This window comes from Labrys okinawensis (assembly GCF_047345005.1).
Lineage (GTDB): Bacteria > Pseudomonadota > Alphaproteobacteria > Rhizobiales > Labraceae > Labrys > Labrys okinawensis.
Genome location: NZ_CP178864.1, coordinates 1,406,112 through 1,461,846 on the forward strand (window position 1 = coordinate 1,406,112; position 55,735 = coordinate 1,461,846).

53 protein-coding genes and 1 riboswitch (2 of these 54 only partly in view) are annotated in these 55,735 nt (G+C 64.7%); of the genes, 38 read left to right on the top strand and 15 right to left on the bottom strand.

Annotated features, from left to right (window positions below):
- From ACMDCR_RS06745 to ACMDCR_RS06775, 7 genes are all read left to right on the top strand, one after another.
- On the top strand, positions 1 to 777 hold the 3' portion of the coding sequence (locus tag ACMDCR_RS06745) for an ABC transporter substrate-binding protein (protein WP_413991784.1). It extends 492 nt beyond the left edge of the window; 777 of the gene's 1,269 nt are visible here — the last part of the coding sequence; the start codon falls outside the window, past its left edge; it ends in the stop codon at positions 775 to 777.
- Between the two features lie 117 nt (positions 778 to 894).
- Positions 895 to 1,803, top strand: coding sequence for a carbohydrate ABC transporter permease (locus tag ACMDCR_RS06750; RefSeq protein ID WP_413991785.1), 909 nt, complete (start codon positions 895 to 897; stop codon positions 1,801 to 1,803).
- Positions 1,803 to 2,693: a carbohydrate ABC transporter permease gene (locus ACMDCR_RS06755; RefSeq protein WP_413991786.1), complete on the top strand. Its 891-nt coding sequence runs from the start codon at positions 1,803 to 1,805 to the stop codon at positions 2,691 to 2,693. Before ACMDCR_RS06750 ends, ACMDCR_RS06755 begins: the two co-directional genes overlap by 1 nt.
- A gap of 20 nt (positions 2,694 to 2,713) precedes the next feature.
- Complete coding sequence (locus ACMDCR_RS06760) at positions 2,714 to 3,832, top strand: ABC transporter ATP-binding protein (protein WP_413991787.1); 1,119 nt, start codon at positions 2,714 to 2,716, stop codon at positions 3,830 to 3,832.
- 59 nt (positions 3,833 to 3,891) lie between these two features.
- Positions 3,892 to 4,650, top strand: a complete 759-nt coding sequence (locus ACMDCR_RS06765; protein WP_413991788.1) for a sugar phosphate isomerase/epimerase family protein — start codon at positions 3,892 to 3,894, stop codon at positions 4,648 to 4,650.
- A gap of 148 nt (positions 4,651 to 4,798) precedes the next feature.
- Entirely contained in the window at positions 4,799 to 5,932 is a 1,134-nt protein-coding gene (locus ACMDCR_RS06770) for a Gfo/Idh/MocA family protein (protein ID WP_413991789.1), read from the top strand.
- 111 nt (positions 5,933 to 6,043) lie between these two features.
- On the top strand, positions 6,044 to 7,261 hold the full coding sequence (locus ACMDCR_RS06775) for a hypothetical protein (protein WP_413991790.1): 1,218 nt from the start codon (positions 6,044 to 6,046) through the stop codon (positions 7,259 to 7,261).
- 76 nt (positions 7,262 to 7,337) lie between these two features.
- Here ACMDCR_RS06775 and ACMDCR_RS06780 read toward each other — a convergent pair whose 3' ends face one another.
- Positions 7,338 to 7,793, bottom strand: coding sequence for an FxsA family protein (locus ACMDCR_RS06780; protein ID WP_413991791.1), 456 nt, complete (start codon positions 7,791 to 7,793; stop codon positions 7,338 to 7,340).
- Between the two features lie 196 nt (positions 7,794 to 7,989).
- On the opposite strand from ACMDCR_RS06780, the gene ACMDCR_RS06785 reads away from it, so the two are divergent.
- From ACMDCR_RS06785 to ACMDCR_RS06835, 11 genes are all read left to right on the top strand, one after another.
- Positions 7,990 to 8,688, top strand: coding sequence for a Tim44/TimA family putative adaptor protein (locus ACMDCR_RS06785; RefSeq protein ID WP_413991792.1), 699 nt, complete (start codon positions 7,990 to 7,992; stop codon positions 8,686 to 8,688).
- A gap of 41 nt (positions 8,689 to 8,729) precedes the next feature.
- Complete coding sequence (locus ACMDCR_RS06790; protein WP_413991793.1) at positions 8,730 to 9,974, top strand: murein transglycosylase A; 1,245 nt, start codon at positions 8,730 to 8,732, stop codon at positions 9,972 to 9,974.
- The gene (locus ACMDCR_RS06795) at positions 9,971 to 10,558 is read left to right on the top strand and encodes a Smr/MutS family protein (protein ID WP_413991794.1); all 588 of its coding nucleotides are present in this window, start codon (positions 9,971 to 9,973) and stop codon (positions 10,556 to 10,558) included. Before ACMDCR_RS06790 ends, ACMDCR_RS06795 begins: the two co-directional genes overlap by 4 nt.
- On the top strand, positions 10,555 to 10,917 hold the full coding sequence (locus ACMDCR_RS06800) for a helix-turn-helix domain-containing protein (protein WP_413991795.1): 363 nt from the start codon (positions 10,555 to 10,557) through the stop codon (positions 10,915 to 10,917). Before ACMDCR_RS06795 ends, ACMDCR_RS06800 begins: the two co-directional genes overlap by 4 nt.
- A gap of 93 nt (positions 10,918 to 11,010) precedes the next feature.
- Complete coding sequence (locus ACMDCR_RS06805) at positions 11,011 to 11,289, top strand: type II toxin-antitoxin system Phd/YefM family antitoxin (RefSeq protein ID WP_413991796.1); 279 nt, start codon at positions 11,011 to 11,013, stop codon at positions 11,287 to 11,289.
- Positions 11,289 to 11,627: a type II toxin-antitoxin system RelE/ParE family toxin gene (locus ACMDCR_RS06810; protein ID WP_413991797.1), complete on the top strand. Its 339-nt coding sequence runs from the start codon at positions 11,289 to 11,291 to the stop codon at positions 11,625 to 11,627. Before ACMDCR_RS06805 ends, ACMDCR_RS06810 begins: the two co-directional genes overlap by 1 nt.
- A 166-nt stretch (positions 11,628 to 11,793) precedes the next feature.
- Positions 11,794 to 14,424 (top strand): phosphatidylglycerol lysyltransferase domain-containing protein, encoded by a 2,631-nt coding sequence (locus ACMDCR_RS06815; RefSeq protein ID WP_413991798.1) that lies wholly within the window; start codon positions 11,794 to 11,796, stop codon positions 14,422 to 14,424.
- Between the two features lie 259 nt (positions 14,425 to 14,683).
- A complete protein-coding gene (locus ACMDCR_RS06820) occupies positions 14,684 to 16,096 on the top strand; it encodes a 6-hydroxynicotinate reductase (protein WP_413993553.1) in 1,413 nt (470 codons plus the stop codon).
- 186 nt (positions 16,097 to 16,282) lie between these two features.
- Positions 16,283 to 17,149 carry a UPF0280 family protein gene (locus tag ACMDCR_RS06825; protein ID WP_413991799.1) on the top strand — a complete coding sequence of 289 codons (867 nt, stop codon included), beginning with the start codon at positions 16,283 to 16,285 and terminating at the stop codon, positions 17,147 to 17,149.
- A gap of 1 nt (position 17,150) precedes the next feature.
- Positions 17,151 to 17,735, top strand: a complete 585-nt coding sequence (locus ACMDCR_RS06830) for an amino acid synthesis family protein (protein ID WP_413991800.1) — start codon at positions 17,151 to 17,153, stop codon at positions 17,733 to 17,735.
- A gap of 94 nt (positions 17,736 to 17,829) precedes the next feature.
- Positions 17,830 to 18,414 carry an amino acid synthesis family protein gene (locus ACMDCR_RS06835; protein WP_413991801.1) on the top strand — a complete coding sequence of 195 codons (585 nt, stop codon included), beginning with the start codon at positions 17,830 to 17,832 and terminating at the stop codon, positions 18,412 to 18,414.
- Positions 18,415 to 18,487: 73 nt separating this feature from the next.
- Here the strand turns inward: ACMDCR_RS06835 and ACMDCR_RS06840 are convergent, their stop codons facing one another.
- Positions 18,488 to 19,987, bottom strand: coding sequence for an aldehyde dehydrogenase family protein (locus tag ACMDCR_RS06840; RefSeq protein ID WP_413991802.1), 1,500 nt, complete (start codon positions 19,985 to 19,987; stop codon positions 18,488 to 18,490).
- Entirely contained in the window at positions 19,984 to 21,090 is a 1,107-nt protein-coding gene (locus ACMDCR_RS06845) for a mandelate racemase/muconate lactonizing enzyme family protein (protein WP_413991803.1), read from the bottom strand. Before ACMDCR_RS06845 ends, ACMDCR_RS06840 begins: the two co-directional genes overlap by 4 nt.
- 228 nt (positions 21,091 to 21,318) lie before the next feature.
- Between ACMDCR_RS06845 and ACMDCR_RS06850 the strand changes: the two genes are divergently transcribed.
- From ACMDCR_RS06850 to ACMDCR_RS06910, 13 genes are all read left to right on the top strand, one after another.
- Complete coding sequence (locus ACMDCR_RS06850; RefSeq protein ID WP_413991804.1) at positions 21,319 to 22,803, top strand: PLP-dependent aminotransferase family protein; 1,485 nt, start codon at positions 21,319 to 21,321, stop codon at positions 22,801 to 22,803.
- A gap of 205 nt (positions 22,804 to 23,008) precedes the next feature.
- Positions 23,009 to 24,094, top strand: coding sequence for an extracellular solute-binding protein (locus ACMDCR_RS06855; RefSeq protein ID WP_413991805.1), 1,086 nt, complete (start codon positions 23,009 to 23,011; stop codon positions 24,092 to 24,094).
- Positions 24,095 to 24,216: 122 nt separating this feature from the next.
- On the top strand, positions 24,217 to 24,612 hold the full coding sequence (locus tag ACMDCR_RS06860) for a RidA family protein (protein WP_413991806.1): 396 nt from the start codon (positions 24,217 to 24,219) through the stop codon (positions 24,610 to 24,612).
- A gap of 129 nt (positions 24,613 to 24,741) precedes the next feature.
- The gene (locus ACMDCR_RS06865) at positions 24,742 to 25,854 is read left to right on the top strand and encodes an ABC transporter ATP-binding protein (RefSeq protein WP_413991807.1); all 1,113 of its coding nucleotides are present in this window, start codon (positions 24,742 to 24,744) and stop codon (positions 25,852 to 25,854) included.
- Positions 25,855 to 25,863: 9 nt separating this feature from the next.
- Positions 25,864 to 26,730: an ABC transporter permease gene (locus tag ACMDCR_RS06870; RefSeq protein WP_413991808.1), complete on the top strand. Its 867-nt coding sequence runs from the start codon at positions 25,864 to 25,866 to the stop codon at positions 26,728 to 26,730.
- Entirely contained in the window at positions 26,730 to 27,596 is an 867-nt protein-coding gene (locus tag ACMDCR_RS06875; RefSeq protein WP_413991809.1) for an ABC transporter permease, read from the top strand. Before ACMDCR_RS06870 ends, ACMDCR_RS06875 begins: the two co-directional genes overlap by 1 nt.
- Positions 27,597 to 27,609: 13 nt before the next feature.
- The gene (locus ACMDCR_RS06880) at positions 27,610 to 29,250 is read left to right on the top strand and encodes a GMC family oxidoreductase (protein ID WP_413991810.1); all 1,641 of its coding nucleotides are present in this window, start codon (positions 27,610 to 27,612) and stop codon (positions 29,248 to 29,250) included.
- Between the two features lie 97 nt (positions 29,251 to 29,347).
- Positions 29,348 to 31,273: a caspase family protein gene (locus ACMDCR_RS06885; RefSeq protein WP_413991811.1), complete on the top strand. Its 1,926-nt coding sequence runs from the start codon at positions 29,348 to 29,350 to the stop codon at positions 31,271 to 31,273.
- 50 nt (positions 31,274 to 31,323) lie between these two features.
- Positions 31,324 to 31,899, top strand: coding sequence for a GNAT family N-acetyltransferase (locus ACMDCR_RS06890; protein WP_413991812.1), 576 nt, complete (start codon positions 31,324 to 31,326; stop codon positions 31,897 to 31,899).
- A 182-nt stretch (positions 31,900 to 32,081) separates the two neighbouring features.
- Complete coding sequence (locus tag ACMDCR_RS06895; protein ID WP_413991813.1) at positions 32,082 to 32,522, top strand: MerR family transcriptional regulator; 441 nt, start codon at positions 32,082 to 32,084, stop codon at positions 32,520 to 32,522.
- Between the two features lie 29 nt (positions 32,523 to 32,551).
- Positions 32,552 to 34,330 (top strand): acyl-CoA dehydrogenase C-terminal domain-containing protein, encoded by a 1,779-nt coding sequence (locus tag ACMDCR_RS06900; protein ID WP_413991814.1) that lies wholly within the window; start codon positions 32,552 to 32,554, stop codon positions 34,328 to 34,330.
- 120 nt (positions 34,331 to 34,450) lie between these two features.
- Positions 34,451 to 35,659: an acetyl-CoA C-acetyltransferase gene (locus ACMDCR_RS06905; RefSeq protein WP_413991815.1), complete on the top strand. Its 1,209-nt coding sequence runs from the start codon at positions 34,451 to 34,453 to the stop codon at positions 35,657 to 35,659.
- A gap of 91 nt (positions 35,660 to 35,750) precedes the next feature.
- A complete protein-coding gene (locus ACMDCR_RS06910) occupies positions 35,751 to 37,961 on the top strand; it encodes an FAD-dependent oxidoreductase (protein ID WP_413991816.1) in 2,211 nt (736 codons plus the stop codon).
- 89 nt (positions 37,962 to 38,050) lie between these two features.
- On the opposite strand, the gene ACMDCR_RS06915 is transcribed toward ACMDCR_RS06910, so the two are convergent.
- The gene (locus tag ACMDCR_RS06915; protein ID WP_413991817.1) at positions 38,051 to 39,055 is read right to left on the bottom strand and encodes a quinone-dependent dihydroorotate dehydrogenase; all 1,005 of its coding nucleotides are present in this window, start codon (positions 39,053 to 39,055) and stop codon (positions 38,051 to 38,053) included.
- A complete protein-coding gene (locus ACMDCR_RS06920; protein WP_413991818.1) occupies positions 39,052 to 39,396 on the bottom strand; it encodes a DUF952 domain-containing protein in 345 nt (114 codons plus the stop codon). The genes ACMDCR_RS06915 and ACMDCR_RS06920 overlap by 4 nt, the downstream gene beginning before the upstream one ends.
- A gap of 248 nt (positions 39,397 to 39,644) precedes the next feature.
- Between ACMDCR_RS06920 and ACMDCR_RS06925 the strand changes: the two genes are divergently transcribed.
- Positions 39,645 to 41,867 carry a transglycosylase domain-containing protein gene (locus ACMDCR_RS06925; RefSeq protein ID WP_413991819.1) on the top strand — a complete coding sequence of 741 codons (2,223 nt, stop codon included), beginning with the start codon at positions 39,645 to 39,647 and terminating at the stop codon, positions 41,865 to 41,867.
- A gap of 84 nt (positions 41,868 to 41,951) precedes the next feature.
- On the opposite strand, the gene ACMDCR_RS06930 is transcribed toward ACMDCR_RS06925, so the two are convergent.
- The 3 genes from ACMDCR_RS06930 to rsmI form a co-directional block, all read right to left on the bottom strand.
- Positions 41,952 to 43,154: an MFS transporter gene (locus tag ACMDCR_RS06930; RefSeq protein WP_413991820.1), complete on the bottom strand. Its 1,203-nt coding sequence runs from the start codon at positions 43,152 to 43,154 to the stop codon at positions 41,952 to 41,954.
- A gap of 161 nt (positions 43,155 to 43,315) precedes the next feature.
- A complete protein-coding gene (locus ACMDCR_RS06935; RefSeq protein WP_413991821.1) occupies positions 43,316 to 43,687 on the bottom strand; it encodes a YraN family protein in 372 nt (123 codons plus the stop codon).
- Between the two features lie 100 nt (positions 43,688 to 43,787).
- Complete coding sequence (gene rsmI, locus ACMDCR_RS06940; protein ID WP_413991822.1) at positions 43,788 to 44,711, bottom strand: 16S rRNA (cytidine(1402)-2'-O)-methyltransferase; 924 nt, start codon at positions 44,709 to 44,711, stop codon at positions 43,788 to 43,790.
- Positions 44,712 to 44,841: 130 nt separating this feature from the next.
- Here rsmI and pncA point away from each other — a divergent pair, with 130 nt between their 5' ends.
- The 4 genes from pncA (at position 44,842) to ACMDCR_RS06960 (ending at position 48,277) form a co-directional block, all read left to right on the top strand.
- Positions 44,842 to 45,459 carry a bifunctional nicotinamidase/pyrazinamidase gene (pncA, locus tag ACMDCR_RS06945; RefSeq protein ID WP_413991823.1) on the top strand — a complete coding sequence of 206 codons (618 nt, stop codon included), beginning with the start codon at positions 44,842 to 44,844 and terminating at the stop codon, positions 45,457 to 45,459.
- 364 nt (positions 45,460 to 45,823) lie between these two features.
- Positions 45,824 to 46,855 (top strand): histone deacetylase family protein, encoded by a 1,032-nt coding sequence (locus ACMDCR_RS06950; protein WP_413991824.1) that lies wholly within the window; start codon positions 45,824 to 45,826, stop codon positions 46,853 to 46,855.
- Positions 46,855 to 47,733: an N-carbamoylputrescine amidase gene (gene aguB / locus ACMDCR_RS06955; RefSeq protein WP_413991825.1), complete on the top strand. Its 879-nt coding sequence runs from the start codon at positions 46,855 to 46,857 to the stop codon at positions 47,731 to 47,733. The genes ACMDCR_RS06950 and aguB overlap by 1 nt, the downstream gene beginning before the upstream one ends.
- Positions 47,734 to 47,890: 157 nt before the next feature.
- Complete coding sequence (locus ACMDCR_RS06960) at positions 47,891 to 48,277, top strand: DUF2794 domain-containing protein (RefSeq protein ID WP_413991826.1); 387 nt, start codon at positions 47,891 to 47,893, stop codon at positions 48,275 to 48,277.
- Positions 48,278 to 48,349: 72 nt separating this feature from the next.
- On the opposite strand, the gene ACMDCR_RS06965 is transcribed toward ACMDCR_RS06960, so the two are convergent.
- Positions 48,350 to 48,940: an arylesterase gene (locus tag ACMDCR_RS06965; protein ID WP_413991827.1), complete on the bottom strand. Its 591-nt coding sequence runs from the start codon at positions 48,938 to 48,940 to the stop codon at positions 48,350 to 48,352.
- 86 nt (positions 48,941 to 49,026) lie between these two features.
- Between ACMDCR_RS06965 and ACMDCR_RS06970 the strand changes: the two genes are divergently transcribed.
- Complete coding sequence (locus tag ACMDCR_RS06970; protein WP_413991828.1) at positions 49,027 to 49,725, top strand: ABC transporter ATP-binding protein; 699 nt, start codon at positions 49,027 to 49,029, stop codon at positions 49,723 to 49,725.
- Positions 49,726 to 49,733: 8 nt separating this feature from the next.
- Here ACMDCR_RS06970 and ACMDCR_RS06975 read toward each other — a convergent pair whose 3' ends face one another.
- The 6 genes from ACMDCR_RS06975 to ACMDCR_RS07000 form a co-directional block, all read right to left on the bottom strand.
- Positions 49,734 to 50,246 (bottom strand): VOC family protein, encoded by a 513-nt coding sequence (locus ACMDCR_RS06975; protein ID WP_413991829.1) that lies wholly within the window; start codon positions 50,244 to 50,246, stop codon positions 49,734 to 49,736.
- Positions 50,247 to 50,330: 84 nt separating this feature from the next.
- Positions 50,331 to 50,936 (bottom strand): cob(I)yrinic acid a,c-diamide adenosyltransferase, encoded by a 606-nt coding sequence (gene cobO / locus ACMDCR_RS06980; protein WP_413991830.1) that lies wholly within the window; start codon positions 50,934 to 50,936, stop codon positions 50,331 to 50,333.
- Entirely contained in the window at positions 50,933 to 51,439 is a 507-nt protein-coding gene (cobU, locus tag ACMDCR_RS06985; RefSeq protein ID WP_413991831.1) for a bifunctional adenosylcobinamide kinase/adenosylcobinamide-phosphate guanylyltransferase, read from the bottom strand. The genes cobO and cobU overlap by 4 nt, the downstream gene beginning before the upstream one ends.
- Before the next feature lie 207 nt (positions 51,440 to 51,646).
- Complete coding sequence (locus ACMDCR_RS06990; protein ID WP_413991832.1) at positions 51,647 to 53,833, bottom strand: molybdopterin cofactor-binding domain-containing protein; 2,187 nt, start codon at positions 53,831 to 53,833, stop codon at positions 51,647 to 51,649.
- Positions 53,834 to 53,837: 4 nt separating this feature from the next.
- A complete protein-coding gene (locus tag ACMDCR_RS06995) occupies positions 53,838 to 54,293 on the bottom strand; it encodes a (2Fe-2S)-binding protein (RefSeq protein ID WP_413991833.1) in 456 nt (151 codons plus the stop codon).
- A gap of 380 nt (positions 54,294 to 54,673) precedes the next feature.
- Entirely contained in the window at positions 54,674 to 55,051 is a 378-nt protein-coding gene (locus ACMDCR_RS07000) for a hypothetical protein (RefSeq protein ID WP_413991834.1), read from the bottom strand.
- Between the two features lie 95 nt (positions 55,052 to 55,146).
- A riboswitch (cobalamin riboswitch) is annotated at positions 55,147 to 55,340 on the top strand.
- 104 nt (positions 55,341 to 55,444) lie between these two features.
- Here ACMDCR_RS07000 and ACMDCR_RS07005 point away from each other — a divergent pair.
- Positions 55,445 to 55,735: the 5' portion of a DUF1636 family protein gene (locus ACMDCR_RS07005; RefSeq protein ID WP_413991835.1), read on the top strand. 93 nt of this gene lie beyond the right edge of the window; 291 of the gene's 384 nt are visible here — the first part of the coding sequence; its start codon is at positions 55,445 to 55,447; its stop codon lies beyond the right edge, outside the window.

The window sequence follows — 55,735 nt, forward strand, 5'->3', positions numbered from 1 at the left end:
GTGGGCATCGCCGCGCCGCCCAAGGATTGGGACGAGTTCTTTGCGGATATGGACAAGATCAAGGCCGCCGGCCTGATCCCCATCGCCCTGGGCGGCCAGCCCTGGCAGGAACACATCCTCTTCAACGACATCCTGCTTTCCATCAGCAAGGACACCTATCTCAATCTCTATGACAAGCATGATGTGACCGCGACCGCCACGCCGGAATTCAAGAAGGCAGCCGAGATCTTCGGCAAGATGCGCGACTATTTCGATCCGGGTGCACCGGGCCGCAACTGGAATGATGCGACGGCCCTGCTGATCACCGAAAAGGCCGGCGTGCAGTTCATGGGCGACTGGGCCAAGGGCGAATTCAAGGCGGCCAAGAAAGAGGCCGGCAAGGATTTCTACTGCCAGATGGGCCTCAGCGATGGCGAGCTGATGATCGGCGGCGACGTCTTCGTGTTCCCCAAGACCGCCGACGCCGCCCAGCTCAAGGCACAGAATCTGCTTGCGACGACCATGCTGTCGCCGGAAACGCAGGTGCTGTTCAACATCCAGAAAGGCTCGATGCCCGTCCGCACCGACGTCGATGCCAGCAAGTTCGACAGCTGTGCCCAGAAGGGCATGAAGCTTCTGGCCGATCCCTCGCACCAGACCCCGGTGGTCGACCTCCTGCTTACCGCCGACCTCAGTGGTACGCTGGATGACGTCATCACCAACTTCCTCAACAACAAAAGCGCCACGGTGGACGATTTCATCGCCAAGTTCACCGAAGCGATGAAGGCAGCGAACTGATCCTGCCGGGACCTGCAGGTTTCTCAGCGGCATTGAACTTTGCGCGATGCCGCCGAGCCGCAGCCTGCGGTCTCAGCATGCCTCGATCTTGGAAGACTGCGCCCGAGGGAGGTCACCATGACCGCGCCTGCACGATTGCCGTCTCAACCGCGCCCGTTTCGCCTGACCATGGCCACAGTCGCGCTTTTGCCCGCTTGGATCATTGTTGTTGTCGCCTATCTGGGCACCATGGCATGGACGGTGGTGATCTCCTTCACCAGTTCCAAGCTGTTGCCGGTCTATCATTTTGTAGGCTTCGAGCAATATGTGCGGCTGTTCACCTCCGACCGCTGGCAGGTCTCGATCTGGCATCTGGCCGTGTTCGGGGTGTTGTTCATCGTGCTGTGCCTCATCGTCGGTTTTCTGCTCGCTGTGGCGCTGGACCAGAAAATCCGCTTCGAGAATACCTTCCGCACCATCTTTCTTTACCCCTATGCCATGTCCTTTATCGTCACGGGCCTGATCTGGCAGTGGCTGATGAATCCCGAACTCGGCATCCAGAACACCGTGCGAGGGCTTGGCTGGACCAGCTTCACCTTCGATTGGGCGGTGAACAACAATCTGGCGGTGTTCGCCCTGGTTATCGCTGCGGTCTGGCAAGCCTCAGGCCTGGTCATGGCCCTGATGCTGGCCGGCCTTCGCGGGGTCGACACCGAATTGTGGAAGGCGGCGAAGATCGACGGCATCCCTTCCTGGCGGGTCTATGTCTCGATCATCATCCCAATCCTGACGCCGACGATCACCACGGCCACCGTCCTGCTCTCGATTTCGGTGATCAAGGTCTATGACCTTGTCGTCGCGCTCACCAACGGCGGCCCGGGGACATCCTCGGAAATGCCGGCCAAATTCGTGATGGACAATCTCGGCCAGCGCCAGAACATCGGCCTCGCCACTGCAGCCTCCACCGTCATGCTGATAACGGTGATCTGCGTCGTCTCGCCCTGGCTCTATTACACCTATTTCCGCAGGCAGGGAGGACGGATGTGATGAGCGACACCGCCATCCAGCCAAGGGGACGCCGCCCCGCGGGTCTCACCCCCGGTCGTGCCGGCGTCTATGTCTTCCTTGCGATCGCGGCGGCATTCTTCCTTCTGCCAGCCGTCATCATGGTGCTGACCTCGCTCAAGACCATGGAGCAGATCCGGCTGGGGCATATCTTTTCATTGCCCGAGAGCCTGGATTTCACTGCCTGGGGCACCGCATGGTCGAGCGCCTGCACGGGCCTGAACTGCAACGGCATTAGCGTCGGCTTCCTCAATTCGGTGAAGATCCTGGTGCCGAGCACCATCATCTCGATCTCGGTCGGAGCGATCACCGGCTATGCGCTGTCTCTATGGAATGTGCGCTGGGCCAATGTCCTGTTCGGCATACTGCTGATCGGCGCGTTCATCCCCTATCAGGTTTTCATCTACCCACTGGTACGGTTCTCGTCGATGGCGGGTATCTTCCAGACCCTGCCTTGCATCATCACCATCCATACCATCTTCGGTCTGCCGTTGATGACGCTGATCTTCCGCAATTATTACGCCAGCCTGCCGATCGAACTCTTCAAGGCCGCGCGCGTGGACGGCGGCGGCTTCTGGCAGATCTTCTTCTACGTGATCCTGCCGATGTCGACGCCGATGATCGTGGTGGCGGCGATCCTGCAGATTACCGGCATCTGGAACGACTTCATCCTCGGATTGAATTTCGCGGGCAGCACCAACTCACCGATGACGGTGCTCCTCAACAATATCGTCAACTCGACCACGGGCGAGCGTGTCTACAACGTCAATATGGCGGCAACCATCCTCACCGCCGCCGTCCCGCTCGCCGTCTATTTCATCTCTGGTCGCTGGTTTGTGCGCGGTATCGCCGCCGGCGCAGTCAAAGGCTAGCAAAATCTAGGGTAGGTGCCATGGAAGCTCCCGTGAATGCTCCCGCTGCCGCCAAGAGCGTGTCGGTCTCGGTCAAGGATCTGGCGATCCGCTATGGCGCCGTCACGGTGCTGGACGACCTGCAACTCGATGTGAAGCAGGGCGAGTTCATCGTGCTGCTCGGCCCCTCGGGCTGCGGCAAGTCGACCCTGCTCAACGCCATTGCCGGCCTGCTCGACATCACGGACGGCGAGATCTGGATCTCGGGCAAGAACGTCACCTGGGCGGAGCCTGCCGATCGCGGCATCGGCATGGTGTTCCAGTCCTATGCGCTCTATCCGCGCATGAGCGTCGAGGGCAACATGTCCTTCGGGCTCAAGATCGGTGGCGTACCGAAGGACGAGATTGCCAGGCGGGTTGCCAAGGCGGCCAAGCTGCTGCATCTCGAGCCGCTTCTGCAGCGCAAGCCCTCGGAGCTTTCCGGCGGCCAGCGCCAGCGTGTCGCGATTGGCCGTGCCCTGGTGCGCAATGTCGATGTCTTCCTGTTCGACGAGCCGCTGTCCAACCTTGACGCCAAGCTGCGCAACGAACTGCGGGTGGAGATCAAGAAGCTCCACCAGGACCTCGGCAACACCATGATCTACGTTACCCACGACCAGATCGAGGCGCTGACCCTGGCCGATCGCATTGCGGTGATGAAGGGCGGTGTCATCCAGCAATTGGCGAGCCCGCTCGAGATCTACCACAAGCCGGCCAACCAGTTCGTCGCCGGCTTCATCGGCTCGCCCAGCATGAACTTCGTGGAGGGGCAAGTCGCTGGCGGTCCCGGCGGCTGGCGCTTCGAGGCAGCGGGCGACAGCATCGATCTTTCGGCCTATGGCTTTGCCGGCCAGCCCAGCGAGCGCAAGGCGGTCTTCGGTATCCGGCCCGAACATATCGAACTCGGCGCGGGACCTGCCGCCACGCATTCTGCCGGAGGCAAGGTCAGCATCGTCGAGCCGATGGGCGCCGACACCGTGCTGTGGACCAGCCTCGGCGGGACGCCCGCCACCATCCGTGTCGACGGCGACAACATCGTCCAGAGCGGCGACGAGGTCACTTTCCACTTCGATGCCGCCCGCGCCTCCCTGTTCGACGCTCAGACGGGAGAACGGTTGTAGCCCTCGCCTTTGATCATCCCAACGCTTTGATTTTTCTTAAATTTCTGAAAGGACCCATCATGGCTCTCACCAATCCCCTCTCTTTCCAGCTTTATTCAGCCCGCAATTTTCCCCCGCTCAAGGATCAGCTCAAGATCATTGCCGATGCCGGCTTCGACACGGTCGAACCCTACGGTGCCTTCTATGTCGACGTGCCCGCAGCCAGCCAGCTTTTCAAGGACTTCGGCCTCAAGGCGCGCAGTGGCCATTTCGGCATCGACACCCTGGAGAGCGAGCTCGACCGTAACCTCGACATCGCCGATGCGCTCGGCATTGAGACCATTGTGGTGCCGTTCCTGGTGCCGGCGGCTCGTCCCAGCGACACCGCGGGCTGGAAGGCCTTCGGCGAACGTCTTGCCAGGATCGGCGAAAAGGTGCGCGAGGCCGGCCGCGGCTTTGCCTGGCATAACCATGATTTCGAGTTCATCGCCTTGCCGGACGGCTCCTTCCCGATCGAGCATATCCTCACCGATGGTGTGAGGTGGGAGGCGGATGTCGCCTGGGTCGTGCGCGCAAAGGCCGATCCAAAGGCCTGGATCGCACGCTACGGCTCGGTCATGCCGCTGGTGCACGTCAAGGACATCGCTCCGGCTGGCGAGAATACCAACGAGGATGGCTGGGCTGATGTCGGCACAGGTGTGGTCGACTGGGCCACGATCTGGCCGCTCTGCGTCAAGGCAGGAGCCGAGATCATGGTGGCCGAACACGATAACCCCTCCGACCTGAAGCGCTTCGCTACCGTGAGCGCCGAGGCCATGCGCAAGCTCGCGAATGCGTAATGGTGCCGATCTCTCGGCCGCCATCGCAACTGCCAACAAATTACCGCCCTTTCGGACAAGGGCCTCGATTTCCATGCCGTGCCCACGACGTCGACTGAAGGTCGACGTGATTCAGAGGACCGGCACACCTTGAATTCAGGAGACCACCATGCCCTTGCGCGTCGGATTGATCGGCTGCGGCAATATTTCGGATATCTATCTCATCAATGCAGCGCTGTTCCGAGACTACGACTTCATCGCCTGCGCCGATCTCAAGGACGGGGCGGCGCAGAAGCAGGCGGACAAATACGGGCTGCAAAAGCGCAGCATCGACGATATCCTGACGGCTGACGACATCGACATCATCCTCAATCTCACCATCCCCGAGGCGCATGCGGGCGTGTCGATGTCGGCGATCGAAGCCGGCAAGCATGTCTATGGCGAAAAGCCCCTGGCAACGCGGCTGACCGATGGCGTCAAGCTGATCGAGGCCGCCAGGGCCAAGGGGCTTCGCATCGGCACGGCGCCCGATACCGTGCTCGGCGCCTCCATCCAGGATGCGCGGCGTCGCATCGATGCTGGCGAAATCGGCAAGCCCTTGCTCGGCACGGCGGCGGTGATGGGCCATGGCATGGAGGCCTGGCATCCCAATCCGGAATTCTTCTTCAAGCCGGGCGCCGGGCCGGTGTTCGACATGGGCCCCTATTATCTCACCACGCTCGTCACGTTGCTCGGGCCGGTCGCCAGTGTGGTGGCGCTCAGCCAGAGCGGTTTCGAGGAGCGCATCGTCACCACCGAGGGCTCGCCCTTCAACGGCCAGCGCATCAAGGTGGAGACGCCGACCTCGATCCAGGCGCTGCTTGCCTTCAGGTCGGGGGCGCAGATCGCCTTCATGGCAAGCTGGGACGTGTGGGCTCATGGGCAATTGCCGCTGGAATTGCACGGCACCACGGCGTCCATGCGGGTGCCCGATCCCAACTGGTTCGGCGGTGAGGTGTCGCTAGCCGCAGGCCGCCAGCCCTGGGTGGGCCATGCTACCAGCAAGGACCGTTTCGGCGAGGCAAACTGGCCCAAGGACGCGCCTGGTGTCGCCAATTACCGTGGTCTCGGCCTTGCAGACATGGCGCGTGGCATCCTCGACAAACGTCCGCACCGGGCCAATGGCGAGATCGGCTTGCACGTGCTGGCGGTCATGGAGGGCATTCTTACCGCCGCGGCGGAGAGCAGGACCGTTGCGATCGAACAGAGCTGCGAACGCCCGGCCGCGCTGGGTGACACGGAGGCGAGGGGACTGCTGGCCTGAGTCTCCCACTTGCTACACGTAAACCAAATCTTCGCCCTTACGCCAATTCGCGCTATGACCCAGGCCCAAGCCCGGGTCATAGTGCGGCCATGACGTAAGGGCGATGTGAGCATGGGCTTGCTGGATTGGCTGTTCTCGCCAAAGGAAGTGACGAGAGAAGCGTTCGTTCAGGAAGCAATCGAGCTTCTGGAGCGCGCGGGCGGCACGAATTTCTCCTACGATGCCGAACGTTTCGCCCTGCGCGGGGCCGACCACACCTGGTTTCTCGACAATGCTTTCGCCAGGACGAAGGGGCTGGCGAAGCATAAGAGGCGGATGGAGCTGGAGCGATTTGTCGCCACCGTGATCGAGGCGCCGAAGATCGACGTCTCCACCTTGGATACGGCTGCCCCGCTGCTGAAGCCGACGCTGCGTCTGCGCGGCAGGGACGCCGCCACCCAGCTCCAGGCCACGCTCGATGGCGGCGCCCACACGGATATCGTGCCCTATGCCTTCGAGCCCCTGGTCGACGAGTTGATCGTTCGTCCGGTGGTCGACACCCAGGTCAGCATGCTGCATGTCGACGCGCAGCGCCTGCGCGAGTGGGGAATCTCAGTCGAGAATGCGCTGAAGATCGCCTTGGCCAATATCCGCCACGAGGTGGTGCCGGCCGGCTTCACACGCCTGCAGGATGGGGTGCTGGCGGGCGCCTGGGTGCCGGACTATCAGCCCTGCGCCATGCTTTTTCCCGAGATCTTCCGCAATCTCAGCCTGCGCGGCTCACCGGTGGTGGCGCCGCTGACACGGGGGTTGATCTATGTCACCGGCAGCGAGGATACGGCCGGCCTCACCCGTGTGCTGACCTTGGCCGAGCAATCCGTAACCCGCGAACTCTATCCCTGCTCGGCCAGTCTCTACCGCCATGATGGCCGGTCGTGGACGAAATTCATGCCGACGGGGAATAGCGAGGTCGAGCGGCTAGCCCACAGGGTAGAAACGCTCCAGGCCTGGGAACTCTATGAGACGCAGCAGCGCCTTCTGAACCGGGTGCACGAGGAGACAGGCATCGACATGTTCGTGGCCACCTTCATGGTGGTGGAGCGCGGGTCAGCCATGTTCTCGGTCTCCTCCTGGGCTCATGACGTGCTTTCCTTGCTGCCGCGGACCGATGTGCTTGCCATGCAGCTCGAGGATGGCAGCAATCGCACGGTGTCGTGGGAGGCGGCCTTCGAAGCCTTCGGCGATCTCATGAAGGAAGAGCCCGGCCTCTGGCCCCGGCGTTGGCGGGTGAGGCGCTCGCCTGGCGACGATCAGATCACCGCCCTGCCGGAATATCAGTCTGAAGCCTAAGCTGGCGTGCGCCTGCCTGGATCTTTTTCGACCCAGGCTCTTGTCGGAAAGCAGCGGCAACCTTTCCGCAACCCCCTTAGTCGACCGGCTTCCACTCGTCCCTGTCGAGGTCGATCACCTTGGGATCGCCGCTGGCGGCTCCCGGGCGGGTCCGCCGCGTCACGGGCGGGCCCTCCCGCCATTGCCTGAACAGGCTCGGCAGGATCAGGGCGAAGCCGATGACATCGGTGACGAAGCCCGGAATGATCATCAGGACACCGCCGAGCGCTACCATCATGCTCTCGCGCGCGGCGCCGTTCGGCTCGCCCCCCTGCAAGGCGCGTATCAGCCGGGAGAAAGCGGCAGTCCCCTGCCTGCGCAGGAGCGACACGCCGACGAAGGAGGTCGCCACCAGGGCGATCAGCGCCAAGGGCAGGCCAACGCGGGACGCCACCCAGAAGAAGGCGGTGAGTTCGGCGAAGGGCAGGATCGCCAGACCGGCAAGGCCGAGCCAGGCCCAGTTGGCGGGGACATTGAAGCTGCGTGCGATCATCGGCGCGGTTACTCCGGTGGGAGCCTTCTGTCTTGGCGGAACCTGCCGCATGCTGACCACGTTCAGTGTTCATGGTAGCATAGAGACTGGCAAGTTACATATTTGACACCATATAGGTGGGGACTGTGGCATTGCCACGGGTGAGTGAAGCCGATATTGCGGACATTGGTTCGATCGGTTGGATGCTGAAGGTCAGATGGGCAGTTTCGATATTATCACGCTCGTTTTCCTCGGGCTTGCGGTCTTCGTGATCTTCAAGCTTCGCTCGGTGCTGGGCGAACGGACGGGCGCGGAGCCGCCGCCCTTCGAGGGATTGCGTCGTGATGCCCCGCCGCCGGCTCGCGACGAGAAGGTGGTGACGCTTCCATCCCGTGAGCCCGAAGGGGGTATTCCTGGCGAGACACCTGCGCCGACTTTCCGCTGGGAAGGCTTTGCCGAGCCGGGCTCGGCGCTGGCCACCGGCTTCGATGCCATTGCCGCACTCGATCCTACCTTCCAGCCAGGTACGTTCTCGGCCGGCGCCAAGGCGGCCTATGAGATGATCGTCACCGCTTACAACAATGGCGACCGCAAGACACTGAAGGGCCTGCTCTCGCGCGAGAACTTCGAGGCTTTCTCGCATGATATCGGCGAACGCGAGACACGCGGAGAGAGCGTGCAATCCACCTTCGTGTCGATCGACAAGGCCGATATCACCCAGGCCGTCGCCAAGGGCCGCATGGCCGAGGTGACGGTGAGGTTCGCCTCCCAGATGATCAGCGTCACCAAGGACAAGTCAGGCACTCTTGTCGATGGCAGCCTCGACAAGGTCGAAACCGTCACCGACACCTGGACCTTTGCGCGCGATACCAGCACCCGCGACCCCAACTGGCGCCTGGTCGCCACCGGCGAATAGGTGGTGTCGGGGCAAGGCTGGCGGGCGACGGTATCCATGTCATGCGCATTTTCTGGAGTTTGGGCCTCGTTCCGGCGCTTGCCGTAATCGCCGGCGTGGCGGGCGCGGCGGAACGCAAGCTAACCTCCGACCCTCTGCCGCCGCCCTTGCCTGCTGGCGTGCAGGCAGAACCCGTATCCTTCGGCGATCTCGCCGGCTGGGGGCGTGACGATCATGCCAAGGCCTTCCAGGTCTGGCTCGCCTCCTGCCGCTCCCAAGCGCAGGGCAATCCAGCCCTCAATGACGGTGTGCCGGCGCCGGCGGATCTCGTCACACTCTGCCAGAAGGCGCTGAAACTGGGACCGCTCGATGCCAGTGCGGCTCGTGGCTTCTTCGAAGACAACTTCACCCCCTGGCGCATCAGTCCGCCGGAGGGCAGCGGTCCCGTGGCCGGAAAAGCGTTCTATACGGGCTATTACGAGCCGGAAATCCCCGGCTCGCTCACGCGCGAGGGGCCGTATCAAACCCCGCTGCTCGATCGTCCCTCCGACCTCGTGACCCTTGATCCCAGTGCCGTCCCGCCCGGTCTCGAGGGGTACACGGCTGCACGGCGCAAGTCCGACGGCAGCCTTGAGGTCTACCCAGACCGCAAGGCGATCGAGGACGGAGCGCTGGACGGGCAAGGGCTCGAGATCGGCTTTATCGCCGACCCGGTCGACCGCTTCTTCATGCAGGTGCAGGGCTCCGGCACGCTGCGGCTGCCCACGGGCAGCACCGTGCGCTACGCTTATGCCGGCAAGAACGGTCAGCCCTATACCGGCATTGGCCGGATCGTGGCGCAGAGGCTCAACGTGCCGCCCCGCGAAATCACCATGGCAAGCCTGAGGGCTTTTCTGGCCAAGGACCCGGCGGTGGCGCGTGAGGTGATGCAAGAGAACAAATCCTTTGTCTTCTTCAGGATCGCGCCTTTTCTCGGCCGCGATGCCGGCCCCATCGGCGGCGAGGGCCTGCCGGTGACCCCGCTGCGCTCCATCGCGATCGACCGCAAGATCTGGCCCTATGGGCTGCCGGTCTTCATCGACACAGCCATTCCCGATGTCGGCGGCGGGGTAAAACCGCAGGTGATCCGCAAATTGATGATCGCGCAGGACACCGGTTCGGCCATCATCGGCGCGGCGCGGGCCGATATCTTCTTCGGCACGGGCGATCAGGCGGGAGCGATCGCCGGCGCGGTGCGCCATGGCGGCGAATTCATAGTGCTGTGGCCCAGGCCAGCGGCGGCTTCCAAAGCGGGGAGCGCTAGGTGACCACCCGCCGCCGCAAAGAGCTGACCGCCGAGGACAGCGAACTCTGGGCCCACGTCACCCGCGAGGTGACGCCGCTCAAGCGCCGGCGCCGCAAGCCTGTGCCCAAGCCGGCGGAGGAGGCACTGGAACCAGCCGCCGGCCCGGCCGCCAAGCCGGTACCCAAGGCGAAGTCGGCCGCTCCGAAGCCGGTCAAGCCGGTAGCGCCCCCTCTGCCGCCAATCGCTCCGATAGACAAGCATGAGCGCCGCCAGGTGGTGCGCGGCACCCGCGCCATCGACGCACGCATCGATCTGCATGGCATGCGCCAGGCCGAGGCGCATGGCGCCCTGCGCGGCTTTCTGGCCATCGCGCAGATGCGCGGCTATTCCATGGTGCTGGTGATCACGGGCAAGGGAGGCACGGGCGGAGAGAGCCTGTTCTCGGCTGATGAGCGCGGCGTGCTGCGACGCGTCGTGCCGCAATGGCTGCGCATGCCGGATCTCAGACCCCTTGTCCTCGGCTTCGAGGAGGCGCATCAGGGCCATGGCGGTAGCGGCGCGCTCTATGTCCGGCTGCGGCGCCTGCGCAAGGGCCCTCATCCATGACGCCCTTCGGTGCCAAGTTGCGCGACCTGCGCGCCGCCCGTGGCCAGAGCCTCAAGCAGATGGCGGCCGCGCTCGGCGTCTCCCCCGCCTATCTCTCGGCTTTGGAGCATGGCAAGCGCGGGCGGCCGACCTGGCTCCTGATCCAGCGCATCATTGCCCATTTCAACATCATCTGGGACGAAGCGGAAGACCTGCAGCGCCTCGCCGCGCTCTCCGATCCCCGTGCCGTCGTCGACACGGCGGGTCTTACGCCCCAGGCGACGGAACTCGCCAACCGGCTCGCCCGGGACATCGCCACGCTGCCGGAGGCGGAGATCCGGGCGCTGCTCTCCCGGTTGCGGACGATCAGCCGGGAGTAGGGTCCGGTGGGCAAAGGTCAAATCGGCGTGTTGTGGTTTTGCATTCGCGCGGACTACATTCGGTCCTTATTTTGGTCATTGAGAGATCCGCGGATGAAGATCGCCGACCGTGTGAAGCCAATCAGCTATCTGAAAGCGCATGCTCCGGAGATAATCCGTGGCCTTTCCGAGGGCGCGGATCCCGTTGTCATTACGCTTCATGGCGAGGCCAGGGCGGTGTTGCAAGACGTTGCGCAGTACGAAGAAACTCAAGAGACGCTTGCGCTCCTGAAAGTGTTGGCACTGACCAATCAGCAGGTTGAACAGGGCAAGGTGCGCCCCGTTTCGGAGGCATTTCAAGGTATCCGCGAGCGCATCAAGAACCAGGCGTGATGCCTGATGCTCTCCGCGTGGTGATTGCCGACGAGGCCCAGGCCGATATTGAGAATATCTATCGCTATATCGCTCGCAATGACTCGATAACGAACGCTGAACGTGTCCTGCAGGCTCTTGACGATCTCTGTCTTGGCCTCGCACACATGTCTCAAAGGGGCAATGTTCCCAAGGAACTCGTCAGTCTCGGCGTCTCGGAATATCGCGAAGCTCATTATATGCCATTCAGGATCATTTACCGCGTTATCGGGACCGATGTGGTTATCTATTGCGTTGTAGATGGGCGCCGCGACATGCGGACCTTTCTTGAACGACGGCTTCTGCGTCAACCGAGATAGGCAAACTGGATCCCCGAACGCTTTGCGTACGCCCTTTCATGAATCCATTTTCCTTGCCCGAATTCGGCGCCCCAACGCTGAATCGCGCCACGCCCCTCTTCACAATTCGGTCTTCCTGCGCGCATAAGGCAGGCCTGTTGCAGGACCGTGGTTTGGGAGTTGATGAGTGACGGCGGAAAAGGACGAGAACAGGCCGGCATCGACATTGCTCGTCCTGCCCCCTGAAGGAGGCCGCCTGTCCGCACTCCGGCGGGTCCTGCGCCGCGTGCCCTGGAACTATGTCGGCCCGATCCTCTCGATCGCCCTGTTCGTCGGGGCCCTGGTGGTGCTCGCCTCGCTCCTGCGCACCGTCAAGCCGGACGAGGTAGTGGCGGGCTTCACGGCGACGCCGGCCTTGGCCGTCGCACTCTCCATCGTCTTCACCGCCTGCTCCTACCTCGCCTTGACCGGTTATGACGGCCTTGCGCTGAAGCAGATCGGGGCCAAGGACATTTCCTATTCCACCGCCGCCATCGGTTCCTTTACCTCCTATGCCATCAGCTACACGCTGGGCGTGCCGCTGCTCACCGCCGGTGTGGTGCGCTACCGCGTCTATGGCGGCGCCGGCTTGTCCGGGCCGCAGATCGCCGCGCTTACGCTGGTTTGCACCCTCACCTTCTGGCTCGGCATGGGGGCGGTGCTGGCCTTCGGCCTCTTGTTGGTGCCGCAATCCGTGGCCGGGGTGGACCATCTGCCGACGATCTTCAACATGGCGATCGGCCTCATCCTGATCGGCCTCATCGTCGGCTATGTCTCCTATGTCTCCACAGGCAAGCGCGTGGTGGCGGTCGAAGGCTGGTCGATGCCGCTACCGGGCGGCAAGGTCACCGCCATGCAGATCGCGCTGGGCATCTTCGACGTCTGCGCCGGCGCCGGTGCGCTCTATGTCCTGCTGCCCGAGCAGGCAGCGGGCATTCCCTTCTTCACCTTCATGGTGATCTATGTGCTGGCCGCCTTCCTGGGCGTGCTCAGCCACTCGCCCGGCGGCCTCGGCCCATTCGAGGCCACCATGCTGGTGGCGCTGCCGCAGATCCCCGAGCCGATCCTGCTCGGCCGCATCATTCTGTTCCGCGTCATCTACTACTTCATACCCTTCGCGCTCGCGCTCGCCATCCTCGGCGCCTATGAGCTCGCGCGCCGCCGCCATTTCGTCGGCAAGATGGTGGATCAGGTCTCCGGCATCATGAAGCCGCTGGCGCCGATCCTGGTGTCCGGCGCCATGTTCCTGGCAGGTGGTGCCCTGCTGATCACCGGCGTCGTGCCGGCAAGCGAGGCAAGGCGGATCCTGCTCACTGCTCTCGTGCCGCTGCCGGTGCTGGAGGTTTCGCATCTGGTCGCCTCGTTGGCCGGCGTGGCGCTGCTCTTCCTGGCGCGCGGGCTGATCCGACGCATCGAGTCGGCGTGGCAGGCGGCGATGATCGTACTGATCGTCGGTACTGTGGCGACGCTCCTGCGCAGCGCCGACTGGCGCTTCATGCTGACCCTGTGCTGCGCGCTCCTGGTGCTCGCTCTCAGCCGGCCGGCTTTTCCGCGCAGCGCCACGCTTTTTGGCGTCGACTATTCGCCGCTCCTGCTTGGCGCCATCGCTGCCATGCTGGCCGTGACGGTGTGGATCGGCTTTTTCGCCTTCCGGTTTGTCGATTACACGCCCGACCTCTGGCTGCGCTTTGGCCAGGGCTATGAGATGTCGCGCTTCCTGCGCTCCACCAGCTTGGCTGTGGTAGCCGCCGTCGCCATCGGCTTCCTCACCGTCTACTGGAAGGGCGGCATCGGCCTGGTGCCGGCCAGCGCCGTCGATCTCAGAGCGTTGGTGGCGCGCGTTCCTTCGGCGGAGGCGCGCCTCGCCTTGCTGCCGGGTCAGATGCTGCTGGCCAGCGACCTTGGCCATGCCGCCATGGTGGTGGCGCGCTCGGGTGGCTCCTCGGTCGCCCTCGGCGATCCCTTGGGCGCCCCGGCGGTCGTCCAGGACCTGCTGTGGGTGTTCGGCGAGCGGGCCGAGCGGGAGCGGCTCTGGCCTGTGGTGCTTTCGGCCTCGCCGCAGATGCGAGCCAACTATCTCGAGGCGGGCCTGATCCTGACGCCGATCGGCGATCACGCCTGGCTCGATCTCGCCACCCTGCCGGATGAGCCCTTCAGCGGCGCCAATGCTGTCTTCGGCTGGGCGGATACCCACTCCCTCAGCCTCGATCTCGTGCCGGCTGGGGCGACCGCCGCGACCATCTCGCTGCTCGACGGGGTCTCGCAGGCCTGGCTTGCGGGCACCGGGCAGAGCGAGGGGCATTTCGTCATCGGCCGCTTCTCGCCCGAATGGATCCGCACCAATGACTGCGCCATCTTGCGCCGGGCCGGCGAGATCGTCGGCTTTGCCGTGGTGATGCGCAGCGGCGGCAACGAAGAGTGGGCCATCGACATCCTGCGTTATCTGCCGGATCTCGGTCCAAACGCGCTCGACTTCATGCTGCTGCGCCTGCTGCGCCTCGCCAAGGCGCGCGGCGTGCAGCGCTTCGATCTCGGCCTGACGCCCAATCCGGCTCGCGCCACCGAGAATCTGGGCCCGGCCTGGCAGCGCGTCACCCCGCTCCTGTTCCGCTTTGGCGACCACATTCAGAATTTCGATGCCCTGCGTGGCTTCAAGGCGCGCTTCAACCCGCATTTCGAGCCGCGCTATCTTGCCTGCACCGCGGGCTTCGCCTTGCCGACCATCCTGCAGGACGTCACGGTGCTGATCGAAAAGGGCGGGGACCAAGCGCAAGCTTGAGCCGAGGGCGCGACGCGAGCCTCCCCCACGAAGCTGGGGGAGGTGGCCGAGCGGCGGCCTTTTCGTCATGCAGCCATACTTGACACTGTGCGCCAACCCGCCGAATATCGTTAGTATACAAACGAAATCGGGATGCCTCTTTCCCGTCGAGGGCCAGCGCATGACCACCTACAGCGAGTTCTCCGCCCATAGCGAGTTCGCCGTGCCCCAGCCCCAGCCCGCTGCTGACGACAAGATCCGCTGCGATGCCTGCCCGGTGATGTGCTACATCAAGCCCGGCATGGCCGGCGCCTGCGACCGCTACGCCAACGACAATGGCGTGCTGGTGCGCGTCGATCCTCTCGTTCTCCTGGAGCGCACGGTCGGTGAGGGTGGTGAGGTTGTGCCCTTCGGTGGGGGCAACTGGGATGGCTCGCTGGTGGCGGGCTCGGAGAAATTCGTCACAGCCATCGGTGCCGGCACCACCTATCCCGACTACAAGCCGGCACCCTTCATCGTGTCCTCCGAGGTCGAGGGCGTCGATATGGTCACCGTCGTCACCGAGGGCATCTTTTCCTATTGCGGCGTGAAGGTGAAGATCGACACCGACCGTTTCATCGGCCCTGAGCAGAGCACGGTGCGCGTGAAAGGCGAAGCGGTGGGCCATGTCACCACAGGCGAATATGGCTCGCAGATGCTCTCGCTCGGCGGCGTGCACCACCTCACCGGTGGCTCGAAGAAGGAAGGGCGCGTCACCTGCGACGCCCTGCTGGAACTCTGTAACGGCAAGCCGGTGGAACTGACCATCGATGACGGCGCGACCCTCGTCATCGAGGCGGGCAAGGCCCCCATCGTCAACGGTCAGTTGGAGCAGCGCATGCGGGTCGGTTGCGGCTCGGCCACCATCGGCATCTTTGCGAAGCAATGGGAGGGCAAGGCCGACGAAGTGGTGGTGGTCGACGATCACATCACCGGCGTGCTCTCCGAGCATCAGGCCGGCAAGCTGCTCGGCATTCCCGATACCGGCATCAAGATGAAAGGACGGCGCTCGACCCCCGGGCGCTATTTCCAGGTTGCCCAGCCCGGCACCGGCTGGGGCGGCACTGATATCGACGATCCCCTCACCATCCTCGGTCCCTTCGATTCGAAGGTGGCTTGGCCCGGGCTGCGCTTGCTGATGGTCAGCACCACAGGCGAGCACCATGCCTATTACGAGCTCGATCACGAGCTCAAGCCCGTGAAGCTCCACCTGCCGGAAGTCCTCGTGGAATCCGTCGAGCGCATCGCCGAGAATTGCGAGCCGGCCCTCGCAACCGTGCTGTTCATCGGCGGGGCCGGCGGCTCTCTGCGCGCCGGCGTAACCGAGAATCCGGTGCGCCTGACGCGTTCGGTGAAGGACGCCCTCACTTATGTCACCTGCGGCGGTGCGCCGGTCTATGTCTGGCCGGGCGGCGGCATCACCTTCATGGTCGATGTCACGCGCCTGCCGGAAAACGCCTTCGGCTATGTGCCGACGCCGGCTCTGGTGGCGCCGATCGAGTTCACGCTGCGCCTCGACGATTACAGGGCGATGGGCGGCCATGTCGGCCATGTCAGGCCGCTGTCCGAGATCACCGAAGGCAAGGGCGTGCCCCACCGCAGTGACAATCCCTGGCCCTTGACGCCGCATGACGCCAAGAGATCACACGGATGAGAGGGCAATAAGAATGAGCTTGGACCCTGAGGCCGTGGGCGCTGACTTTGGCCGATGGATACGCGGGGAGCCTGGAGTGGCGGTCTCCGACCGCCATCTTCCTATCCGGCAAACGCTCCGCTTCCAAGATTGTCGATCGGAGATCGACACTCCACTCTCGCGTCTCAACCCGCAAGGCAGGCGGCCATGAAGCCTCACGCCGCTATCCTGCCGGATGGCCATCGGCTGCATCTGCAGCACGGGCCGATCGATCTCATCATCGAGGCTTTCGGCGAGGTCGCCGTAGTGCAGGAGGCCTATCGAGCGGCGGTGGAGCGTTTCGACGGATTGCTGGAGGCCCTCTGCACCGAGCTGCCGTTGCTGCGCGCGCAACAGAAGGCTGACAGTGCCGAGGCCAAGGGGATCGTAACGCGCCGCATGCAGGCCGCCGTCGGCCCCTATGCCGCCGCACACTTCATCACGCCGATGGCGGCTGTCGCGGGCTCCGTGGCCGATGAGATCCTCGCCGCCATGCTGGCCGCCGGGCCCTTGCGTCGCGCCTATGTCAACAATGGCGGTGACATCGCCGTGCATCTGGCCGAAGGCGAGGTCTTCGCCATTGGCCTGGTGGATCGGCCTGACCAGCCTGGTCTGTTTGCCCGCGGCGAGATCCGCGCTGGCGACCGCGTCGGCGGCATCGCCACCTCGGGCTGGCGCGGGCGCAGCTTTTCCCTGGGCATCGCCGATGCCGTGACGGTGCTGGCGCCCTCTGCCGCGATGGCGGATGCGGCGGCCACCATCATCGCCAATGCAGTCGATCTGCCCGGCCATCCTGCCATCACCCGCGTCCCAGCCGCTTCGCTGCAGCCCGACAGCGATCTCGGCGAGCGCCTGGTTACGCGCGGCGTCGGCTCGCTCGCGCCGGACGAGATAGCGCTCGCCCTGCGGGGCGGCGAGATCCGGGCGCGAGCCCTGATTGACGCAGGCTTGATCGCCGCCGCCGCCCTTCACCTTGCCGGGGCCACGCGCCTCGTGCCAACCTCCTACGTTCTCGTCCAACCGGAAGCCGCCTGAGATGCCCGAAGTCGTTCTGCGCAAGCGCGCCATCATCGTCGAGGAGATCTTCCACGAGGGCGGCCCCGCCAGCCCGGTGCCGCTGAAGCGTGGGGCGGCCATTTCGGTGATCAGCAACCCCTTTGCCGGCCGCTATGTCGAGGACATCGCCTCCTTCATGGACGATCTCAAGCCGCTGGGGCTGGAGATGGCGAAAGCGCTGCTGGCAGCGCTAGGCGGCGATCCCGCCAGCATCGAGGGTTACGGCAAAGGCGCGATCGTCGGTGCGGCCGGCGAGCTCGAACATGGGGCGCTCTGGCACGTGCCGGGCGGCTATGCCATGCGCGAGATCCTGGGTGACGCCAAGGCGATCGTGCCCTCCACCAAGAAGCTCGGCGCGCCGGGCACGCGGCTCGACGTGCCCGTCACCCATGTCAACGCCTCCTATGTACGCAGCCATTTCGACGCCATGGAAGTCGGCCTGTCCGATGCCCCCAAGGCCGACGAGATCGCCCTCGTCCTGGTGATGACTACGGGCCCCCGCATCCATGCCCGCGTCGGCGGCTTGGCGGCTAGGGATGTGAAGGGGCTGGATGGATTGAGGTGACCCGGGGGGCGGGTCTTCAGACCCGGCTCTACTTCTTCACATGCGCCGCGTTTCCATGCCGGTCCGAAGACCGGCACCCCCAAAGAGGCCCATCATGCCCGCCAAGATCCGCAAGCTCGTCACCCTCCTCGAGGAAGTCCGCACCGAGATGGACCGACCCGTCGATCCGCCCACTCGCCGGGCTGCTGCCGTCGCGGTGATCGAGAACCCCTTTGCCGGGCGCTATGTCGAGGATCTCACGCCGCTGATGGAGATCGGCGAGGAACTCGGCGACCTGCTCACAAGGCGCGCCGTCGCGGCACTGGGCATCGAGGGTCCGGCAGCCGAAAGCTATGGCAAGGCTGCGGCGGTGGGCGAGAACGGGGAGCTGGAGCACGCTGCCGCGATCCTCCATCCGAAGATGGGCGCGCCGGTGCGCAAGGTCCTGGGCAAGGGCGCCGCGCTGATCCCCTCCGCCAAGAAGCGCTGCGGCCTCGGCGGCGTGCTCGACGTGCCGCTCGGCCATAAGGACGCGGCTTTCGTGCGCAGCCATTTCGACGCCATGGAAGTGCGCGTGCCGGACGCGCCACGCGCCAACGAGATCCTGGTGGCGATCGTCGTCACAGACAGCGGCCGCCCCCTGCCGCGTGTCGGGGGGCTGGCGAAGGGCGAGATCAAGGGCGAGGATGGGCTGCGGTAGCGCGCCCGAGCAGGCGCGACGTGCCTCCCCCAGCTTCGTGGGGGAGGCTTTACGTCGCGCCCTTACCTGTTCTCTATCCCGAAATCCGTGCCGCGATGCTCTTCACCCGCGTGTAGTTCTTCAGCCCGTCCAACCCCTTCTCCCGCCCGAAGCCGGATTTGCGGTTGCCGCCGAAGGGCATTTCGATGCCGCCGGCGAAATAATCGTTGATGAAGACCTGGCCGGCGTCGATGTCGCGGGCGAGGCGGTGGGCGCGGCCGAAATCGGCCGTGTAGATGCCGGCGACGAGGCCGAAGCGGGTGCCGTTGGCAAGGGCCAGCGCCTCTTCCTCGGTTTCGAAGGCCTGCACCGTCAGTACCGGCCCGAAGACCTCCTCCTGCACGATCGCGTCACTGCTCAAGGAGGGCTCGACGATGGTGGGTTGATAGAACCAGCCCTGGCCGAGCTCGCCACCCTCGGCCCTGGCGCCACCGGTGTGCAATATGGCGCCGCGCTTGACGGCCGCCGCCACCATGCCCTCGATCTTGGCAAGTTGTACCGCCGAGTTGACCGGTCCCATGCCGGGATTAGTCAGGCCGTGGCCAAGCGTGAGGGCACGAACACGCTCGGTGAGGCGGGCAAGGAAGGTCCCGCTGAAACTCTTCTCGATCACCAGGCGCGAACCGGCGGAGCAGATCTGGCCGGCATTCTCGTAGATCGCCTCCATCATGCCCGATAACGCCGCCTCGATATCGCAATCCGCGAAGACGACGACCGGGGACTTGCCGCCGAGTTCCAGGACAAGCCGCGTCACATTCGGCGCGGCCGCCTGCATGACCCCGATGCCGGTGGCAACCGATCCGGTGAAGGTGATCTGGTCGATGCCGGGGTGGGCAACCAGCGGCGCGCCGGCCTCGCGGCCGGTGCCCGACACCACATTGCAGACGCCGTCCGGCAAACCGGCTTGGTGGAGGATGTCCGCCAGCATCAGCGCGGTGAAAGGTGTCTGCTCGGCAGGCTTTGCCACCACCGCGCAGCCGGCGGCAAGGGCCGGGGCGAGGCCGCGGGCGGTGGTTGAGATCGGGTAGTTCCAGGGGATGATGTGGGCGGTGACACCCACCGGCTCATGCACCGTCATGCCGAAATGGTTGCGGCCAAGCGGCATGGTATCGCCCTGCAGCTTGTCGCAGGCGCCGGCGTAATATTCGAAGGTCCGCGCGGCACCGCGCACGTCTCCCAGCGCCTCGACGAGCTTCTTGCCGGAATCGAGGCTTTCGACGACGGCGAGGCGCTCGGCATTCTCGCCTATCAACGCCGCCGCACGCTGCAGGATGCGCCCGCGCTCGGCCGGCTTGAGATCGCGCCAGCGTCCTCTAAGCGCCCGCCGCCCGGCCTCGACGGCCGCGTCGATATCGGCGGCGTCGCCAGCGGCAAAGTCGGCAAAGGCGATGCCCCGGCCGGGATCGAAGCTCTCCATGCGCGCGCCTGATTGCGAGGGCTGGAAGCGTCCGTCGATGAAATGGCCGTTGGGCAGGTTGGCGATGCGCCCTGTCGTCAGGGCCTCCTGCACCAGTGCGTCGAGGGAAGCGCTCATGCGGGCAGCTCCGTTGCCTGGTAGTGGGCCTTGGCGAGCCAGTCAGGATTGACATCGACGCCCCAGCCCGGTCCCTGCGGGATCTGCACCTTGCCATCCTCCACATGCAGCGGATTGGCAAGGAGGCCGACCTCCCAGGGATAGTAATCCGGGCCCTCGATGGAATATTCGACATAGGGCCCGGCATTCTCCAGGGCGCCCATAATGTGCAACGTATAGGCTGTCAGCATTGACTGGTTCGCCGAATGCGGTGTCACCGGCAGGCCGGCGGCCCTTGCCAGCGCCGCGACCTTCAGCATGCGCTCGACCCCGCCGACATAGCAGATGTCGGGCTGGGCCACGTCGACGATGCGGTTGCGCATGGCATAGGTCCAGACCGTCAGGTCGCAATCCTGCTCGCCGCCGGTGACGTCGAGGGAGAGCGCCTCGCTCACCTCCTTGGTCCAGTCATGTTCCCAATAGGGGCAGGGCTCCTCGAAATGGACGACGCCGTTGTCCTCGAGCATATGACCGACCTCGATGGCCTTGCCGGGCGAATAGGCGCTGTTGCCGTCAACCAGCAGCCGCGCCTCTTCGCCCAGGGCCTTGCGCACCTTCGGCACGATGGCATCGGTGCGGCCGGGCCATTCGTCCTCGTCATGGCCGCATTCCTTGCCGACTCGGAACTTGAAGGCGGTGAAGCCGAATTCACCCTGCAGGCGCTTGAGACGCTCGGCTTCCTGCTCCGGCGTGATTTCGCCGCGCTTCATGCTGGAGGCATACACGGGGAAGGGGCGGGGCGTGCCGCCCAGCAATTCGCACACGCTCTTGCCGGTTCGCTTGCCGCGCATGTCCCACAAGGCGGTATCGAGGCCTGTGAGGGCGCGGAATAGATAGGAGCATGGGAATTTGTGCTCGCGCTCCGGGATCAGCTGAACCAGCCCGGCGATGTCGTCGGCATCGCCGCCGATGGCCCAGCGCGCAACCTGGCGATGGAAGACCGCGCAAGTGATGTCGGCATTGTAGGGTGATACCTGGCCCCAGCCTTCCCGGCCATCTTCGGCCGTGGCGCGGACGAAGCCGACATTCTGGTTGGAGAAGGTTTCCAGCCGCGTGATCTTCATCGGATTGCTCATTGATATCGATAGCGTTCGCGCCGGGGGAAAGGTGCGAACTTATGGCGCCGGATATTTCCCTCTAATTGGTCTGCCTCTAAGGTCCATTTTGAACCAACAGGCAGGCCATTGGGGGAGGGAGGAAGGAGCGCCGTCATTCCGGCGCTCCGGCCAGGATGACGAACCGATCGGACTTCGCCTTTGTCACTTGAATTCAGCCCCGACACGGAGGAACACATGGTCAAGCGGGCTGGCGGCGCGCTGCTGCAATCGATCACCATCGACCATGCCTCCTCGCGCACTATCGGCATCCAGCTCACCACGGCGCTGCGCGACCTCATCCTGGGTGGCGGGCTTGCTGCCGGCGAAAGGCTGCCGGCCTCGCGCATCCTCGCCAAGGAACTCGGCATCGCCCGCATGACGGTGATCGGCAGTTTCGAGCAACTCACCGCCGAGGGATTGCTGGAATCTCGGACCGGCGCCGGCACCTTCGTCAGCGAGGCCGTACAGGCCGACAGGCCGGCTACGCCAAGCCTGGAGCAGGCCAGGCCCGTGGAGAGCGCGCCGCTCGCCCGGCTGCTCTCCGCCGCCTCCCATCATTTCGTGCACCGCCTGCCGCATGAGCCGCGCGCCTTCACCACGGCGATGCCGGCTTTCGACGCCTTCCCAATGGCGCAGTGGTCGCGCATCGTGGCACGCCACTGGCGCAGCCAGCGCCACCATGTTCTCGGCTATCCCGAGCCGCATGGCCACCGCCCGCTGCGCCATGCCATCGCCGCGCATCTGCGTGCCAATCGTGGCATCACCTGCAGGGCGGATGAGATCTTCATCGTATCAGGCGCCCAGCAGGCCTTCGACCTGATCGGCAGCACGCTGGTCGATCCCGGCGACCGCGTCTGGTTCGAGAATCCCGGCACCATCGGCGCCCGCAACAGTTTCCTCGCCCATGGCGCCGAGATCGTGCCAGTGCCCGTCGACGATGACGGCCTGGTGGTCGCCGAAGGCCTTGCCCGCTCGCCGGACTTCAAGCTCGCCTTCGTCACGCCCTCGCACCAGCAGCCTCTGGGCTCGAAGATGAGCCTCGAGAGGCGCTTTGCCCTGCTGCAGGCCGCCACGACGGCGGGGGGCTGGGTGATCGAGGATGACTGGGACGGTGAATTCTTCTTCCATGGCCGGCCTCTGCCGACGCTGAAAGGCGTCGATGCCGCCGGCCGGGTGATCTATGTCGGCACTTTTTCCAAGACCTTGTTCCCGGCCCTGCGGCTCGGCTTCATCCTGGCGCCGCCGGCCCTCGTGCGCATCTTCGAAACGAGCCTCGAAGCCTTCTCGCCCGGCGTGCCGACCTCGCTGCAGGACCACGTCTCCGATTTCATCGGCGAGGGCCATTTCGCAGCCCATGTCCGGCGCATGCGCAAGCTCTATGCGGAACGCTGCGAGGCCCTGCTGGAGGCCGGCGCCAGGCACCTCACGCCCTGGCTGGAGATCGTGCCGACCAATACCGGGCTGCACACCGTCGCCTGGCTGAAGGGGGGCCTGCGCGGCACCGCCGTCTCGGCCGCCGCGGCCCGGCGCAACCTGACCGTCGCGGCCATCGAGCGCTTCTGCATCGAGCCGATCGCACGCGAAGGCCTCGTGCTCGGCTTCGGCGGCATCAACGCGGCGAAGATCGAGGCTGGTGCGAAGAGCCTAGCCCTGACCTTCGCGGAACTGTCATCCGTGTGACATAGGGTGGATCGTTCCCCCGAAGTGGTCTTCCTATTTCTCCAGAATGGACCTGCCCGGCAGACCAATCGGGACCTAGCGTAAAGCTCGAGTAGCTGGGCCGCCTATTGCTGCCGGTGCCGGGCCGAGGTCCGACCCTCGCCCCAACGGCTGCGATGGCTGGTTCGACCAGTTCCTCCAGCAAGACAAAAACCGGAGAGGGCACGTGACCAGCATCAAGACACTCCTTGCAACCAAGACATTCGCTGTAATTCTGGCAACCACGGCGGTGATCGCATTGGCGACGCCCGCGGCGGCCGAAACCCTGCGCCTTCTGACCTGGGGCGGCTATGCTCCCGACGCGATCGTAAAGAAGTTCGAGCAGGAAACCGGCATCACCGTCGAGGTGACGGTGTCGAACAATGAGGACATCATCTCCAAGCTTCGCGCCACCGGCGGCGCCGGCTTCGACCTGGCCCAGCCCAGCGCCGACCGTATCACCGGCCCGCAGGAGGAATACGGCATCTACAAGCCGCTCGATCTCTCGAAGATCGACACCAGTCTCTTCATCCCGGATCTGTTGGAGGCCTCCAAGAAGGTCACCACCGCCGACGGCAAGGTCTATGGCATCTCGCATCTGTGGGGCACGGCCGGTATCGTCGTAAACAGCAAGCAGGCATCCGACGTGAAGGGCTGGGGAGACCTCTGCACCGACGCCCACAAGGGCAAGGTCTCGATGCGCCTGAAGCGCATTCCCTTGCTCGGAATGGCCTTCGCCGCGGGCGATGATCCCTTCGCTGCCTACGGCGACAAGGCGAAATATCAGGAGATCATCGAGAAGGCCGGCAAGAAAATGGCCGACTGCAAGGCCAATGTGAAGGCCTATTGGTCGGGTTCCGACGATCTTCTCAACATGCTGCGCTCGGGCGAGGTGGTCGCCTCCGAATCCTGGGATTCCACCGGCTTCAAGCTCAATGCCGAGAACCCCGACTTCGTGTTCGTGGCGCCTGACACGGGCGCGCTTGGCTGGATCGACACCTTCGCGCTGCCCGCCAAGGGCAAGGCGGACGATGCTGCCTACAAGTGGATCAACTTCGTGATGAAGCCGGAGAACGCTGCCGCCATTACCGAGGCCTCGGGCAGCTTCTCGGCCTCCAAGGGCGCCGACGACCTCGTCAATCCGGCCCTGCGCAAGGCCTTCAAGCAGTTCTTCCCGCCGGAAGTGATCGCCAAGGTCAAGTGGTTCCCGCCGATCCCGGCCGGCCTCGAAGACATGGAAGGCAAGGTTCTCGACCGAATCGCCGCGCAATAGTCCCCTGGCGCGGCAACCTTGAAAGCGGGATGGTTACCGTCCCGCTTTCTCTTCTTATGAGGGGTGCGGTGCCTACCGAGCGACGTTGCCTGGAGGGCGTCGAATGAGCGGAGACCAGACGAATGACGATCGAAAGCATCAATCCCGACACTCTTCCCCTCCCGAAAAACTACGCTCAAGTCGTCGTCGCGAAGGGTACAAAGTTGATATTCGTTTCCGGCCAGGAACCGGAGGACATAAATGGCGATCCCGTCGGTCGAGGTGACTTGGCAGCCCAGGCGCGCCAGGTGTTCGACAATATCGGCCGGGCGCTCTCGGCGGCGGGAGCCCGCAAGGACCAGGTTGCCAAGATCACATTCTATGTCGCCAACTACAAACGTGATGACTTGCCGATATTGGAGGAGGCTCGAATAGCGTTCTTCGGGGACCACAAGACAGCCGATGTCGTGCTGGGAGTCCAGGCCCTGTCCCATCCGGACTACCTGATCGAGATCGATGCGTTTGCCGTGGTGGACTAGTGATGGAGCGATGGGCCACCGCGAGCCGAGCGCCATCGCCCGAACAGCCGTGACGAACGACGGGCGTGCACTTTTTTCTACCAAGTAGCAGAGGCCGAACAGGCCCTTTCTCATCCTCCGGCGGTGTCCATGAATTTCGATCTCGAATGCCGTGATCTCGTCAAGACCTATGGCAGTTTCAGAGCCGTCGACGGCATATCGGTGCAGATCCCCCAGGGCAGCTTCTTCTCGATGCTCGGGCCCTCGGGCTGCGGCAAGACCACGGCGCTGCGCCTGGTTGCCGGCTTCGGCGAGCCCACCTCCGGCGACATCCTGATCAAGGGCAAGTCCGTGCTGAAGACGCCGCCGAACAAGCGGCCCGTCAACATGGTGTTCCAGCACCTCGCCCTCTTCCCGATGATGAGCGTCGCCGAGAATATCGGCTATGGCCTGCGCCGGCGCGGCATGGCGCGGGAGGATATCGCCAAGCGCGTCGCCGATATTCTGGCGCGCGTGGACCTGCCCAATGCCGGCGACAAGCGCATCGACCAATTGTCGGGCGGCCAGAAGCAGCGCATCGCCATCGCCCGCTGCATGGTGCTCGATCCCACCGTGCTGCTGCTCGATGAACCGCTTGGCGCGCTCGATCTCAAGCTGCGCGAACATATGAAGGTCGAGCTGAAGCAACTCCAGCACCAGTTCGGCACCACCTTTATCTACATCACCCACGACCAGTCGGAGGCGCTGGTGATGTCCGACCAGGTGGCGGTGATGAACCAGGGCCGATTCGAGCAGGTCGGCTCGCCGCAGGAACTCTATTTCAACCCGAAGTCCGCCTTCGTTGCGGGCTTCGTCGGCGATTCCAACCGCTGGGCCGGCAAGGCCGTTTCGGCGGGCGGGCAAGCCGTGACGGTGGAGCGGGCCGATGGCGGGGCGCTCAATGCCGTCGCCGGAGACAACCACACGATCGCCGGCGGGGAGGCCGTCGAGGTCTTCGTGCGCCCGGAGGAGATCTCCATCGAGCCGGCCGGTGCAACGCCGCTGCCCGGCAATGGCACCAATGAGATCCGGGGCGAGGTCGAGAGCTTCCTGTTCAACGGCGCGATGAGCCGCGTGCTCGTGAAGTGCGGGGCGGGAGCGCCGGTCTCGGTGGCCTTCGCCCATGACAGCGGTATCGGCAATTTCACCGTAGGACAGCCGGTTTCGCTGCGCTTTCCACCTGGCAAGAGCCGCTGCTTCAGCCAGAACGCCGGTCGGGCTTGAGGAACTGACATGATCAGTTCAAGCCGCCGCCTCACCTTTTTCCTCTTGCTGACGCCCTTCGTGCTGTGGATCGGGCTGCTGATCATCATCCCGCATATCGACCTCCTCTATTTGTCGCTGCAGGAGAAGATATCGCCGCGGGTCTACCGTACGAGTCTTGCCAACTACCAGGATTTCTTCGGCGAATGGGCCTATGTATGGACGCTGATCCGCACCATCACGATGTCCGTGCTCGCCACCTTCCTCACGCTCGTCATTGCCTTTCCCGTGGCCTATTACATCGCCAAGATTGTGCATGGGCGTTCGCGGACCATCCTGTTCCTGACCTGCCTCCTACCCTTCTGGGTCAGCGAGATCGTGCGCGTGTTTGGCTGGATGCTGATCCTGCGCGAGACGGGGTTGCTCTCCAATCTCCTGCAGTTCCTGGGGCTCACCTCCGGGCCGGTCGAGTTCCTCTACAATGACGTGGCGATGATGATCGGCCTCGTTTACACCTCGATGCTGTTCATGGTGGTGCCGCTGATCTCGGCCATCGACAGCCTCGACAATTCCTATATCGAGGCGGGCTACGATCTCGGCGGCAACGGCTTCACCGTGCTGCGGGAAATCGTCATCCCGCATGCCATGCCCGGCATCGTGGCAGGCTCGGTGATCGTCTTCATGCTCAGCCTCGGCAATTATCTCACGCCCACCCAGATGGGCGGCAAGAGCGGGCTTTGGTTCACCGCCCACATCTACTCGCAGTTCATCACCCGCTTCAACTGGGAGGCGGGCTCCGCCTTCGGCTTCATCCTGCTTGCCTGTTCGAGCGCCGTGGTCTGGCTGGCGCTGAAACTCAGCGGCCAGTCGCTCTCCTCGACGCTCGGGAGGCAGTGATGCTGGCTTCCCTGCCCCGCAGCCCCTTCGCCCGCGGCGTCTACAACGCCTATGTCGCCCTGTTCATCGTCTATCTGGCGCTGCCGCTCCTGGTCGTCGCGGTCTTCGCCTTCAACAATTCGATGTATCCCTCGCTGCCCTGGAAGGGGTTCACGCTGACCTGGTTCTTCGGCACCAAGGATCCGATGCTGGGCCTGTTCAACGATCCCAATGTCTGGAGGGGCATGGGCAATTCGCTGATCGTGGCTGTATGTACGACCACGCTGGCCCTGCTGGTCGGCACGACAACCTCGTTCCTGTTCGAGCGCTACGAGTTTCCAGGCAAGAAATTCTGCCACCTGCTGATGCTCGCCCCGCTGGTCATCCCCGGCGTCATCCTGGGCATCTCGATCCTGGCCTTTTCGAGCGGCATCGCCAACCGGCTTGACGATGCCTTCGATGTCGAGATCGATTGGCTGAGGCCCGGCCTCTTCCTGGTCATCCTCGGCCAGTTCTCCTTCATTGCCACGGTGGCGACGCTGGTGATCTCTGCCCGCCTGCGCAAGTTCGACCGTTCGCTGGAGGAAGCCGCCCATGACCTCGGCGCCACGCCCTGGGAGGTGCTCAGGACGATTACACTGCCCTATCTCAGGCCGGCGCTGATCGGCTCGGGCATCATCTCCTTCCTGATGTCTTTCGAGAATTTCAACACCACGCTGATGCTGGTGGGATCGGATCCGCCGCTGACCATCACCATGTTCGACCGCATGAAGGAAGGCTCGACGCCGCTCCTCAACGCCGTTTCGCTCTTCCTGATGCTGTCATCGGCAACGCTTGGCCTGATCAGCATCCTGGCCCAGCGCGACCGCAGCGCAGCCCCGCAATGAGTTTCATACTGTCATGAGCGAATATGACTACATCGTCGTCGGTGCGGGCTCGGCAGGCTGCGTCGTTGCCGCTCGACTCAGCGAGAGCGGGCGCTACAAGGTGCTGCTGCTCGAGGCCGGGCCGTCAGATCGTCGCTTCTGGATCCAGACGCCGATCGGCTACGGCAGAACTTTCTACGACCCCGAAGTCAACTGGATGTACCAGACCGAGGCCGAGCCGAACCTGAACGGACGCACCGTCTACCAGCCGCGCGGCAAGGTGCTGGGTGGCTCGAGCTCGATCAACGCCATGGTATATTCACGCGGCAGCGCCGGCGACTTCGACGGCTGGGAGGCGATGGGCAATCCCGGCTGGGGCTGGCGCGATGTGCTGCCGGCCTATCGCCGCCTGGAGGATCATGCCCTCGGCGCCGGCCCCTGGCATGGCGCAGGCGGACCGCTTCATGTCAGCACCATCGCCTCGACGGCCCACCCCCTGACCGCCATTTTCATCAAGGCGGCACAGGAGACAGGGCTGCCCTTTACCGGCGACCTCAATGGCGAGAGCATCGAGGGCGTCGGCTATTATCAGATAAACACGACCATCACCGGCTACCGCGCGTCCACGTCGCGGGCCTATCTCTGGCCGGCCAAGGGACGGGAGAACCTGCGCATCGAGACCGGCGCGCTGGCGACGAAGCTCTTGTTCGAGGGCCGCCGCTGTATCGGTGTTAGCTACCAGCAGAAGGGCCGCACCATCGAGGCGCGCGCCGGACGCGAAGTCATCCTCAGCGGTGGCGCGATCAACTCGCCCCAATTGCTGCAGCTCTCCGGCGTCGGGCCGGCCGACATCCTGCGCTCCGCCGGTGTCGAGCCGCTTCATGAATTGCCGGCGGTGGGCGCCAATCTGCAGGATCATCTGTGTTATGACCATGTCTACCGCTCACGCCTGCCGACGCTCAACCAGGTCTTGGGCCCACTGATGGCGCGCCTGCGTGTCGGCCTGCAATATGTGATGCGCAGCACCGGGCCGCTGGCCCTCAGCGTCAACCAGGGCGGCGGCTTCATTCGCACGAAGCCGGACCTGCCGGCGCCCGACATGCAGCTCTATTTCTCGCCGCTGAGCTATGAACGCGCCGTGCCGGGCGTGCGAGCCTTGACCAAGCCCGATCTTTTCCCCGGGTTCTCCACCAGCATCTCGCCCTGCCATCCGACGAGCCGGGGTTATCTGGCTATCCGCTCGGCCGATCCGACCGCGGCGCCATTGATCCACCCCAATTACCTCGCCACCGAGCATGATGTCGCCGACATGCTGACAGGCGCCAGGATCCTCAGAGGCCTTGCAAGGACGCATTCCTTCCGCAACCTGATCGTCGAAGAGAAAAAGCCCGGCATTGCCGTTGAGAGCGATGAGGAGCTTGTCGCCGACATCCGGGCGCGCGCCTATTCGGTGTTCCACCCCTGCGGCAGTTGCGCCATGGGGCCGGATGCGCGCAAGGCAGCCGTCGATCCTCGCCTGCGCGTGCATGGCCTCATGGGCCTGCGTGTCATAGACGCGTCGATATTCCCCGCTATCACGTCGGGCAACACCAATGCACCGGCCATCATGGTGGGCGAAAAAGGCGCCGACCTGGTGCTGGAGGATGCCGGCCAGTCGGCGGAGGTAGCCCTGTAGCATTGACGGCCGGGGCGGCTCCTCTGTTTCCTTCGATACTGCGACGGTGGCCAATCCAGCGGAGTTTTCGCGCCGGTCGGCTGAGGAGAAAGCAGTGATGACCTATCCTGTCCGGCATTGGATCGTGGCCATCGGATTGGTCATCCTGTCCCTGGCCTCGAATCCTACTGCGGCTCTCGCCGACAAACGGGTGGCGCTGGTGATCGGCAATTCGGCCTATCAGAACACCGTCAAGCTGCCCAATCCGCGCAACGATGCCAGCGATGTCGCCAATGCGCTCAAGGGTGTCGGTTTCGAGGTCATCGAGGGCTACGATCTCGACAGGCGCGGCATGGACGATGCCTTTCGCCGCTTCGCCCATGAGGCTGCCGGCGCCGATGCGGCGCTGTTCTATTATGGCGGCCATGGCATGCAGTATCAGGGCGCCAACTATCTGATGCCCGTCGATGCCAAGCTGACGGGTGTCGAAGATATCGCCTATGAAATGTCGCGGGTGGACGATGTCCTGTCCGACCTTCAGCGCGCCTCGGGCGTCCGCATCGTGATGCTCGATGCCTGCCGCGACAATCCACTGGCTCAAGAGGTGCTCTCCAAGGCGGCACCCACCCGCTCCCTCGGCGCCAGCCGCGGTCTGGCCCGCATCCAGCAGACGGCCGGCACGATAATCGCCTATTCGACGCAGCCGGGTGCCGTGGCGGCCGATGGCGGAGGGCGCAACAGCCCCTTCGCCGCGGCCTTGCTCGGCGAGGTCGACAAGCCGAATGTCGAAATCGGCGCGATGTTCCGCCGAGTGGCGGCCGAGGTCTACAAAGCCACCGACGAGCGCCAATTGCCGGAGGTGACCATCTCGCTGCTCGGCGATTTCTATTTCGTCGGCAATGCGCCGCCAGTGGCGCCCACTCCGCAGCTGCCGACACCCGATCCCGCCGCGCCCACCGTGCCTGATTCGCAAGCGCAGGCCGCGGTCGATGGCTGCGACAGGCTGGCGGCTTCGTCCCTCGACATGGATCGCCCCTCGGGCGTCCCCGGCATCGAGCGCGACCAGATCCAGCCCAAGCTCGCCATCGACGCCTGCCGCGCCGCGCTTGCCGCCGCCCCGAATGACCGCCGCGTGCAGTTCCAGCTCGCCCGGGCGCTCGATGTGGCCGGCGAGGAAACGGAGGCACGCGATCTTCTCACCCGCTCGAGCGCCGCCGGCTCGATATCCGCCATGTCGGATCTCGCCTTTATGCTGGAAAAGGGGGATGGCGGGCCGAAGGATCTGCCACAGGCCATGGCGCTGTTCGACAAGGCCGCCGCCGCGGGCAATGTCGTCGCCATGCGCAATGTCGGCATCGAATACGAGAATGGGACCGGCCGCTCCCGCGATGCCGTGCAAGCCGCCAAATGGTACCAGAAGGCCGCCGATACCGGCGATCCGCAGGCCATGGGCTTCCTTGCGGTGCTCTATCTCCAGGGCACCGGCGTGCCCAAGAATGCCGGCATGGCTCGGCAATGGATCGACAGGCTGCTTCAGACCGAGCACACGCAAACCATCCTGCGCGTCGGCTATGTATTGCTTGGCCAGACCGGCGCGGTGAAGGATTTCGCCACTGCCCGCAGCCTGTTCCAGCGTGCAGCCGAACTTGGCAACAGCGACGGCAATGTCATGCTGGCCAACATGGCCGCCAACGGCCTCGGCGGCCCGCGCGACTTCAACAAGGCTGTCGGCCTGTTCGAGAAGGCGGCGGCCATCGGCAACATCAACGCCAAGGCAAGCCTGATGCCCTTCCTGATGTACGGCATGGGCGGCGCCAAGTTCGATCCGGGGCTTGCCGCCGATTACGGATTGGAGGCCCTGCATGGCGGGTCGCCGGTGGCCCGCACCTTCCTGATCGACAAATGGCAGGCCAACCTGACCCCGCCGACGCGGGAAGCGGTGGAACAGCGCCTTGCCCGGGCGGGCCTGCTCGACCGCAAGCCGGATGGACGCTACGGGTCGGACACGCTGGCGGCGCTGCAGAGCTACATCCTGACGAAATGATGCGTTCTTTTGGCAGGATATCGCGTCGGCAGGGAAGCGGCTATGATGCAATGATGCTGGGACCCACGCTCGAAACACCACGCCTGCTCCTGAGACCGCCGCAACCGGACGATCTCGACCCCTGGGCGAGAATGCTGGCAGATCCCGTCACCACCCGTTTCCTCAGCGGCCCCAAGCAGCGCTCGGAGGCCTGGCGCATCCTCACCCTGATGACGGGTGCCTGGATCACCCGGGGTTTCAGTACCTTCTCGGTAGTCGAGAAGGCCTCGGGCCTGTGCATCGGCCGCGCCGGCCCCTGGCAGCCCGAAGGCTGGCCGGGCACCGAGATCGGCTGGGTGCTCGACCGCTCGGTCTGGGGCCGGGGTTATGCCACCGAGGCGGCGGGGCGCTGCATCGCCTGGGCCTATGAGGAACTCGACTGGCAGGAGGTCGTCCACGTCATCGACCCCGCCAATGCCGCGTCCATCGCCGTGGCGCACAAGCTGGGTTCGGAGCGCTGGGGCAAGACAAGGCTGCCGGCGCCTTTCGCCGGGGCAACAGTCGATCTCTATGGGCAGAAGCGCCCGGCGATAGCGGCGTCTCAACCGGCTCTCGAGACCATTCCGATGCAATGCGGCAAGACATGATCTTCAAATTCAAGTGGGCCGCCGCCAGGCCGCTCGGCGCCGAGCTATCCGGTGGGATCGCCGGGCGCGCGTGAACGAGGGTTCCCATCGATCCTATTTAACAGCATTAACTTTTTGCACCTGTATTGACGTTGACGTAAACTGTCGCTATTTCCTCTCCAACAGCAAGGGAGAGGCGTTCGATGACATTGAGCGAGTCGACTTTCCGGGAGGAGAATGCTGAAGTGCAGGCGGAGGTTCCGCGTAAGGCGCTCTTCACCATCCACGAACTCGTAGAGGAGTTCGACATCACGTCCCGCACGTTACGCTTCTATGAGGAGAAGGGTCTCCTCAATCCCACGCGCCGGGGCCTCGACCGCATCTATTCGCGCCGCGACCGCGCCCGCCTCAAGCTCGTGCTGATGGGCAAGAGCGTCGGCTTCTCGCTCGAGGATGTCCGCCACATGCTCGATCTCTACGATCTCGGAGATGGCCAGGCCACGCAGCTGCGCGTCGCCCTCCAGCGCTTCGAGGAAAAGCTCGCCGAGCTCGATCGCAAGCGGCGCGACCTCGACCATGCCCATGTCGAGCTGAGCCATGCCCGCGACGTGGTGAAAAGCCGCCTTGCGCGCCAGGAAAAGTAATTTTGATTCCGATTTCAAGGGAGTGAGCCATGCCTGTCTACAGGGCTCCGGTGGAGGACGCGATGTTCCTCCTCAACGATGTGCTCGACATCAACAAATACAATAATCTGCCCGGCTTTGAAGACGTTTCGCCCGACACCGTCGCCGCCATTCTCGGCGAAGGCGCCAAGCTCTGCGAGGAAGTGCTGCAGCCCCTCAATGCCAGCGGTGACCGCGAGGGTTGCCATCGCGCAACCGATGGTACGGTAACCACACCCGACGGTTTTAAGCCGGCTTACGAATCCTATCGCGCCGGCGGCTGGGTCGGGCTGCCCGCGCCTGTGGAATATGGTGGCCTCGGCCTGCCTGCCGTCCTGAATTCGGTGATGCAGGAATTCGTTTCCGGCGCCAATCTTGCCTTCGGCATGTATCCCGGCCTCACCCAGGGAGCCATCGCGGCGCTGCTGGAGCATGGTTCCGAGGCGCAGAAGAGCGCCTATCTGCCGAAGATGATTTCAGGCGAATGGACCGGCACCATGAACCTCACGGAGCCCCATTGCGGCACCGATCTCGGCCTCATCCGAACCAAGGCCGTGCCCAACGGCGACGGTTCCCACAAGATCTCCGGCCAGAAGATCTTCATCTCGGCCGGCGAGCACGACCTTGCCGACAATATCGTGCATCTGGTGCTGGCCCGCATCGAGGGGGCGCCGGCCGGCACCAAAGGCATCTCGCTGTTCGTGTGCCCGAAATATCTCGTCAGGGAGGACGGTTCGCTGGGCGAACGCAATTCGGTCTCCTGCGGCAAGATCGAGGAGAAGATGGGCATTCATGCCAATGCCACCTGCGTGATGAACTATGAGGAGGCCTCCGGCTTCCTTATCGGCGAGGAGAACAAAGGCCTCGCCGCCATGTTCGTGATGATGAATGAAGCGCGCCTCGCCGTCGGCGTGCAGGGTCTCGCAATGGGCGAGGTCTCCTACCAGAACGCCGCCAGCTATGCCCGCGAGCGCCTGCAGGGCCGGGCGCTGAGTGGTGCCAAGGAAGCGAACAAGCCCGCCGATCCGATCATCGTGCATCCGGACGTGCGCCGCACCTTGATGACAGCCCGCGCCCTCAATGAAGGTGGGCGCGCGTTGGCGCTGGTCACCGCGCTGCAGGCCGATATCCATCGCCGATCGCCGGATGCTGCCGCACGCCAGGCCGCGGATGACCGTCTCGGCTTGCTGACGCCGATCATCAAGGCGATCCTCACCGAGAATGGTCTGCAGAATGCGATCAATAGCCAGCAAATGTTCGGCGGTCACGGCTATATCGCCGAGGTCGGCGTCGAGCAGTTCGTGCGCGACGCCCGCATCACCCTGATCTATGAGGGCGCCAACGGTATCCAGGCGCTCGACCTCGTGGGCCGCAAGCTGCCGCGTGATGGCGGCCGGGCCATGATGGCCTATCTGGGCGAACTCAACGGCTTCCTGAAGGCCAATGAGGCGGACGAGGCGCTGAAGCCCTATGTTGCGCCGCTCAAGGCCTCGGCCGGCCATCTCCAGCAGGCTACCATGTGGCTGATGCAGAACGCCCTCGCCAAGCCCGACAATGCCGGCGCGGCCTCGACCGATTATCTCCAGCTCTTCGGCCTGGTTGCGATGGGCTATATGTGGGCGCAGATGGCCAGGGCGGCTTTGGCCAAGGGCGACGACTCCTTCGCGAGAAACAAGCTCGTCACCGCGAAATTCTTCGCCGACCGGCTGCTGCCGGAGACGGGCCTGCGCCTGGCCCGCGTGACCGCCGGGGCAGGGGATGTGATGGCCCTGCCGGCCGAGGCATTTTAGCTGGGAGCGCGGACGTCCCTACGACACTCAAGTGAGTGTCGGACGTTCCGCTCTTCCTGTCCAATGAGCGTGTCGTTTCCAAGAGCGGACGAGGACGTCCGCGCTCCCAGGGGTACCCCAATGACCGAAGCCTTCATCTATGACGCGGTGCGCACCCCGCGCGGGCGGGGCAAGCCCGACGGCGCCCTGCATGAGGTCACCAGCCTGTCGCTCGCCAGCCAGACGCTGCGCGCGGTGGCGGAGCGCAACAGCCTGCCCGAAAACGCGGTCGAGGATGTCATCCTCGGCTGTGTCGATCCGGTCGGCGAGGCAGGCGGCGACATTGCCCGTATCGCCGCCCTCCATGCAGGGCTCGGCGAGAAGGTGCCGGGCGTGCAGATCAACCGCTTCTGCGCCTCCGGCCTCGACGCCGTGAACCTTGCCACCGGCCAGATCGCCAGCGGACAGAAGGATCTCGTCGCCGCGGGCGGCGTCGAGAGCATGTCGCGGGTGGGAATGATGGCCTCGGGCGGCGCCTGGGCGCTCGACCCTTCCAGCGCCGTGCCGACCTGGTTCATGCCGCAGGGCATCTCGGCCGATCTGATCGCCACCAAATATGGCTTCTCGCGTGCCGATGTCGACGCCTATGCCGTCGAATCGCAGCGCCGCACCGCGCAGGCCTGGGACGAGGGACGCTTCGCCGGGTCCGTGGTGCCGGTGAAGGACGTCAATGGCCTGACCATCCTGGCGAAGGACGAGCATATGCGCCCGTCGACTACCATGCAGACCCTGGCCGCGCTCAATGCCTCCTTCATCCAGATGGGCGAGATGGGCGGCTTCGACGCGGTGGCGGTGCAGTCGCATCCCGAAGTCGAGAGGGTCGAGCATGTCCATCACGCCGGCAATTCCTCCGGCATCGTCGACGGCGCCTCCGCGGTGCTGATCGGTTCGGCCGAAGCGGGCAAAAGATTTGGACTCAAGCCACGCGCCAGGCTCAGGGCGGCCGCCTCGATCGGCTCCGACACCGCCCTGATGCTTACCGGCCCGGTGGATGTCACCCGGCTCATCTTCCAGAAGGCGGGCATGAACAAGGACGATATCGACCTCTTCGAGATCAACGAGGCCTTCTCCTCGGTGGTGCTGCGGTACATGCAGGCCTTCGACCTCGATCCCGCCAAAGTCAACCCCTGCGGCGGCGCCATCGCCATGGGCCATCCGCTCGGCGCCACCGGCGCGATGATCCTCGGCACAGCGCTCGACGAACTCGAACGCACCGGCAAGTCGACAGCCCTGGTGACGCTTTGCGTCGCCGCCGGCATGGGCGCCGCCACCATCATCGAGCGGGTGTGATCGGGGGGCGGGTCTTCAGACCCGCCTTTTCCTGCTGCGCCGCGTTTCCGCCGGGTCTGAAGACCCGCACCCCACTTCCTGGGAGCCCCCAATGGACCTCGCCAATTTCCGCTTCGATGTCGACGCCGACGGTATCGCCCTCGCCACCTGGGACATGCCCGGCCGCTCGATGAACGTCATTACCGTTGAGGTGATGAACGAACTCGAGGAGATCCTCGCCAAGGTTGCGGGCGATACCGGCATCAAGGGCTGCGTGATCGCCTCAGGCAAGGAGGCTTTCTCGGGCGGTGCCGATCTCACCATGCTGGAGGGGCTGGGGCGGCGTTACCATGAGGCCCGCGAGGCGCTTGGTGAAGAGAAGGCGATGGAGACCTTCTTCGCCGAAAGCCGGTACCTGTCGCAGCTCTACCGTCGGATCGAAACCTCGGGTAAGCCGTTCGCGGCCGTGATCAACGGTGTCTGTCTCGGCGGTGCCTTCGAGCTGACGCTGGCCTGCCATTACCGCATCGGCGCCTCGGACAATGACAGGGCCCGGGTCGGCCTGCCCGAGGTCAAGGTCGGCCTGTTTCCGGGGGCGGGCGGCACCACCCGCGTCTCGCGCCTGATGAAGCCCGACCAGGCTCTGCAGATGCTGCTCAAGGGTGACCAGTTGCGCATTTCGCAGGCCCACAAGATGGGCCTCCTGCATGCCGTCGCGCCTCGGGACGAACTGATTGCCAAGGCCAAGGAATGGATCAAGGCCGGTGGCTCGCCCAAGGCCCCATGGGATGTCGAAGGTTTTCGCCTGCCTGGCGGCCTGGTCTATTCCAAGGCCGGCATGATGGTATTCCCGCCGGCCAACGCGCTCTATCGCCGCGAGACCTACGACAATTATCCCGCAGCCCGCGCCATCCTGCAGAGCGTCTACGAGGGCCTGCAACTGCCCTTCGACCGGGCGCTGACGGTGGAATCGCGCTATTTTGCCCATGTGCTGCGCTCACCCGAGGCGGCCGCGATGATCCGCAGCCTGTTCGTCTCGATGCAGGATCTCAACAAGGGCGCCCGCCGCCCCGCAATGCCGCCGAGCCAGCTCAAGCGCGTCGGTGTCGTCGGTGCCGGCTTCATGGGCGCCGGCATCGCCTATGTCTCGGCGTTGGCTGGCCTCGAAGTCGTGCTTGTTGACCGCGACCAGGAGGCGGCCGACAAGGGAAAGGCCCATTCGGAGAGCCTGATCACCGGCCAGATCAGGAAGGGTCGCGCCACCATGGCCGAGCGCGATGCCTTGCTTGGCCGCATCACGGCGACCCCCGACTACAAGGCGCTGGCCGGCGTCGATCTCGTTATCGAGGCGGTGTTCGAGGACCGGGCGGTCAAGGCCGAGGTGATCGAGAAGGTGCAAGCGGTGATCGCCCCCGATGCGATCTTTGCCTCGAATACCTCGACGTTGCCGATTTCCTCCCTCGCCGCCAACGCGGCGCGACCGGAACAGTTCATCGGCGTGCATTTCTTCTCGCCGGTCGAGAAGATGCTGCTGGTCGAAGTGATCAGGGGCGAAAAGACCGGCGACAAGGCCATCGCCATGGCGCTCGACTTCGTGCGCGCCATCCGCAAGACGCCGATCCTGGTCAATGACGGGCGCGGCTTCTTCGCCAATCGCTGCGTGCTCTATTATATGCGCGAGGGTCATCTCATGCTCGCGGAGGGCGTGCCGCCGGCTATGATCGAGAATGTCGCCCGCGCCGCCGGCATGCCCGTGGGCCCGCTTTCGCTCAACGACGAGGTCGCAATCGATCTCGCCTGGAAAATCCTGCAGGCCACCAAGAAAGATCTCGGCGAGGGCGCTGTCGACCCCGCCCAGGAGAAGCTGCTCGACACCCTCCTCAACAAGGAGGGAAGGCAGGGCCGCAAGAACGGCAAGGGCTTCTACGACTATCCTGCCGTCGGCCCGAAGCGCCTGTGGCCAGGCCTTGCCGACCTGCAGCCGGTGAAGCTCGATCCCGACACCATCGACATCCCAACGCTGAAGCATCGCTTCCTGGTGGTGCAGGCGCTGGAGGCCGCCCGAACGGTAGAGGACGGCATCATCACCGACATGCGCGAGGCCGATGTCGGCTCCATCCTCGGCTTCGGATTTGCGCCGTTCACGGGCGGCGCACTTTCCTACATCGACGGCATGGGCACCAAGGCCTTCGTGGCGTTGTGCGACAGGCTGGCGGCTGCCTATGGCGAGCGCTTCGAGCCGAACAGGTTGCTGCGCGAGATGGCGGCGAAGGATGAGCGCTTCTACCAGAGGTTCAAGCCGGAGGCTAGGAAGGCAGCATAATCCTGGGATCGCAGGCATCCCTGCCTGCTCTCTCTCCAACAAGCGATTCGTTTCCAAGAGCAGGCAGGGATGCCTGCGGTCCCAGGGAGTTACCCCAACCCCCGCTTGATCTCGCTCACCAGTCCGGGGCCCTTGTAGACCAGGCTGGAATAGAGCTGCACCAGCGTGGCGCCGGCCTCGATCTTGGCCTTCGCAGTCCGCACCGAGTGCACGCCGCCAACGCCGATCAGCGGGAATCTGCCCGCTACGCGCTTGGCTGTTTCTGCCAGCACCCGGGTGGAGAGCTCGAAAAGCGGAGCGCCGGAGAGGCCTCCGGCTTCGGCGGCGAGCGCCTTCTCCTTCAGGCTTTCGGGCCTGGAGATCGTGGTGTTGGAGACGATCATGCCGTCCAGACCATGCGCCAGCGCCCGGTCGACGATATCGTCGAGCTCGGCCATGGTCACGTCCGGTGCGATCTTCAGGAGGAGCGGGCGGCGAGGCCCGTTGGCTGCGACGGTGTCGCGCGTTTCCACCACGCGGGCAAGGAGCTCGTCCAGCGCCTCGCGCTTCTGCAGATCGCGCAGGCCCGGCGTGTTTGGGGAGGAGACGTTCAGCGTGAAATAGGAGGCGACGGGCGCGAAGGCCACGATGCCGGCGGCATAGTCGGCCGCCTTGTCCTCGCTGTCCTTGTTGGCGCCGACATTGACGCCGAGGATGCCCTTGCTCTTCCTTGCCCGGAGTCGCGCCAGCACGGCGGCGTGCCCCTGATTGTTGAAGCCGAAGCGGTTGATCACGCCCTCGTCGGCCGGCAGGCGGAACAGGCGCGGGCGCGGATTGCCCTCCTGCGGGCGCGGGGTGACGCTGCCGATTTCGACGAAGCCGAAGCCGAGGCGGAACAGCGGATCGACCACCTCGGCATTCTTGTCGAAGCCGGCGGCCACGCCGACGCGGTTGGGAAAGTTGAGGCCGAAAGCCTTGGCCCCAAGCGAAGAGGGATCGGCGGGCGGGGGTGGAATTGGCAGGCCGCGCAGGGCCGCAAGCGTGCGCTCATGCGCCAGCTCCGGATCCATGCGCAAGAGCAGGGGGCGGATGAGGGAATAGGCGGTGCCGATCATGGCAGCTCCGCCGGAAAGAGGTGGCTGCCGCCTTCATCGAGGGGGAGTGGCCTGATCCAGAGGATATGGTCGAGCGGCAGGCTGGCATAGAGATGGGGAAACAGGGCGCCGCCGCGCGAAACCTCCCATCTAAGGGCCTCGCCGAGCCTCTCGGCCTCGACCGCCGCCAGAAGGAGATCAGGCTGGCCGGCGAAATGCCTTGCGGCCGTCTCACGCACTGTACCGGCGTCGGAGAAATGGATATAGCCGTCCTTGAGGTCGATCGGCGCGCCCTCGAACCGGCCGACGGCTTCAGCCTCCTGCCATTGTTGCGCCGTCATGATTTTATAGATCGTGGTCATCGGTCCCTCTCTGTCCCGGGCTTCCTACAGGGCGGGGGTAGCGCTGTCTGCACCGTTTTTCCATGGCTGCACGCCATGGTTGGTGGTATCCGCCATGACAATGACGGATTGACGCCTTGTTTGCGCCGCTGGCGCAGCCGAAAGCAAAGTGGTTGGGCGCACCGGTAGCTCTTGCTTAACCCGAAGCGCCTAGAACTGGTTGTATTTCGTGAGTTTGGAAGGCAGGTATGGCGCAGGGGCAGCGGCGCATGATTGAACGGGTTGAGCCGCGTTTCGAGCCGGAAAAGGGCGATGAGCCCGGTCCGGTCGGTGACGATTTCCGCGTTACCCGAGAAGATCGTCCTGCGCCCGCGCCCCTGGAGCAGCGCGACCGTGCGCCGGTTCGTGCCAAGAGCGTGCGCGCCAAGGGTGGGGGATGGAGCCTGTTCGGTGGCTCGTCGTCCGGCCGTGGTGATTCGCCGTCCCGCCGTGGTGGTGGCGGTGGTTCAGGCGGCAGGGGCCGTCGTCCAAGGCGCCGGCGCTCGATGCTGTTCCGCCTGGTGTACTGGTGCTTCGTGCTGTGTGTGTGGTGCGTCCTCGGCGCCGGCGGCGTCGTGGCCTGGTATGTCGCGCACCTGCCGCCCTATCAGGATCTCTCCGTTCCGCCGCGCGCGCCCAATGTGCAGATCGTCTCGGCCGATGGCGCCACCCTGGCCAATCGCGGTGACATGGGCGGTGCCGCCATCTCGATCAAGGATCTGCCCCCTTACGTGCCCCAGGCCTTCGTGGCGATCGAGGACAAGCGCTTCTATTCCCATTTCGGCGTCGATCCCCTCGGCATCGGGCGTGCGCTGTTCATTTATGCCACCACGCATCACGCCACCCAGGGCGGTTCCACCCTGACCCAGCAATTGGCCAAGAACCTCTTCCTGACGCCCGAGCGCAGCATCGGGCGCAAGATCCAGGAGGCCTATCTGGCGCTTTGGCTGGAGCGCAAATACACCAAGGATCAGATCCTTGAGATGTATATCAACCGCGTCTACTTCGGCGCCAATTCCTATGGCATCGAGGCTGCCTCGCAGCGTTATTTCAACAAGCCGGCCAAGAATCTCACCATCATGGAAGCCGCCACGCTGGCGGGCCTGATGAAGGCGCCGTCCTCGCTGGCGCCGAACAAGAACCCCAAGGGCGCGCATGACCGTGCCGTGCTCGTCCTCGACGCCATGGTCGACAACAAGGTGATCACGGCCCGGCAGGAGAAGGATGCGCTGGCCTCGCCGCTGAAGATCTCGAAATTTGCCTCCCAGTCCTCGGGCAACTATCCCGCAGACTGGATCTACGGCCTGCTCGACGATCTCATCGGCCCGCCCGATTCCGACATCGTGGTGGAGACCACCGTCGATTCCAGGCTGCAGACCACCGCCGAGCAATCGCTGCGCCAGGCGCTCGACAAGTCCGGCGCCAAGCTCAGGGTATCGCAGGGCGCGCTGGTGGCAATGGATCCCGACGGCGCCGTGCGCGCCATGGTCGGTGGCCGTAACTATGGCGACAGCCAGTTCAACCGCGTGATCTCGGCCTATCGCCAGCCGGGTTCGACCTTCAAGCCCTTCGTCTACCTCGCTGCACTGGAGAACGGCAATACGCCCGACACGGTGCGTGACGACGCGCCGGTGAGCCTCGCCGGCTGGAGCCCCGAGGACTTCTCCAAGGAATATCGCGGCCCGGTCTCGCTGACCACGGCGCTCGCACTCTCGCTCAACACCGTGGCGGTAAGGCTCTGCGCCGAAGTCGGGCCGAAAGCGGTGGTCAATGTGGCGCACCGCCTTGGCATCGTCTCCAACCTCGAGCCCAATCCCTCGATCGCCCTCGGCACGTCGGAGGTCACGCCGATCGAGATCACCTCCGCCTATGCCACCTTCGCCAATGGCGGGCATCTGGTGATCCCCTATGTCGTCAAGCGTATCAAGACGGTCAAGGGCAAGGTGCTCTACCAGCGCCCGGCGCCGATGAGCGCCACGGTGATCGATCCGGACAAGGTCGGCATGATGAATTCGATGATGAGCCAGACGCTCACCATCGGCACGGCCCGCAAGTCTGCCCTGCCGGGCTGGCAGGCGGCCGGCAAGAGCGGCACCAGCCAGAATTATCGCGATGCCTGGTTCATCGGCTTCACCAGCCACATGGTCACCTCGGTCTGGGTCGGCAACGACGACGGCACCTCGACCAAGCGCATCACCGGCGGCGCCCTCCCGGCGGAGATCTGGAACAGCTTCATGCGCGTGGCGCACAAGGGCATTCCGCCGACCTCGCTGCCCGGCAAGCCCTGGGTCCACCAGGAACCCCAGGAAGACCAGGTCATCGCTGCCCAGCCCCAGGTGGACGGCGCGCCTGACGACCAGCCCGTGGCGATGGAGCCTGTGACGACGGCCGAAGCGCCCCGTTCGACCGGCCGGCCGATCGCCGACTGGCTGAGCCGCGTGCTGAGCCGGTAAAATGGAGTGGCGGTCTCCGGCCGCCATTCTTGAATTGTCGCGCTGCAGGGTGGAAAGATGGCGGTCGGAGACCGCCACTCCAATTCACGCCTTCTTCCCCGTCGCCAGCCACACCGTAATCCCCAGGCCCAGCAATGTCGCGACCGCCCCGAACAGGAAGGGCGTCGCCTCGCTAAACAGGCTGGAGATCCAGCCCGCGGCAGGGCCGGTGATGCCGAGCGAGACGTCCAGGAACATCGAATATAGGCCCAGTGCGGAGCCGCGATTGGCTGTAGGCACCCGGCGCACCGCCTCGACGCCGATAGCCGGGAAGACCAGGCTGAAGCCGAGGCCCGTCACAGCCGCCCCGACGATCCCTATCATCGGGCCGATGGCGCCCCAGACCACGACGAGCCCAGCCACCTGAACCACCAGCGAGATGATCGCCACGGGAAAGCCGCCGCGGCGGTTGATCGTATCGGCGAAGCTGAGGCGGCAAGCGATGAAGGCGAGGCCGAAGGCGCTGAGCGCATAGGCTGCACCATCCCACTGGCGCGCGGCATAGAACAAGGTGACGAAGGTTGTGATGGTACCGAAACCGGCCGTTGCCAGGGCCAGGGCGGTGCCGTGCGGCAGCACGCGTAACAGCACCGAGCGAAAGCTGAGAAGGTTGTCGCGGGCCGTCATCGCCGTGGCTGGCTTCGGCAAGGCGAGCGCGAAGCCGACGACGGCCAGCACCATTACGGCAATCCCGATTCCGGCGAAGCCAAAGAGGCCCGTGATCGCCACGCCCGCCGGCGCCCCCACGGCCAGTGCACCATAGGTGGAGACGCCGTTCCAGGCGATGATGCGGGCCGTCTTATCCGGCCCGACCCGCCCGATCGCCCAGGCGATGGCGCCGGTGCCGATCAGGCTCTCGCAGATGCCGAGGGAGAGGCGGCTCGCCAGCAACAGGCCGAGCGCCAGGGCCGGCACGCCTTCGCACAAGGCCGAGGCGAACAGCAGGGCGCCGCTGCCGAAAGCGGCATAAAGACCCCAGATCACCGTGAGCTTGGGGCCCCTTGTGTCGGCGATCTGGCCCACCCGCGCCCTTGTGAGCACGGTGGCGATATATTGGATCGAGATGGCAAAGCCGGCCATCACGGTGGAATAGCCCAGCGTGATGTGCACATAGGTCGGCAAGACCGCCAGCGGCAGGCCGATGCTCAGGAAGCCGATAAAGGTGATGAAGACGGTTGCAATTATCTGGGCATTGTCGCCACGTTCCTCCTGCTTGGAAAGGACGGCGGCTAGCGGCTCGGACGACACGGAAAAGTCCTTCGGGAAAACGGCACGGTGCTGCCATCGCTTCAGCGAAGTCGCGGGGCGGCGGGAAATTTGGAAGTTTTTTATGGGCTGACTTTAGGCCCGTAAATCGGTTCAGCCAAGGCCGATCTGGAGCTATTTGCGAGGCGTTGTGGCCGGCCTGTTCAGCCAATATCGATTTCGAAACTGTTGATGATATGCATCGGCCAATGTCCGGGCGCCACATAGATGGCGTCGAAACGCTGGGTGAGGGCCATGTGCTCGGGATGGCGCGAAAGCCAGGCGCGGGCGGCGCTGGCGATGCGTCTTTGCTGGGCCGGCGTGACCGACTCGAGCGCCGCGGCAAGGCTGGCGCGCGCCTTCACCTCGACGAAGACCAGTGTGCCACCCTTGAGGGCGACGAGGTCGATCTCGCCGCCCGGCACCTTGAAGCGGCGGGCAAGGATGCGGTAGAATTTCAGGCGCAGCAGCCAGGCGGCCTTTGCCTCGCCGCCGTGCCCATATCGGAAGGCTGCCTGGCGTTCGAGCTTGCTCACCGGCGCGCCATACCTTCGGATTGAATCGCGAAGAATCGCAAAATGCCTCGATTCCAATGAGTTAAGCTGGCAGATCGTCTCGTCCCGAACACATCTTGCTTTAGATCCTGCTGCGGCGCTCCGAGGCCATTTCGACGGCGCGGGCATAGACGTCGCGCTTGGGCAAGCCCAGCCTCGCCGAGACCGCGGCGGCGGCATCCTTCACCGAGAGCGTATCGAGCGCGGCTGCCAGCGAGGCCTCGACGTCGTCGGCGCTGGCGGGTTCCTCCACCGGCGGGCCGACCACCACGACAATTTCGCCCCTCGGCTCGTCGGCGATGGCGAAATCGGTGGCGAGCGAGACCAGCGTGCCGCGATAGACGGTCTCGAAGGCCTTGGTGAGCTCGCGCGCCACGGTGGCGGCCCTGTCGCCCAGCGCGGTGGCCATTGCAGCCAGGCTGTCGGCAAGGCGAGGTCCGCTTTCGTAGAAGATCAGAGTCGCCGGAATCGATTTGAGTTCGGCGAGGCGATTGGACCGGGCGCCATCCTTGTTGGGCAGGAAGCCTTCGAAGAAGAAGCGGTCCGTCGGGAGGCCCGCGACGGTAAGGGCGGCCAGTGCCGCCGAAGGGCCGGGAGCCGAATAGACAGGCACGCCGGCCTCCACCGCCTCGCGCACCAGCTTGAAGCCGGGATCGGAAACCATTGGCGTGCCGGCATCGGAGACGAGGGCGACGCCCTGTCCGTTGGCCAGCCTCTCCAGGATCTGCGGGCGCACGCGCGGCGCGTTGTGGTCGTTATAGGCCAGCAACTGGGCGTCCATGCCATAGTGGTTGGTGAGGCGGGCGGTAACGCGCGTATCCTCGCAAACGATGAGATCGGCGGCGGCCAGCGTCGTCAGGGCCCGTAGGGTGATGTCGCTCAAATTGCCGATCGGCGTCGCCACCACATGCAGCCCGGGCAGCAGGGAAGGCGCGGTCAGGCGTTGGCCGTGCAGAAGATAGCTATGCATGATGCCAGTGATGGAGGGGGAAAAATCTGGGCGCATGGGGTCCCACCTTTACCGGCAGCGAGTCGCGATGTGCTGCCTCTTTCCTGTGTAGACGCCTTGGCTCCAAAGGCAAGTTGATCTTCCGCGCGAGCTGTTGAAGATAGGATGCGAAAAATTGGAGATTTTCATGAAGCCGGGCAAGAACGACCTCCTGCTGGTGCTCGACGTGCAGAACGATTTCTGCCCCGGCGGCGCGCTCGCCGTGCCGGATGGCGACTCCGTGGTGCCCGATATCAACCGCATGGCCGGCGATTTCGGCCATTGCGTGCTGACGCAGGACTGGCATCCCGCCGGCCATTTCTCCTTTGCCTCCGCTCATCCCGGCAAGGCGCCGTTCTCTACCGTCACCATGCCCTATGGCGACCAGACGCTCTGGCCCGATCACTGCATCCAGGGCACGGAGGGCGCTCGGTTCCACCCCGGCCTCGACCTGCCGGCGGCCGAGATGATCATCCGCAAGGGCTATGATCCTGAGATCGACAGCTATTCGGCCTTTTTCGAGAACGACCGCAAGACGCCCACCGGCCTTGCCGGCTATCTCGGCGAGCGCGGCCTGAAGCGCATCTTCTGCGTCGGCCTCGCTACCGATTTCTGCGTGCGCTTCTCGGCCGAGGATGCCCGCAAGCTAGGCCTCGAAACCGTGGTGGTGCTCGGCGCCTGCCGCGGCATCGACCTCGGTGGCTCAATCGCCGCCGGCGTCGAGGCGATGAAGGCGGCCGGCGTAATGCTGGTGGAGCGGGTGTAGGGGCCGGAGCCAAGTTGGCGCGGGCCTGAGCCTCCCCCACGAAGCTGGGGGAGTTGGGCCGACGAAGTCGGCTCGGAGGGGGTGTGGCCCAATGGGCTAAGACCTCAATGGAATAGGCGCGGGTTTTTTCCTATGGATGAGTTGAGTTTCGTTCGGCTGGGTCTCGGCTGGTCGGGCCACACCCCCTCCGATCTCACTTCGTTCGACCAACTCCCCCAGCTTCATGGGGGAGGCTTGCGTCCCGCCCTTCTCGATCAGGATTTCCCTGGCAGCCTCAAAAACCGTTCGCCCATACTCTCCTTGCCTCTCCTTTCTCTTTGTGATCACAATTCCGGGCATCTCCCTCCCATCCGGAATCCCCGCCATGAAATCCGTCTATTCCGAGCGCCACAAGGGCCATGCCGGCAATGCCGAACTAGTGGCGGGCGCTATTGTGCCGGCCTTTGAGATGCCTTCACGCGCCGAATTCATCCGGGCGCGCATCGATGAGGTCGGCCTCGGCCCGGTGCTGTCGCCCGCCACCCACGCGCTCGACGCTGCCAAGCGCGTGCACCGTGCCGATTTCATCGATTTCCTGCCTGAGGTCTATCCCCGCTGGAAGGCGTCGGGACACCATGGCAGCGCAATCCCCTTCACCTGGCCGACGCGCGGCCTGCGTGCCGACAAGGCACCGGAATCGATCGAAGCGCTGCTCGGCTACTATTCCTTCGACGCGGGCGCCACCTTTGTGGAGGGCACCTGGGATGCCATCAAGTCCTCCTATGAAGTGGCCTTGACGGCGGCCGGCCTGGTAAGGGATGGCGAGCGGGCCGCCTTCGCCCTCTGCCGGCCGCCCGGCCATCACGCCGGCAGCTCTTTCATGGGCGGCTATTGCTTCATCAACAATGCCGCGGTAGCGGCGCAATGGTTCCGCGACCATGGGGCCGGCAAAGTCGCCATCCTCGATGTCGACTACCATCACGGCAACGGCACGCAGGAGATCTTCTACGAGCGCGACGATGTCCTGGTGGTCAACCTTCACGGCGATCCGGCGAATGAATATCCCTTCTTCCTCGGCTATGCTGACGAGACAGGTGCGGGCAAGGGCGAGGGCTTCAACGTCAACTACCCCATGCCCGCCGGTACCACGTTCGATATCTGGGGCGCAGCGCTGGAGGAGGGTTGCCGCAAGATCGCGTCCTATAAGGCGGACCTGTTGCTGGTCTCGCTCGGCGTCGATACCTTCGAAAAAGATCCGATCAGCGCCTTCAGGCTGAAGACCGAGCATTATCCCCTGATCGGCGCCCGCATCGCCAAGCTGGGCCTGCCGACTCTTTTCGTCATGGAAGGCGGTTATGCCGTGGCGGAGATCGCCGTGAATGCAGTCGGCGTGCTCACCGGCTTCGAGGGCGCGTGATGGCGATGACAACTTTCGGCGTGGTGCAGTTCGCCTGTTCGGACAATGTGGACGAAAACGTTGCTACCGCGACCCGCCTGGTGCGTGAAGCGGCACGGCAGGGCGCGCAGGTCATCCTTGTGCAGGAACTCTTCGAAGGGCTCTATTTCTGCCAGGAGGAGCGCGCCGAGCATTTCGCCAGGGCGCGGCCGCTCGACAAGTCACACTCCACCCTCCATGCGATGCGCGAGCTTGCTGCCGAACTCAAGGTGGTGCTGCCGGTCAGCCTGTTCGAACGAGCGGGCCAGGCCTACTACAACAGCCTCGTCATGGTGGATGCCGATGGCGGAGTCCTCGGGCTTTATCGCAAATCCCATATTCCGGACGGACCGGGCTATGAGGAGAAGTTCTATTTCCGCCCCGGCGATACCGGCTTCAAGGTCTGGCCGACACGCTACGGCACCATCGGCGTCGGCATCTGCTGGGACCAATGGTTCCCCGAAGCGGCGCGTTCCATGGCGCTGATGGGAGCGGATGCGCTCCTCTATCCCACCGCGATCGGCTCTGAACCGGTCTCCGGCTTTGATTCGAGAGAACATTGGCGCACCGTGATGCGCGGCCATGCCGGCGCCAACATCATGCCGGTGATGGCGGCTAACCGAATCGGCGTCGAGCGGTTCGGGGAGCACGAACTCACATTCTATGGCTCCTCCTTCATCGCCGGCCCGCATGGCGAACTCGCCGCCGAAGCGGGGCGCTCGGCCGAAGTCGTGCTGACCGCCAGCTTCGATCTCGAGGCAATCCGGGCAGAACGCGCGGCCTGGGGTCTCTTCCGCGACCGCCGGCCCGAACTCTATGGGCGGCTGGCGACCGGAGACGGCAGCACGAGGGTGGGGTGAGGGGGCTGGTCCTCAGACCCGCCTGCTACGCAGCCTCGCAGAACAAGGCGGGTGAAGACCCGCCTCCCACTTATCCCCAAAATCGAAATCGTGGCTTGAACATGCGCCCGATCGGCGTAAACATGACGGTATGACGACACGCCACAAAGGAGGCGTCATGACGGAGGCCGATCCGCCGGGATCGCAGGTGTCGCGAAGCGAAAGCGCAGATATTGCGTATTTTCCCGCTTCGCGAAGGCCCGATCCACCAGCCATCGCCTTTGACCGGCACGAACTGCGCCAGATCATGAATCTCTATGGTCGCATGGTCTCACACGGCGAATGGCGCGACTACGCCATTGATTTTCTGCGCGATAAGGCGGTGTTCTCGATCTTCCGCCGCGCATCCGAAATGCCGCTCTACCGCATCGTCAAGGATCCCGCGCTGGCCCAGCGCCAAGGCGCCTATAGCGTGCTGGCGCCCACGGGAATGATCCTCAAGCGCGGCCACGACCTCGCGCGCGTGCTGCAGGCGATCGACAAGCCGGTACGGGTGGTCGTGTAGCCTGGGAGCTCCGGCCGCGCCTTCCTAAGGCGGTGCGTTGTGACGAGTCGGCCGGAAAGCCGGCGCTGCAGCCTATTTCAATTCCTTCACGAATGCAGCCGCCACCGGCGTCAGCCTGCCCACGATCACGTCCACTCCCTCGGCTGTTGGATGCATGCCATCGGCCTGGTTGAGTTTCGGCGCGCCGGCGACGCCGTCGAGGAAGAAGGGATAGAGCGGCACCTGGTATTTCGCTGCGAGGTCCGGATAGATCGCGTCGAACGCCTTCTGGTAGTCGGCGCCGAGATTGGGGGCGGCGCGCATCCCCAGGAGCAGCACCGGGATATTGCGTTGCTTTAGCCTCGCCAGGATCTGGTCGAGATTGGCGCGGGCCTGGCCCGGATCCGCGCCGCGCAGCATGTCGTTGGCGCCGAGCTCCAACAGCACGCCCTTGGTGCCGTCGGGCACCGACCAGTCGAGCCGGGCGAGACCGCCATCTGTGGTGTCGCCCGAAACGCCGGCATTGTCGATCGCCATATCGATACCTTGCTTTGCCAGCGCGGCTTGCAGCTTGGCGGGGTAGGCATTCTGCGCTTCGAGGCCGAGGCCTGCCGTGAGGCTGTCGCCCAGCGCCACCAGGTGCGGCGGCTCGGCGCGGGCCGGGAGACTGCTGACAACAACCAAGAGAATTGCCACAATCGATGCGTAAATGCGAAGACGAACCACGGAAAACCTTTCGAGTGCCCCAAATTCCTTCAAGCACCCCTATCATGAATGATGCTGTCGACCTCGCCGATGTCCATCTCAGTCTCGGCGCCGGCGCGGCTCGTGTTCATATTCTCAAGGGCGTTACGCTGAAAATAAGGCAGGGGGAAGCCGTCGGCCTCGTCGGTCCCTCAGGCTCTGGCAAATCGACTCTGCTGATGACTTTGGGCGGCCTGGAGCGCCCGGACAGCGGCACGGTGCGCATCGCGGGCCAGGATCTCGGAACGCTCAACGAGGATGGCCTGGCGCGCTTTCGCGGCCGGCATATCGGCGTGGTCTTCCAGTCCTTCCACCTGATCCCGACCATGACGGCGCTGGAAAATGTCGCCGTTCCGCTGGAACTCGCCGGCCGGCGCGATGCCTTCGACAAGGCGCGGGCCGAACTGGACGCAGTCGGCCTTGGCGCGCGCACGGCGCATTATCCCGCGCAATTGTCGGGCGGCGAACAGCAACGTGTGGCTCTCGCCCGGGCGTTGGCGCCGGAGCCTGCCATCCTGATCGCGGATGAGCCCACCGGCAATCTCGACGAAGGCACGGGCACCAGCATCATCGAGCTGATGTTCCGCCTCAAGCACGAACGCGGCGCCACGCTGGTGCTGGTGACGCATGACCTTGGCCTCGCCGCACGCTGCGACCGCATGGTCCGCATCCGCTCCGGCCATATCGAGGCGGACGAGGCGGCGAAGATCGAGGCGGCGGAGTAGCCCCCAGGTCACGCCTTCAAAAGCCCCTGCACATCCAGCCGCCGCGTATACATCGCCAGCTTGCCGTCCTCCGCCCGTGGCCAGTCCTCCTGCGGCCGGTCCCAGTAGAGTTCCACGCCGTTCTGGTCGGGATCGCGCAAATAGAGCGCCTCGCTGACGCCGTGGTCGCTCGCGCCATCGAGCTCGATGCCGGCGGCCAATACGCGGCGCAACGCATCGGCAAGCGCCGCGCGCGTCGGATAGAGGATGGCGGTGTGGTAGAGGCCGGTCGAGCCGGGCGGTGGGGGCGAACCACCCTTGCTCTCCCAGGTGTTGAGGCCGAGATGATGGTGATAGCCCCCGGCCGAGAGGAAGGCGGCCTGCGAGCCGTAGCGCGCCATCACGTCGAAGCCGAGAACGCCGACATAGAAGCCGAGCGCCCGGTCGAGATCGGCGACCTTGAGATGCACGTGACCGATCTTGACGCCGGCGGAAACGGGCTGGGGAGCAGGATTGAGGGGATGGAGCGGTTCGGTCGGCATGGAAGTTTTCCTTTTCTCACGGTGAAATAGGCTTTCCGATCGCCTTTGACCATGCGCGGATTGGAAGAAGTCTGCTTCCCAGGGCTAAAACTCGATGCCTTCCTGCGCCTTCACTCCGGCGGCAAAATGGTGCTTTACCAGCGTCATCTCCGTCACCAGATCGGCCGCTTCGATCATCTCCGGCTTGGCGTTACGGCCGGTGACGATGACATGCAGATCCGGGCGGCGCGCCCTGAGGGTGGCCACCACCTCGGTGAGGTCGAGATAATCGTAGCGCAGCGCGATGTTGAGCTCGTCGAGCACCACCAGACGCATGCCGGGATCGGCCAGCATGTCCTTGGCCGCGTCCCAGGCGCGGCCGGCGGCGGCGACGTCGCGGGCGCGGTCCTGCGTTTCCCAGGTGAAGCCTTCGCCCATGCTCTTCCAGCTGACGAGATCGTCGAAGCGCTCCAGCGCCTTGCGTTCGCCGGTGGACCAGGCGCCCTTGATGAACTGCACCACGCCGACGCGCCAGCCATGGCCGAGCGCGCGCATGATCAGGCCGAAGGCAGCGGTCGACTTACCCTTGCCGGGGCCGGTGTTGACGATCAGCAGCCCCTTTTCGGTGATCGTCTTGGAAGCGACCTCGGCGTCCTGCACCGCCTTGCGCTTTTCCATCTTCGCCTTGTGGCGTGCCTCGTCATCCGTCATTTCACCACCATGGGCAGGCCCGCCACCATGAAGACGACGCTGTCGGCAAGGGCCGCGATCTGTTGATTGAGCCGTCCCTGCTCATCGCGGAAGGCGCGGGCGAGGGCATTGTCCGGCACGATGGATAGGCCGACCTCGTTGGAGACCAGCACCACCGGGCCGGGAGCGGAAGCGAGCGCCTCGACAAGTTTCGCAAAGGCGGGCTTGAGGGCATGCTCGCCCAGCATGAGATTGGTGAGCCAAAGGGTGAGGCAGTCGACGAGGATTGTGCCTTGGGCCGCCGTGATCGCCTCGGGCAAGGCGAGCGGGGCATCGACGGTGCGCCAGTTCTCATCGCGCCGCGCCCGATGCTCCGCGATGCGGGCGCACATCTCCTCGTCGAAGGCCTGGGCAGTGGCGATATAGGTCCAGGGCGCGGGGTGGGCCGAGACCAGAGCCTCGGCATGGCGGCTCTTGCCGGAACGCGCGCCGCCGAGGATGAAGATGAGGCGAGGGGAAGTCATCGGGCGTACTTGCCGGCTCTGAGGCAAGAACGCAAGCCATAGTTCCCGGGACCGCAGGCATCTCGCCCATAGCGGTAACTTTGCGGGCGGAGACGCGGGATTGGAGTGGCGACCTCCGATCGCCATTCTTCGAAACAGAGCCTTTATACAAGCGGAAGATGGCAGTCAGAGACTGCCACTCCGTGTTCGGCGCGTCCGCGCTCTCGGTCAGGCCCCGCTCGACAGGTCCACGTTCTTGATCGGCAGGGCTCGGATGCGCTTGCCGGTGGCATTGAAGATCGCATTGCATACCGCCGGGGCGATCGGCGGGGTGCCGGGCTCGCCGATGCCGCCCCATTTGGTGCCACCGCTCAGCACCAGATGCGTCTCGATCTTCGGCGTGTCGGCAAGGCGGGCGACCTCGTAATCGTCGAAATTGCCCTGCACCACCGCACCCTTGTCGATGGTGATCTCGCCGAACAGGGCGGCCGAGAGGCCGTAGACCACCGCGCTTTCGATCTGCATCACCGCCGTGAGCGGGTTGACGACATGGCCGCAATCCACCGCCGCCACCACGCGGTCGACCTTCACCTCGCCCTTCGGGCTGACGGTGAGCTCGACCACCTCGCCGACGATGGTGCCAAAGGACTCGTGGATGGCGATGCCGCGCCCGGACCCCTTGGGCAGCGGCTTGTCCCAGTCGCTTTTCGCAGCCAGCGTGTCGAGTACGGCGAGGAAGTCGGGCTTGCCCTCCAGGAGCTTGCGGCGGTAGCGATAACCGTCCATGCCCGCCGCCTGCGCCAGTTCGTCGATGAAGCCTTCGAGGGCGAAGGCGTTCTGCGAGGAGCCGACCGAGCGCCAGAACATCACCGGTACGTGGGTGTTCTTCAGGATGCAGTCGACCTGCGTCGCCGCCGAGTGGTAGGGCATGTTGGCGAGGCCCTCGACGGCAGAAGGCTCGATGCCGTTCTCCACTTTGCCCCAGCCGAGCGAGCGCTGGATCGAGCCGACTGCGGTGCGCACATGCATGGCCGTGGGCCGGCCGTCGGTGCCGAGCGCGGCCTGGAAGCGGATGGCAGCCTGCGGGCGGTAGCGATCGTGCCGCATGTCGTCCTCGCGAGTCCAGACGAGCTTCACGGGCTTGCCGACAGCCTTCGAGATGGTCACGGCCTGCACGAGTTCATCATTGACCGCGCGCCGGCCGAAGCCGCCGCCGAGGAAGCAGTTGTGGATCTCGACCTCGCTCGGCGGCACACCGGCAGCCTTGGCCGCGAGCTGCAGGGCCATGTCGGGATTCTGCGTTCCCATCCAGATCTCGACCTTGCCCTCGGTGACATGGGCCGTACAGTTGAGCGGCCCCATCGGGGCGTGGGCGAGATGCGGTGCCTGGTATATCGCATCGACGCGCTTGCCGGCGTTTAGGCCGGCATCGACATCGCCCTCCTTCTTGGCCGTGACGGCCGGGCCGTCGAGCGCGGCGATATAATCTGCGTCGAACTGCTTGGAGCTGGTATTGGCCGCAGGCCCCTCATCCCAGACGATCGGCAGATTGGCGAGTGCTTCCTTGGCGCGCCAGAAACGGTCGGCGACCACGGCGACACCGCCCTCAATCGGCACTACGGCGATGACGCCGCGCCGGCCCTTGATGGCGCCCTCGTCGTAGGACTTAACCTTGCCGCCGAAGACGGGGCAGGTAGACGCCGCGGCATAGACCATGTCGGGGAGGCGGATGTCGATGCCGAACTTGGCGGCACCGACGAGCTTGGGCGGCGTATCCAGACGGGCCAGCGGCTTGCCGATCAAGGTGAACTGGTCCGGCGTCTTGATAGCGGGATCGCTGGCGAGCGTGACCTTGGCGGCGTCGGCCGCGAGCTCGCCATAGCGCAGGCTCCTGCCGCTGGCCTGGTGAACCACCTTGCCATTGTCGACGCTGCAGCTGTCGGGCGAAACGTTCCAGCGTCCGGCAGCCGCCTGCACCAGCCGCACGCGGGCATTGGCGCCAGCCGCCTGAAGGAATTCGCGCGAACGCCGGACAGCGCCCGAGCCGCCGGTGCCCATGCGCTTGTAGACATTGTTCTCGCGCAGGTTCCGGCTGGCGGTGGCATATTCGGCCTTCACCCTGGCCCAGTCACAACCGAGTTCCTCGGCCACGATCATTGGCAGCGAGGTGAAGACGCCTTCGCCCATTTCCGATTGGGCGACGCGGATGATCACGGTGTCGTCGGGCTCGACCATGATCCAGGCGTTGATCTCCTCACCGGTTCTGGTCTCATCCCAAGGCTGGTTGTCGACGACGAGCGCACTGGCGGCTTGCGGAATGATGCCGCCGATCATCAGACCGCCGGCGGCGGTGAGGCTGATGGCAAGGAAGTTCCGGCGGCTCAGGCGAACCGCGTGTCTGTCGATGGCGTTCATGGTCCTACCCCTTCATCATGTCGGCGGCGCGATGGATGGCGGCGCGGATGCGCGGATAGGTGCCGCAGCGGCAGATATTGGTGATGGAACTGTCGATATCCTCGTCGCTCGGATGCGGCGTATCCTTGAGAAAGGCGGCGGCGGCCATGATCTGGCCGGACTGGCAATAGCCGCATTGGGGCACGTCCTCGGCCAGCCATGCCTGCTGCACCGGGTGCTTGCCGTCGGGCGAAAGGCCCTCGATCGTGGTGATGTGGGCGCCGTCGACGTCGCCGACCTGGGTCTGGCAGGAGCGGATGGCAGCGCCTTCGACATGCACGGTGCAGGCGCCACACTCGGCGATGCCGCAGCCGAACTTCGTGCCGGTGAGGCCGAGTTCGTCGCGGATGACCCAAAGCAGCGGGGTTTCGGGCTCAATATCGAGCTGATGCGAAATATTATTTACAATAAGGGCAACCATAGGCAGGCCTCTCAGCGGCTGATGCACGGCAGAAGACCAGGCCCATCGGCGTTGGCCTTCTGTTGGGCGATTGCGAGGAGGCCAGACTAGCAGCAATCAACGGGGCCGAACGGCCGGATAACGCAGACGTGAGTCATCGTTATCGGAGGGGAGCGTGCCGGGATTTTCGCATGCGCCAGACTGCATTCCCAAAGCCGGCAAAGTGCCGTGTCGGTTCAACGCTTGGGATGGAAATCCGACTGCGGCTGAATGTTCGCCGGCGAGAAAGTGCCTGCGCCGAGAATGACACTCGGATGGTCAGCAGGTTCTGGGCACGGCGCAGATCGTCGAGCTGGGAGGGATACACGCGGTCGCGGTCTTTCTGACGGGAGAGAGAAGAATCACGGCTTGAGCAGGAGCCTGCTGTAGCCGAGGGCGTCACCGCTGATGGCCACCAGCACGCCGATGGAAACCAGAATAAGACCGATCAGGAAGATTCGGACGATGCGCCGGTAGATCGGTTCCTCAAGGGAGGAGACGGACAGCATGCCCGCCATCGACCAGATCTGGAAAACGATGCCCACTGCGATGAGGACCACGGCGGCGAGGTCCTCTGGTATCCAGTTGCCCGGTTGGGAAGCCCAGTTGTTGAGAAACCCGAGCGAGAAGGCGAGCACCACGCCGATCGCCGTCACCGAGCCATTGCGGAAGGTGGCATCGATCCGCTTCGGCGGCTCGATGACAGGTGTCGGCGGCGGGGAGGGCGTCTCGTCGGCCATGGCAGCCTCGATGTTTGAGAGCTATTCGATGCCCTTATGCCGGATTTTGAGACAGCGATGGAAGCGTGAACATTGACAAGCCTGCTCGCACGGCCCTTATGTCATGCGCGAACGGTTTCTCTCGTTGAGAGAGAAGAGGGAATGCGGTGCGGGGATCTTTCCCAAAGCCGCGGCTGCCCCCGCAACTGTAAGCGGCGAGCGCTCTGCCACAGGCCACTGGGAAACCGGGAAGGCGGCGGTGCGCGGTGAACCGCGAGCCAGGAGACCTGCTGTTCGCCAGTGTTACACCGGTCCGGGCGGGGCGCCGCGGCCACCGGTTCCTTTTTGGAAGATCGCCGGCCTTTCCGTCGCTTCCAGCGCCCCGCAGCCGTTCCGGCGGCATGAATGGGGCCGATGCGAGAAACTCTTCTGCCAGTCCTGGTGCATGTCTGCGTAACCTGCAGACGCGAAGGCGATGATCCCGAGGCGCCCCGCCAGGGCTCACGCCTGCGCGATCGCCTTGCCGGCCTTCTGCCTGCGGGCATGACGCTCCAGCCGGTCGAATGCCTTGGCAACTGCAAGCGCTCCTGCACCGTGGCACTGTCCGCCCCCGGAAGCTGGACCTATGTCTTCGGCGATCTCACGGCCGAGAGCGGGCCGGATATCGTCACCGGCGCCAAGCTCCTCGCTCATTCGACGGACGGC

Excerpts from the sequence above, each read along its gene's own strand:
- ACMDCR_RS06750 (WP_413991785.1), top strand. The coding sequence starts at position 895 with ATGACCGCGCCTGCACGATTGCCGTCTCAACCGCGCCCGTTTCGCCTG.
- ACMDCR_RS06755 (WP_413991786.1), top strand. The coding sequence starts at position 1,803 with ATGAGCGACACCGCCATCCAGCCAAGGGGACGCCGCCCCGCGGGTCTC.
- ACMDCR_RS06760 (WP_413991787.1), top strand. The coding sequence starts at position 2,714 with ATGGAAGCTCCCGTGAATGCTCCCGCTGCCGCCAAGAGCGTGTCGGTC.
- ACMDCR_RS06765 (WP_413991788.1), top strand. The coding sequence starts at position 3,892 with ATGGCTCTCACCAATCCCCTCTCTTTCCAGCTTTATTCAGCCCGCAAT.
- ACMDCR_RS06770 (WP_413991789.1), top strand. The coding sequence starts at position 4,799 with ATGCCCTTGCGCGTCGGATTGATCGGCTGCGGCAATATTTCGGATATC.
- ACMDCR_RS06775 (WP_413991790.1), top strand. The coding sequence starts at position 6,044 with ATGGGCTTGCTGGATTGGCTGTTCTCGCCAAAGGAAGTGACGAGAGAA.
- ACMDCR_RS06780 (WP_413991791.1), bottom strand. The coding sequence starts at position 7,793 with ATGATCGCACGCAGCTTCAATGTCCCCGCCAACTGGGCCTGGCTCGGC.
- ACMDCR_RS06785 (WP_413991792.1), top strand. The coding sequence starts at position 7,990 with ATGGGCAGTTTCGATATTATCACGCTCGTTTTCCTCGGGCTTGCGGTC.
- ACMDCR_RS06790 (WP_413991793.1), top strand. The coding sequence starts at position 8,730 with ATGCGCATTTTCTGGAGTTTGGGCCTCGTTCCGGCGCTTGCCGTAATC.
- ACMDCR_RS06800 (WP_413991795.1), top strand. The coding sequence starts at position 10,555 with ATGACGCCCTTCGGTGCCAAGTTGCGCGACCTGCGCGCCGCCCGTGGC.
- ACMDCR_RS06805 (WP_413991796.1), top strand. The coding sequence starts at position 11,011 with ATGAAGATCGCCGACCGTGTGAAGCCAATCAGCTATCTGAAAGCGCAT.
- ACMDCR_RS06810 (WP_413991797.1), top strand. The coding sequence starts at position 11,289 with ATGCCTGATGCTCTCCGCGTGGTGATTGCCGACGAGGCCCAGGCCGAT.
- ACMDCR_RS06820 (WP_413993553.1), top strand. The coding sequence starts at position 14,684 with ATGTGCTACATCAAGCCCGGCATGGCCGGCGCCTGCGACCGCTACGCC.
- ACMDCR_RS06825 (WP_413991799.1), top strand. The coding sequence starts at position 16,283 with ATGAAGCCTCACGCCGCTATCCTGCCGGATGGCCATCGGCTGCATCTG.
- ACMDCR_RS06830 (WP_413991800.1), top strand. The coding sequence starts at position 17,151 with ATGCCCGAAGTCGTTCTGCGCAAGCGCGCCATCATCGTCGAGGAGATC.
- ACMDCR_RS06835 (WP_413991801.1), top strand. The coding sequence starts at position 17,830 with ATGCCCGCCAAGATCCGCAAGCTCGTCACCCTCCTCGAGGAAGTCCGC.
- ACMDCR_RS06840 (WP_413991802.1), bottom strand. The coding sequence starts at position 19,987 with ATGAGCGCTTCCCTCGACGCACTGGTGCAGGAGGCCCTGACGACAGGG.
- ACMDCR_RS06845 (WP_413991803.1), bottom strand. The coding sequence starts at position 21,090 with ATGAAGATCACGCGGCTGGAAACCTTCTCCAACCAGAATGTCGGCTTC.
- ACMDCR_RS06850 (WP_413991804.1), top strand. The coding sequence starts at position 21,319 with ATGGTCAAGCGGGCTGGCGGCGCGCTGCTGCAATCGATCACCATCGAC.
- ACMDCR_RS06860 (WP_413991806.1), top strand. The coding sequence starts at position 24,217 with ATGACGATCGAAAGCATCAATCCCGACACTCTTCCCCTCCCGAAAAAC.
- ACMDCR_RS06865 (WP_413991807.1), top strand. The coding sequence starts at position 24,742 with ATGAATTTCGATCTCGAATGCCGTGATCTCGTCAAGACCTATGGCAGT.
- ACMDCR_RS06870 (WP_413991808.1), top strand. The coding sequence starts at position 25,864 with ATGATCAGTTCAAGCCGCCGCCTCACCTTTTTCCTCTTGCTGACGCCC.
- ACMDCR_RS06875 (WP_413991809.1), top strand. The coding sequence starts at position 26,730 with ATGCTGGCTTCCCTGCCCCGCAGCCCCTTCGCCCGCGGCGTCTACAAC.
- ACMDCR_RS06880 (WP_413991810.1), top strand. The coding sequence starts at position 27,610 with ATGAGCGAATATGACTACATCGTCGTCGGTGCGGGCTCGGCAGGCTGC.
- ACMDCR_RS06885 (WP_413991811.1), top strand. The coding sequence starts at position 29,348 with ATGACCTATCCTGTCCGGCATTGGATCGTGGCCATCGGATTGGTCATC.
- ACMDCR_RS06890 (WP_413991812.1), top strand. The coding sequence starts at position 31,324 with ATGATGCTGGGACCCACGCTCGAAACACCACGCCTGCTCCTGAGACCG.
- ACMDCR_RS06895 (WP_413991813.1), top strand. The coding sequence starts at position 32,082 with ATGACATTGAGCGAGTCGACTTTCCGGGAGGAGAATGCTGAAGTGCAG.
- ACMDCR_RS06900 (WP_413991814.1), top strand. The coding sequence starts at position 32,552 with ATGCCTGTCTACAGGGCTCCGGTGGAGGACGCGATGTTCCTCCTCAAC.
- ACMDCR_RS06905 (WP_413991815.1), top strand. The coding sequence starts at position 34,451 with ATGACCGAAGCCTTCATCTATGACGCGGTGCGCACCCCGCGCGGGCGG.
- ACMDCR_RS06910 (WP_413991816.1), top strand. The coding sequence starts at position 35,751 with ATGGACCTCGCCAATTTCCGCTTCGATGTCGACGCCGACGGTATCGCC.
- ACMDCR_RS06915 (WP_413991817.1), bottom strand. The coding sequence starts at position 39,055 with ATGATCGGCACCGCCTATTCCCTCATCCGCCCCCTGCTCTTGCGCATG.
- ACMDCR_RS06920 (WP_413991818.1), bottom strand. The coding sequence starts at position 39,396 with ATGACCACGATCTATAAAATCATGACGGCGCAACAATGGCAGGAGGCT.
- ACMDCR_RS06925 (WP_413991819.1), top strand. The coding sequence starts at position 39,645 with ATGATTGAACGGGTTGAGCCGCGTTTCGAGCCGGAAAAGGGCGATGAG.
- rsmI (WP_413991822.1), bottom strand. The coding sequence starts at position 44,711 with ATGCGCCCAGATTTTTCCCCCTCCATCACTGGCATCATGCATAGCTAT.
- pncA (WP_413991823.1), top strand. The coding sequence starts at position 44,842 with ATGAAGCCGGGCAAGAACGACCTCCTGCTGGTGCTCGACGTGCAGAAC.
- ACMDCR_RS06950 (WP_413991824.1), top strand. The coding sequence starts at position 45,824 with ATGAAATCCGTCTATTCCGAGCGCCACAAGGGCCATGCCGGCAATGCC.
- aguB (WP_413991825.1), top strand. The coding sequence starts at position 46,855 with ATGGCGATGACAACTTTCGGCGTGGTGCAGTTCGCCTGTTCGGACAAT.
- ACMDCR_RS06960 (WP_413991826.1), top strand. The coding sequence starts at position 47,891 with ATGACGGAGGCCGATCCGCCGGGATCGCAGGTGTCGCGAAGCGAAAGC.
- ACMDCR_RS06970 (WP_413991828.1), top strand. The coding sequence starts at position 49,027 with ATGAATGATGCTGTCGACCTCGCCGATGTCCATCTCAGTCTCGGCGCC.
- ACMDCR_RS06975 (WP_413991829.1), bottom strand. The coding sequence starts at position 50,246 with ATGCCGACCGAACCGCTCCATCCCCTCAATCCTGCTCCCCAGCCCGTT.
- cobO (WP_413991830.1), bottom strand. The coding sequence starts at position 50,936 with ATGACGGATGACGAGGCACGCCACAAGGCGAAGATGGAAAAGCGCAAG.
- cobU (WP_413991831.1), bottom strand. The coding sequence starts at position 51,439 with ATGACTTCCCCTCGCCTCATCTTCATCCTCGGCGGCGCGCGTTCCGGC.
- ACMDCR_RS06990 (WP_413991832.1), bottom strand. The coding sequence starts at position 53,833 with ATGAACGCCATCGACAGACACGCGGTTCGCCTGAGCCGCCGGAACTTC.
- ACMDCR_RS06995 (WP_413991833.1), bottom strand. The coding sequence starts at position 54,293 with ATGGTTGCCCTTATTGTAAATAATATTTCGCATCAGCTCGATATTGAG.
- ACMDCR_RS07000 (WP_413991834.1), bottom strand. The coding sequence starts at position 55,051 with ATGGCCGACGAGACGCCCTCCCCGCCGCCGACACCTGTCATCGAGCCG.